The sequence below is a fragment of the Flavobacterium sp. CF108 genome (assembly GCF_900129795.1).
In the GTDB taxonomy this organism is placed as follows: Bacteria; Bacteroidota; Bacteroidia; order Flavobacteriales; family Flavobacteriaceae; genus Flavobacterium.
In genome coordinates this window covers 288,358-346,028 of sequence record NZ_FQWW01000005.1, presented here as the reverse complement: position 1 = coordinate 346,028, position 57,671 = coordinate 288,358, and the positions used below count along the sequence as shown (strand labels likewise).

The 57,671-nt window shown below is 33.0% G+C and carries 48 protein-coding genes and 2 tRNA genes (2 of these 50 only partly in view); 30 read left to right on the top strand and 20 right to left on the bottom strand.

Annotated features, from left to right (window positions below; genetic code table 11):
* Both BUE10_RS15725 and BUE10_RS15720 read left to right on the top strand, forming a co-directional pair.
* Window positions 1-185, top strand: the 3' portion of a protein-coding gene (locus BUE10_RS15725; RefSeq protein WP_073486599.1) for an O-antigen ligase family protein. 1,162 nt of this gene lie to the left of the window's left edge; only the last 185 of its 1,347 coding nucleotides appear in the window; its start codon lies off the left edge, out of view; it ends in the stop codon at window positions 183-185.
* A 56-nt stretch (window positions 186-241) separates the two neighbouring features.
* Entirely contained in the window at window positions 242-1,636 is a 1,395-nt protein-coding gene (locus BUE10_RS15720; protein WP_073486598.1) for an exopolysaccharide biosynthesis polyprenyl glycosylphosphotransferase, read from the top strand.
* A 2-nt stretch (window positions 1,637-1,638) separates the two neighbouring features.
* Here BUE10_RS15720 and BUE10_RS15715 read toward each other — a convergent pair whose 3' ends face one another.
* Both BUE10_RS15715 and BUE10_RS15710 read right to left on the bottom strand, forming a co-directional pair.
* A complete protein-coding gene (locus tag BUE10_RS15715) occupies window positions 1,639-2,778 on the bottom strand; it encodes a lipoprotein N-acyltransferase Lnb domain-containing protein (protein WP_073486597.1) in 1,140 nt (379 codons plus the stop codon).
* A 23-nt stretch (window positions 2,779-2,801) separates the two neighbouring features.
* Window positions 2,802-3,785, bottom strand: a complete 984-nt coding sequence (locus BUE10_RS15710; protein WP_073486898.1) for a putative type IX sorting system protein PorV2 — start codon at window positions 3,783-3,785, stop codon at window positions 2,802-2,804.
* A 277-nt stretch (window positions 3,786-4,062) separates the two neighbouring features.
* On the opposite strand from BUE10_RS15710, the gene BUE10_RS15705 reads away from it, so the two are divergent.
* Both BUE10_RS15705 and BUE10_RS15700 read left to right on the top strand, forming a co-directional pair.
* On the top strand, window positions 4,063-4,782 hold the full coding sequence (locus BUE10_RS15705) for a CDP-alcohol phosphatidyltransferase family protein (protein ID WP_073486596.1): 720 nt from the start codon (window positions 4,063-4,065) through the stop codon (window positions 4,780-4,782).
* Window positions 4,783-4,792: 10 nt separating this feature from the next.
* Window positions 4,793-5,647, top strand: coding sequence for a glycoside hydrolase family 25 protein (locus tag BUE10_RS15700; protein WP_073486595.1), 855 nt, complete (start codon window positions 4,793-4,795; stop codon window positions 5,645-5,647).
* A 50-nt stretch (window positions 5,648-5,697) separates the two neighbouring features.
* On the opposite strand, the gene BUE10_RS15695 is transcribed toward BUE10_RS15700, so the two are convergent.
* The 5 genes from BUE10_RS15695 to BUE10_RS15675 form a co-directional block, all read right to left on the bottom strand.
* Window positions 5,698-5,922, bottom strand: a complete 225-nt coding sequence (locus tag BUE10_RS15695) for a DUF5808 domain-containing protein (RefSeq protein WP_073408992.1) — start codon at window positions 5,920-5,922, stop codon at window positions 5,698-5,700.
* A 90-nt stretch (window positions 5,923-6,012) separates the two neighbouring features.
* On the bottom strand, window positions 6,013-6,753 hold the full coding sequence (lptB, locus tag BUE10_RS15690; RefSeq protein WP_053470913.1) for an LPS export ABC transporter ATP-binding protein: 741 nt from the start codon (window positions 6,751-6,753) through the stop codon (window positions 6,013-6,015).
* 90 nt (window positions 6,754-6,843) lie between these two features.
* A complete protein-coding gene (locus BUE10_RS15685; protein ID WP_073486594.1) occupies window positions 6,844-7,194 on the bottom strand; it encodes a carboxymuconolactone decarboxylase family protein in 351 nt (116 codons plus the stop codon).
* Window positions 7,187-8,005: a twin-arginine translocase subunit TatC gene (tatC, locus tag BUE10_RS15680; RefSeq protein WP_073486593.1), complete on the bottom strand. Its 819-nt coding sequence runs from the start codon at window positions 8,003-8,005 to the stop codon at window positions 7,187-7,189. The genes BUE10_RS15685 and tatC overlap by 8 nt, the downstream gene beginning before the upstream one ends.
* Window positions 8,005-8,970 carry a KpsF/GutQ family sugar-phosphate isomerase gene (locus tag BUE10_RS15675; protein ID WP_073486897.1) on the bottom strand — a complete coding sequence of 322 codons (966 nt, stop codon included), beginning with the start codon at window positions 8,968-8,970 and terminating at the stop codon, window positions 8,005-8,007. Before BUE10_RS15675 ends, tatC begins: the two co-directional genes overlap by 1 nt.
* Window positions 8,971-9,058: 88 nt before the next feature.
* Between BUE10_RS15675 and recQ the strand changes: the two genes are divergently transcribed.
* Window positions 9,059-11,254, top strand: a complete 2,196-nt coding sequence (gene recQ, locus BUE10_RS15670; RefSeq protein ID WP_073486592.1) for a DNA helicase RecQ — start codon at window positions 9,059-9,061, stop codon at window positions 11,252-11,254.
* 128 nt (window positions 11,255-11,382) lie between these two features.
* On the opposite strand, the gene BUE10_RS15665 is transcribed toward recQ, so the two are convergent.
* The gene (locus BUE10_RS15665) at window positions 11,383-11,622 is read right to left on the bottom strand and encodes a hypothetical protein (protein ID WP_073486591.1); all 240 of its coding nucleotides are present in this window, start codon (window positions 11,620-11,622) and stop codon (window positions 11,383-11,385) included.
* Between the two features lie 311 nt (window positions 11,623-11,933).
* On the opposite strand from BUE10_RS15665, the gene BUE10_RS15660 reads away from it, so the two are divergent.
* Entirely contained in the window at window positions 11,934-13,493 is a 1,560-nt protein-coding gene (locus tag BUE10_RS15660; protein ID WP_073486590.1) for an NAD(P)/FAD-dependent oxidoreductase, read from the top strand.
* A gap of 102 nt (window positions 13,494-13,595) precedes the next feature.
* The gene (locus BUE10_RS15655; protein WP_073486589.1) at window positions 13,596-14,684 is read left to right on the top strand and encodes a DUF6630 family protein; all 1,089 of its coding nucleotides are present in this window, start codon (window positions 13,596-13,598) and stop codon (window positions 14,682-14,684) included.
* 289 nt (window positions 14,685-14,973) lie between these two features.
* Here BUE10_RS15655 and BUE10_RS15650 read toward each other — a convergent pair whose 3' ends face one another.
* Window positions 14,974-15,933, bottom strand: coding sequence for a quinone oxidoreductase family protein (locus BUE10_RS15650; protein ID WP_073486588.1), 960 nt, complete (start codon window positions 15,931-15,933; stop codon window positions 14,974-14,976).
* Window positions 15,934-16,119: 186 nt separating this feature from the next.
* Window positions 16,120-17,523 carry an aminopeptidase P N-terminal domain-containing protein gene (locus BUE10_RS15645; protein ID WP_073486587.1) on the bottom strand — a complete coding sequence of 468 codons (1,404 nt, stop codon included), beginning with the start codon at window positions 17,521-17,523 and terminating at the stop codon, window positions 16,120-16,122.
* A 284-nt stretch (window positions 17,524-17,807) separates the two neighbouring features.
* Between BUE10_RS15645 and BUE10_RS15640 the strand changes: the two genes are divergently transcribed.
* The gene (locus BUE10_RS15640) at window positions 17,808-18,245 is read left to right on the top strand and encodes an META domain-containing protein (RefSeq protein ID WP_073486586.1); all 438 of its coding nucleotides are present in this window, start codon (window positions 17,808-17,810) and stop codon (window positions 18,243-18,245) included.
* A gap of 54 nt (window positions 18,246-18,299) precedes the next feature.
* Here the strand turns inward: BUE10_RS15640 and msrA are convergent, their stop codons facing one another.
* Window positions 18,300-18,914, bottom strand: coding sequence for a peptide-methionine (S)-S-oxide reductase MsrA (gene msrA / locus BUE10_RS15635; protein WP_073486585.1), 615 nt, complete (start codon window positions 18,912-18,914; stop codon window positions 18,300-18,302).
* 7 nt (window positions 18,915-18,921) lie between these two features.
* Window positions 18,922-19,476 (bottom strand): peptide-methionine (R)-S-oxide reductase MsrB, encoded by a 555-nt coding sequence (msrB, locus tag BUE10_RS15630; RefSeq protein ID WP_073486584.1) that lies wholly within the window; start codon window positions 19,474-19,476, stop codon window positions 18,922-18,924.
* 295 nt (window positions 19,477-19,771) lie between these two features.
* On the opposite strand from msrB, the gene idi reads away from it, so the two are divergent.
* The 8 genes from idi to BUE10_RS15590 all read left to right on the top strand — a co-directional run bounded on the left by idi (window position 19,772) and on the right by BUE10_RS15590 (window position 23,748).
* A complete protein-coding gene (idi, locus tag BUE10_RS15625) occupies window positions 19,772-20,299 on the top strand; it encodes an isopentenyl-diphosphate Delta-isomerase (RefSeq protein WP_073486583.1) in 528 nt (175 codons plus the stop codon).
* 21 nt (window positions 20,300-20,320) lie between these two features.
* A complete protein-coding gene (locus BUE10_RS15620; RefSeq protein ID WP_073486582.1) occupies window positions 20,321-20,731 on the top strand; it encodes a 6-carboxytetrahydropterin synthase in 411 nt (136 codons plus the stop codon).
* Window positions 20,732-20,734: 3 nt separating this feature from the next.
* The gene (locus BUE10_RS15615) at window positions 20,735-21,193 is read left to right on the top strand and encodes a peroxiredoxin (protein WP_073486581.1); all 459 of its coding nucleotides are present in this window, start codon (window positions 20,735-20,737) and stop codon (window positions 21,191-21,193) included.
* Between the two features lie 65 nt (window positions 21,194-21,258).
* Entirely contained in the window at window positions 21,259-22,230 is a 972-nt protein-coding gene (locus BUE10_RS15610) for a type I phosphomannose isomerase catalytic subunit (RefSeq protein WP_073486580.1), read from the top strand.
* A gap of 57 nt (window positions 22,231-22,287) precedes the next feature.
* Window positions 22,288-22,554: a hypothetical protein gene (locus BUE10_RS15605; protein ID WP_012022371.1), complete on the top strand. Its 267-nt coding sequence runs from the start codon at window positions 22,288-22,290 to the stop codon at window positions 22,552-22,554.
* Between the two features lie 76 nt (window positions 22,555-22,630).
* Window positions 22,631-22,704 (top strand) — tRNA-Thr (locus BUE10_RS15600).
* Window positions 22,705-22,813: 109 nt separating this feature from the next.
* A tRNA-Thr gene (locus tag BUE10_RS15595) sits at window positions 22,814-22,887 on the top strand.
* A 402-nt stretch (window positions 22,888-23,289) separates the two neighbouring features.
* Window positions 23,290-23,748 carry a hypothetical protein gene (locus BUE10_RS15590; RefSeq protein ID WP_073486579.1) on the top strand — a complete coding sequence of 153 codons (459 nt, stop codon included), beginning with the start codon at window positions 23,290-23,292 and terminating at the stop codon, window positions 23,746-23,748.
* A gap of 60 nt (window positions 23,749-23,808) precedes the next feature.
* Here the strand turns inward: BUE10_RS15590 and BUE10_RS15585 are convergent, their stop codons facing one another.
* The 5 genes from BUE10_RS15585 to htpG all read right to left on the bottom strand — a co-directional run bounded on the left by BUE10_RS15585 (window position 23,809) and on the right by htpG (window position 29,908).
* Entirely contained in the window at window positions 23,809-24,546 is a 738-nt protein-coding gene (locus BUE10_RS15585; RefSeq protein ID WP_073486578.1) for a DUF4369 domain-containing protein, read from the bottom strand.
* Between the two features lie 135 nt (window positions 24,547-24,681).
* Window positions 24,682-25,500, bottom strand: coding sequence for a hypothetical protein (locus BUE10_RS15580; protein ID WP_073486577.1), 819 nt, complete (start codon window positions 25,498-25,500; stop codon window positions 24,682-24,684).
* Between the two features lie 125 nt (window positions 25,501-25,625).
* Complete coding sequence (locus BUE10_RS15575) at window positions 25,626-26,897, bottom strand: patatin-like phospholipase family protein (RefSeq protein ID WP_073486576.1); 1,272 nt, start codon at window positions 26,895-26,897, stop codon at window positions 25,626-25,628.
* A gap of 206 nt (window positions 26,898-27,103) precedes the next feature.
* On the bottom strand, window positions 27,104-27,781 hold the full coding sequence (locus BUE10_RS15570; protein WP_073486575.1) for a hypothetical protein: 678 nt from the start codon (window positions 27,779-27,781) through the stop codon (window positions 27,104-27,106).
* 243 nt (window positions 27,782-28,024) lie between these two features.
* The gene (htpG, locus tag BUE10_RS15565; protein WP_073486895.1) at window positions 28,025-29,908 is read right to left on the bottom strand and encodes a molecular chaperone HtpG; all 1,884 of its coding nucleotides are present in this window, start codon (window positions 29,906-29,908) and stop codon (window positions 28,025-28,027) included.
* 203 nt (window positions 29,909-30,111) lie between these two features.
* Between htpG and BUE10_RS15560 the strand changes: the two genes are divergently transcribed.
* The 3 genes from BUE10_RS15560 to BUE10_RS15550 all read left to right on the top strand — a co-directional run bounded on the left by BUE10_RS15560 (window position 30,112) and on the right by BUE10_RS15550 (window position 32,387).
* Complete coding sequence (locus BUE10_RS15560; RefSeq protein WP_073486894.1) at window positions 30,112-30,618, top strand: lipocalin family protein; 507 nt, start codon at window positions 30,112-30,114, stop codon at window positions 30,616-30,618.
* Between the two features lie 17 nt (window positions 30,619-30,635).
* On the top strand, window positions 30,636-31,331 hold the full coding sequence (locus tag BUE10_RS15555) for a YiaD family glycine zipper/OmpA-like lipoprotein (RefSeq protein WP_073486574.1): 696 nt from the start codon (window positions 30,636-30,638) through the stop codon (window positions 31,329-31,331).
* 105 nt (window positions 31,332-31,436) lie between these two features.
* Window positions 31,437-32,387 carry an ABC transporter ATP-binding protein gene (locus tag BUE10_RS15550; protein ID WP_073486573.1) on the top strand — a complete coding sequence of 317 codons (951 nt, stop codon included), beginning with the start codon at window positions 31,437-31,439 and terminating at the stop codon, window positions 32,385-32,387.
* Window positions 32,388-32,504: 117 nt separating this feature from the next.
* Here BUE10_RS15550 and BUE10_RS15545 read toward each other — a convergent pair whose 3' ends face one another.
* A complete protein-coding gene (locus tag BUE10_RS15545; protein ID WP_073486572.1) occupies window positions 32,505-34,916 on the bottom strand; it encodes an alpha/beta hydrolase family protein in 2,412 nt (803 codons plus the stop codon).
* Window positions 34,917-35,181: 265 nt separating this feature from the next.
* Here BUE10_RS15545 and BUE10_RS15540 point away from each other — a divergent pair, with 265 nt between their 5' ends.
* Window positions 35,182-36,189: a 3-oxoacyl-ACP synthase III family protein gene (locus BUE10_RS15540; RefSeq protein ID WP_056200855.1), complete on the top strand. Its 1,008-nt coding sequence runs from the start codon at window positions 35,182-35,184 to the stop codon at window positions 36,187-36,189.
* 179 nt (window positions 36,190-36,368) lie between these two features.
* The gene (locus BUE10_RS15535; protein WP_073486571.1) at window positions 36,369-37,040 is read left to right on the top strand and encodes a copper homeostasis protein CutC; all 672 of its coding nucleotides are present in this window, start codon (window positions 36,369-36,371) and stop codon (window positions 37,038-37,040) included.
* A 102-nt stretch (window positions 37,041-37,142) separates the two neighbouring features.
* Here the strand turns inward: BUE10_RS15535 and BUE10_RS15530 are convergent, their stop codons facing one another.
* Window positions 37,143-39,545, bottom strand: a complete 2,403-nt coding sequence (locus tag BUE10_RS15530; RefSeq protein WP_073486892.1) for a TonB-dependent receptor — start codon at window positions 39,543-39,545, stop codon at window positions 37,143-37,145.
* 329 nt (window positions 39,546-39,874) lie between these two features.
* On the opposite strand from BUE10_RS15530, the gene argS reads away from it, so the two are divergent.
* From argS to BUE10_RS15515, 3 genes are all read left to right on the top strand, one after another.
* On the top strand, window positions 39,875-41,653 hold the full coding sequence (gene argS, locus BUE10_RS15525) for an arginine--tRNA ligase (protein ID WP_073486570.1): 1,779 nt from the start codon (window positions 39,875-39,877) through the stop codon (window positions 41,651-41,653).
* A 478-nt stretch (window positions 41,654-42,131) separates the two neighbouring features.
* The gene (locus BUE10_RS15520) at window positions 42,132-45,206 is read left to right on the top strand and encodes a SusC/RagA family TonB-linked outer membrane protein (RefSeq protein ID WP_073486569.1); all 3,075 of its coding nucleotides are present in this window, start codon (window positions 42,132-42,134) and stop codon (window positions 45,204-45,206) included.
* Between the two features lie 18 nt (window positions 45,207-45,224).
* Entirely contained in the window at window positions 45,225-46,601 is a 1,377-nt protein-coding gene (locus tag BUE10_RS15515) for a SusD/RagB family nutrient-binding outer membrane lipoprotein (RefSeq protein WP_073486568.1), read from the top strand.
* Window positions 46,602-46,674: 73 nt separating this feature from the next.
* Here the strand turns inward: BUE10_RS15515 and BUE10_RS15510 are convergent, their stop codons facing one another.
* A complete protein-coding gene (locus BUE10_RS15510; RefSeq protein ID WP_073486567.1) occupies window positions 46,675-47,580 on the bottom strand; it encodes a DUF6607 family protein in 906 nt (301 codons plus the stop codon).
* A gap of 102 nt (window positions 47,581-47,682) precedes the next feature.
* On the opposite strand from BUE10_RS15510, the gene BUE10_RS15505 reads away from it, so the two are divergent.
* From BUE10_RS15505 to ffh, 6 genes are all read left to right on the top strand, one after another.
* Window positions 47,683-49,842 (top strand): TonB-dependent receptor plug domain-containing protein, encoded by a 2,160-nt coding sequence (locus BUE10_RS15505; protein WP_073486566.1) that lies wholly within the window; start codon window positions 47,683-47,685, stop codon window positions 49,840-49,842.
* Window positions 49,843-49,854: 12 nt separating this feature from the next.
* Complete coding sequence (locus BUE10_RS15500; RefSeq protein WP_073486565.1) at window positions 49,855-51,273, top strand: HmuY family protein; 1,419 nt, start codon at window positions 49,855-49,857, stop codon at window positions 51,271-51,273.
* A gap of 260 nt (window positions 51,274-51,533) precedes the next feature.
* Complete coding sequence (locus BUE10_RS15495; RefSeq protein WP_073486564.1) at window positions 51,534-53,015, top strand: SGNH/GDSL hydrolase family protein; 1,482 nt, start codon at window positions 51,534-51,536, stop codon at window positions 53,013-53,015.
* Window positions 53,008-54,426 (top strand): GDSL-type esterase/lipase family protein, encoded by a 1,419-nt coding sequence (locus tag BUE10_RS15490; RefSeq protein WP_073486563.1) that lies wholly within the window; start codon window positions 53,008-53,010, stop codon window positions 54,424-54,426. Before BUE10_RS15495 ends, BUE10_RS15490 begins: the two co-directional genes overlap by 8 nt.
* A 1-nt stretch (window position 54,427) precedes the next feature.
* On the top strand, window positions 54,428-56,110 hold the full coding sequence (locus tag BUE10_RS15485; protein ID WP_073486562.1) for an MBOAT family O-acyltransferase: 1,683 nt from the start codon (window positions 54,428-54,430) through the stop codon (window positions 56,108-56,110).
* A gap of 234 nt (window positions 56,111-56,344) precedes the next feature.
* Window positions 56,345-57,671, top strand: partial view of a signal recognition particle protein gene (gene ffh / locus BUE10_RS15480; RefSeq protein WP_073486561.1) — the 5' portion only. It continues 26 nt past the right edge of the window; the window shows 1,327 of its 1,353 coding nt (coding positions 1-1,327); the start codon lies at window positions 56,345-56,347; its stop codon lies off the right edge, out of view.

Below are 57,671 nucleotides of genomic sequence, written 5' to 3'. Positions count from 1 at the left end.
TTGTTCCATTTGTAATTTATATAAACAATCAACAGCATTTGTATTTTTTTTCTTTCTTTCTTTTTTGGCTTCTTACTATAAATCACGCTGCTATGCGAATTGCTGCTCCTGCTTTTGTGTATGCTCTTACACTTCTTTCAGTACAAGTTAAGATTCCTGAAAAAACAAGTAATAACCTAAAGTAAGTTTCGTTTTTTATAATACATTTGCCCCAAGTTTAAGCCCCTAAACCTGCCATAATATGCGTTCAACTAATAAAATGCATTTTGAAATTTCAGAACGAAAAGTTTTGCTTTTTGCTTTTGATACTATTTTCGTTTTGTCTACATTGTATTTCTTAAGTTTCTTTTTTGACTATCATTATTTTGCTTTCGAAATACAGACTATTTATCGACCTATAATCCTTGTTGGATATCTATATATTTTTGGAACGATTTTCGAAATGTATAATCTACAGGTTGCAAGTAATCAGTTTCAAATACTCAAAAGTGTTGTCCTTTCAGTATCTTCAACAGTTTTAGTATATCTTCTTACACCGATTTTATCACCTGAACTCCCAAAGCAAAGACTAGTAATATTAATCTTTTATTTCACATTAGTTTTTACAGTTCTATTATGGCGTTTTTTCTATGCATTATTTCTGGCATCACATCGTTTTTCTCAAAATGTAGTTTTAATATGTGATCAAGGTGAGGTGGAGGAATTAGTATTAGGATTGGAAAATGTTGACCCGCATTATAAAATTATAGGATTTGTTAATTCCGATTCTCTTTCTACAACAAATTCTGATTTTCATTATGTAAAAGAAATTGATAAAAGTGAATTAGAAGATTTTGTAATCAAAAATAACGTTTCAGAAATTGTAATTGCCTCTCAAAAAACCGATGGAATCACCGCCGATTTATACCAGCAATTACTTCACTTACTAGAATCCGGAAATGTAATTCGAGAATATACACAAGTTTACGAAAGCAAAACACAACGTATTCCTGTACATTATATAGCTCGTGATTTTTATCGTTTTTTTCCTTTCAGCCGCAGCAATAACAATAAATTGTATTTGTTTTTAATACGTTTCATAGAACTCTTGTTCTCTTTTACAGGTTTAATAATCTGCACGGTTTTCATTCCCTTTATTTCTATCGCAAATCTTATCGGAAACAAAGGCAGTCTTTTTTATACACAAGACCGCGTTGGAAAGAACGGCAATGTTTTTAAGATTTATAAATTCAGAACCATGATTGAAGCTTCTGAAACAAATGGTGCTGTTTTTGCCGTTTTTAATGATAAAAGAATTACTCCATTTGGAAAATTCATGCGTAAATCCAGAATAGACGAATTACCGCAGTTTTATAATATTTTAAAAGGAGATATGGCTGTAATTGGCCCAAGACCCGAAAGACCATTTTTTGTGGAGGAAATAGCCCGAGTAATGCCTTTTTACGAAACTCGCCATGTAATTAAACCGGGACTTACCGGCTGGGCACAGGTAAATTATTCCTATGGAGAATCGATTGATGAAAGTTTGATAAAACTGCAATATGATTTATACTACATCAAACACAGAAGTGTTTTCCTTGATTTAAGTATTACTTTTAAAACAATTACAACTGTTTTATTTTACAGAGGCCAATAATGTTAGATTATTATTGGTATACGTTTTACATTTCGTATTACAACCCTTACCAAAACAAAACCACTTGTAATGATCATTGGCAGTACAATTAAAAAATGTGCCTTATTGATCATAAATAGGCTGTAGACAACTAGAAAAATTAAATGTAAAACAGCAAATCTATAAGTCCATCTTTTGTTCTTTACAATAGAAAAGAAAATCAAAAGCAGTAAAAGCGGACTAAATAGTAACACGTTATAATTCATCGCCAGTTCTTGGTGAAAAGAATAAAATCCAACCGAAACAAAAAAGATTCCCATTAAAGATAAAATCAAAAGATAGATTTTATCTACAATTTTGTTGTGTACAACAACTACAAACCCTAAAATAAGTAAATAAGTATAAATGTTATTCCACCAAGAAGTTGGAGTTTCTTTCTCAAAACTTAAAAGTGTTTTACTCTTTCCCGCTAAAAGATGACCTTGAAAGGTTGTTTCGTCTAAACTATTTTTTAAGTCAAAAGGAAGAAAAATTCTAGTGGCTAATTGATCTACTTTAGTTCCAAAAATAATACTGGTTCCCAATTGATCATAAAAATGCCCTTTAAAATAAGGGAACAAAACAGAGCGATAAGTTTTATCAGTATCATTCTTTTTTACAATTACATTTCCGCCTAAAGTTGAATTGATAACATCAACAACCATCGATGTACAATTTTTATCAATAAACTTATAAGTATAGTAACGTTCTTCGGATAATAAAACAGTATTTAATTTATCAAAAAGTTTCTGTTTTAATTCAGGAGAAAGAAGTAATTCCTGCTCAAAAACACTTCTTTTTTCATAAGTATAATCATTTAGAAAATCCGCAAATGAATGAGCGACTACAAAATACTGCAAGTCACCTTTTGTAAATTTGGCAACAAAATTGGGTGTTCTAAAATCAAAAGCACCGTAATTATAAACTACATCAAGATTGTTTATTGGGTCTGCAACACGAATGGCAGTATGTCCAAAATAAGAATACGTTTCATTCCCTAATCCGCAGGTAATGACGCTTATTTTAGCGTATTTTGATAATGGTATGTTTTGACCAAAACCAATAGTAAAACTTAGTAATAATAGTAAACTAAAAAGTGTTTTTTGTAAAAGGACTTTTTTCATAATTTAAAATTTTAAGAAGTTTATTATCTAAAAATACCAAGATCAACTTTTATAGAGAAAATATTAGAATACAAAGCCGCACTTTGATTTCCTAAATCAGTTAAAGCGTAATCAATCTGAATGCCTTTGTATTTAAATCCAAGACCAATATTAGGTTGAAAACTTAATTTTTCGCTATTATCTAACTGCATCACATTTTGAAAATTTCCAGCTCCGGCTCTTAAAAAGACAATATCGGTATAGCCAAATTCAAAACCAAGTGAAGGATCAATACTCACAGCTTTAGACGAAATAATATCGTTTGTCTGTTCAAAACGCATGTTTAAATTTCCTGCCGCCAAAAGGCTGTAATCATCATGGAATTCAAATTTTTTAGAAACTCCTAATTGCGCTTTTGGTAAAGTAATTTCGGTACTTTCTGGTAATTCGTTATTTTCTCCCGGAATCGCATTGGCAATTTTTGCATATTCTTCCTCATCAATATTCCAAACATTATAAGTTGTCGTAATATCGCGCAGCATCAATCCAAATTTCCAGTCGTTATGTTCAAACTGAAGTCCAACATCAAAACCAAAACCCCATGAATTGGCAAATTTTCCAATCACTCTTCGGATAATTTTTGCATTTACACCATATTGAAATCCTTCAACAGGAAGTTTTCTGGCATATGAAAAAGTAAAACCATAATCGGCTGTAGAAAATAAACGAATTCTGTTGTAATCAATATTTCCCTGACTGTCGATTAATTGAGTCGTATCCATAATATCATCAACTCCAAAACGAATCATCGAAATTCCCCAGGCACTTCGATCATCAATAGGACTTGCGTAGCCAATAAAATCATATTGCGCAATATTGGCAAAATAACTAGCGTGCATTAACGAAACTTGGTGGTCTTCCAGATGCGTTAAACCAGCCGGATTCCAATAAACAGCATTTACATCATTTGTAGAAGCAGTCACAGCACTAGACATTCCCAACGCTGCAGCATCGACACCAATATTCATAAACTCATTCGAATATTTTCGAACGGTTTGTGCATATTGCGAAGTTAAACTCCAAAATAATAAAAACACAGAAAGTTTTTTCAAAAGCTGTTTTTTTGCAGACTAATGCCTGTTTTTAATTTTCATCAAAAATATAATATTTTACCCATCTAATTTCTTCCTTTTTAGAAATATTGCGAAAGTTAGAATTTCAAATAAAAAACAATTGCGAAAACACGTTTTTCATGTGCATATTATGCTAAATTTGTTCTCCAAGATTATCAAAAATTTATAAAACATGAATATTAAAAAGTACATTCCGAATTTAATTACCTTAATTAATCTTTTTTGTGGATGCGTTGCAATAGTTTTTATTTCTCAGGCCAATTTCGAAATGGCTTTTTACATGGTTTGTTTAGGAATCTTTTTTGATTTTTTTGATGGTTTTTTTGCCAGATTATTCAAAGTTTCAAGCCCGCTTGGTTTGCAGTTAGATTCATTGGCAGATATGGTAACCAGCGGAGTTGCTCCGGGTTATGTTATGTACAGTTTGTTTTTGAAAAGCGCAAATCCACATGATATAATTTCATCAGTATATATTCCTTTTTTAGGATTTATAGTGACATTGGGTTCTTGTTACCGTTTAGCCAATTTTAATATCGATACACGTCAGACAGATTCGTTTATAGGGCTTCCAACACCTGCAAATTCTTTGTTTATTTTAAGTCTTCCTTTGGTTATTGAATTTTCAGGATCATTAATGATTTTCGAAATTTTAACCAATCACTGGGTTTTATTGGCCATTACTTTATGCAGTGCTTATATTTTGAATGCAGAAATCCCGTTGTTCTCTTTAAAAGTGAAGAAGTTTAATTTGAAAGACAATGCTTTGCAGATCGTATTTCTTTTGATTTCTTTCGTTTTACTTTTATTATTCCATTTTGGAGCCGTTCCGTTAATCATCATTTTTTACGTTTTACTATCGATCGTAAATAATTTGTTTTTGAAAAAAAAGTAGTTTTATCCGAATGGCAAGAAAAACGACTTATCGTAAAACATATTCGAGAAAACCAGCTGGGAGATCGCTTCTGAGTAGGTTTTTTCGATCTCTTTTATTGATTTTCTTTGCGCTTCTTTTTATCGGAATTGTTTATCACTATCGCAAAGGACTAGCTTATTATTTAGGATTTAAATCTGAAAAAGTTTTAGATGAAGATGAGGTAGACAAACATCTTTCTGATGTGAGGAATATTCGCGTTCTCGAAAATCATAAAGGAAAAGTGGTTGGAATTGACGTATCTGAATTTCAGGGAAAAGTCGATTGGGATGAAGTTGAAATTCTGGACGAAAAATATCCCGTACAATTTGTTTTCATTCGTGCGACTGCCGGCAACGATCGTGTTGATGGTCAGTTTAAACGTAATTGGGAAGGTGCTAAAGAAAATAAAATTATACGCGGCGCTTACCATTATTATCGTCCAAACGAAAACTCAATAGAGCAGGCCAATCTTTTTATTAAAACCGTAAAATTGCAAAAAGGCGACCTGCCTCCAGTTTTAGATATAGAGAAACTACCAAAAAATCAATCTCTGGACAGTTTAAAAAAAGGTTTAAAGCGTTGGTTAACTAAAGTAGAAAAACATTATCAGGTACGCCCAATAATTTATTCAGGAGAAAGATATTATTCTGATTTCTTAAAAGAAGAATTTGGAGAATATTTGTTTTGGATTGCCAACTATAATTTCTACCGAGAAAAAATCGAAGATGACTGGCTTTTTTGGCAGTTTACAGAAAAAGCTTCTCTGCCGGGAATCAAACATCGGGTTGATGTTAATATTTACAATGGCGATTTAGAACAGCTGCAGTTTATTACCGTTGAGTAGTTTTTAGTCGCAGTTTTGAGTTTGCCGGGAATGAAAATTGAGATTGAATATTATTTTGAAAATAAAAGCGCTAGCGGAATTAAGGCAATGAAAGCTAGAAAAATTAAAACTGAATAAGGATTCGCAAAATTTACTGTATATCCCATCCATTGAATTCTTTTTGGCGGAAGCAATCGTTTGTCTTTCGGGTTATAATAAAAGCATCCCAAATACCAATTGTTTGGATCTTTGTGCCAATTGTCGTAATCTTCCTGAGTTGGTTTTTCTGAATTCATCGTATTTTAGATTAGTGATCAGTGTTCAGTTTTCTAGTGTTCAGTCAAAAAACTGATTACTAAAAAAAAACTGAACACTGACCACTTTTTTTAAAACTCCAGTTTCTTTTTACGAAGTTCGAAGTTTTGTCCAAGATAAACACGGCGAACCATTTCATCTTCTACCAATTCTTCCGGAACTCCCGCTTTTAGGATTCCTCCTTCAAACATTAAGTATGTTTTATCTGTAATTGCTAAAGTTTCCTGAACGTTGTGATCTGTAATCAGGATTCCAATATTTTTGTTTTTTAACTGCGCTACAATTCTTTGGATATCCTCAACCGCAACCGGGTCAACTCCGGCGAAAGGCTCATCCAATAAAATAAATTTTGGATCTGTTGCTAAGGCACGAGCGATTTCGGTACGACGACGTTCCCCTCCAGAAAGTAAATCGCCGCGGTTAGTTCGAATATGTTCTAAGCTGAATTCTTCAATCAAACTTTCCATTTTAGCAATCTGCTCTTCTTTAGAAAGTTTAGTTAATTGTAAAACACTTAAAATGTTATCTTCAATACTTAATTTTCTAAAAACAGAAGCTTCTTGTGCCAAATAACCAATTCCTTGCTGTGCACGTTTGTACATAGGATAATCGGTAATATTTAGATCATCAAGATAAATGTTTCCTGAATTTGGTTTTACCAATCCTACGATCATATAAAATGAAGTTGTTTTTCCGGCACCATTTGGCCCTAAAAGCCCAACGATTTCTCCTTGGTTTACTTCAACAGAAATTCCTTTTACAACACTTCGGCCTTTGTAGGTTTTTATTAAATTATCGGCTCTTAATTTCATTTTTTAAGTTTAATCGTTTAATCGATAAATCGTTTATTCGGTGCAAATTAACGAATAAACGATTCAAGAGTTAAACGTATTAACAATTATTTATTTTCCAGCTTCTTCTAAAGCTTCCCAGAATTCGTAAGCTCTTCTTAAATGCGGAATTACGATTGTTCCTCCAACAAGAGTTGCAATTCCCATTGCTTCCATCATTTCTTCTTTAGAAACACCTTCTTTATAACTCGTTTCTAAATGGTATTTTACACAGTCGTCACAACGCAAAACTGCCGATGCAACTAAACCTAAAAGTTCTTTTGTTTTTACATCAAGTGCTCCCTCTGCATAAGCATTGGTGTCAAGATTAAAAATTCGCTTTACAATTTTGTTGTTGTCAGCTAATAATTTTTCGTTCATTTTAGAACGATAGTCGTTAAATTCTTGAATTAATTCAGACATTATTTTCTTTTAATTTATTTCTATAAACAATCCTTGAAATCAGGATACTCACTTCGTAAATAATCAGCATTGGGATAGCTACAATAGTCTGGCTCACAACATCTGGCGGAGTCACAATTGCAGCAATAATTAGAATTATTATAACAGCATATTTCCAATATTTTCTCAAAAAATCAGGACTTACTAATCCTAGTTTTGTTAAGAAATAAATAATAATAGGCAGTTCAAAAAACAGGCCGCTGGCCAGAACACTCGTTTTTACCATTCCCATATAAGACTCTATAGTAAATTGGTTTACAACAACATCACTTATAGAGAAAGTAGCGACGAAATTCACTGACATTGGTATTACTACATAATAACCAAAAATTACTCCTAAAAAGAAAAGTAGTGAAGAAGTGAAGATAAAAATTTTAGCATGTTTTCTTTCTTTCTCATAAAGGGCCGGACTGATAAATTTCCAAAGTTCCCATAAAATATAAGGGAAGCTTAGTATGAAACCTGCTAAAAGACACATCCAGACAAATATATTTACCTGTCCTTCCATTTCAGTGTTTTGGATAATGAAATTTAGTTCAGTAATACAAATACTGTCGGCAAATCCTAATTGATGTGATAAGTCGCAAAACCACACATAAGTAAAGAAACTTGGTCTTGTTGGACCTAAAATGATTACATCAAATAAGTAATCACTAACAAAATAAGTAACAAATGCCATAATACATATTGCAATTGTACTTCTAACTAATAACCATCTTAATTCTTCAAGATGATCTAAAAATGACATCTCGCCAAGGTTTTTCTTTGCCATTATACGATTCCTTCTTTTAAAATGTCATGTAAATGTAATACTCCTTTGTATTCGCCGTTGTCAGCCACGATAAGCTGTGTGATAGAAAAATCTTCTAATATATTTAAAGCATCAACCGCCATAGTTTCTGAAGAGACTAATTTAGGATTTTTTGACATAATATCTTTAGCCGTTAAATCTGCTATAGTATCGCGGTCGTTTAACATTCTTCTAATGTCACCATCTGTAATAATTCCAACAATTTTATTGTCTTCAATAACTGCAGTAACCCCAAGTCTTTTTTCAGAAATTTCGAAGATCGCTTTTTTGATTGAAGTATCTGGAGTTACGGCTGGTTTTAACGAATGCTCGATCATATCTTTTACACGAAGCAAAAGTTTTTTTCCTAAAGCACCTCCCGGATGATAAACCGCAAAATCCTCTGGTTTAAAATCGCGCATTTCCATTAAGCAAACTGCCAGAGCGTCGCCCATTACAAGTTGAGCTGTTGTACTGTTTGTTGGGGCTAAATTTATAGGACAGGCTTCTGTGTCAACTGTTGTGTTTAAAACATAATCTGAGCCTTTAGCCAGAAATGAAGTTACATTTCCTGTAATAGCAATTAAGGTATTTCCAAAACGTTTTAATAACGGAACCAAAACTTTGATCTCTGGACTATTACCGCTTTTTGAAATACAGATAATGATATCGTCATTTTGAATCATTCCTAAATCACCGTGAATTGCTTCTGCAGCATGCAAAAACATTGAAGGTGTTCCCGTAGAGTTAAAAGTAGCCACCATTTTTTGAGCAATTATGGCGCTTTTTCCTATACCGGTAACGATCAATCGGCCTTTAGTTTCGTAAATACGTTGTGTTGCTTCGAAGAAATTTTCGTCCAGAAAATCAATTAATTTTATAATTGCTTCACTTTCAGAGAGTATGGTTTTTTTGGCGATTGCCAGTATATTTTCTTTTGAGATCAAAACAGAATATTTAAAATTTGTATGTATAAAAGAAAGTTGTATCTTTATGTGTTGCAAATTTATACAAAAATATCCATTTAAATAAAGAATGAATTCAAACGAAATTGAAATACACAAGGAATTAAAGAAGTATTTCGGCTTTAGCCAATTTAAAGGCTTGCAGGAGCAAGTCATTACGAGTATTTTAGGTAAAACGAATACTTTCGTAATTATGCCTACGGGCGGCGGTAAGTCTCTTTGTTATCAATTACCCGCTTTAATTCAGGACGGAACAGCTATTGTTGTTTCTCCTTTAATTGCTTTGATGAAAAATCAGGTAGATGCGATTCGAAGCCTTTCATCTGAAACCGGAATTGCGCATGTGTTAAATTCCTCTCTTACCAAAACAGAAATTGCACAAGTAAAAAAAGACATTAGTTCTGGTTTAACTAAACTCTTATATGTTGCTCCCGAATCTTTAACGAAAGAAGAATATGTAGCCTTTTTACAAAGTGTGCCTATTTCTTTTGTTGCAATTGACGAAGCACATTGTATTTCAGAATGGGGACATGATTTTAGGCCGGAATACAGAAACCTGAGAAGTATTATTAAACAATTAGGTAAAGTGCCAATTATTGGACTTACCGCAACTGCAACCCCAAAAGTTCAGGAAGATATTCTTAAAAATCTGGACATGTCTGATGCCAATACTTTTAAAGCATCATTTAACAGACCCAATTTATATTACGAAGTACGTACGAAAACGAAAAATATCGAATCAGATATTATTCGGTTTATCAAACAACATAAAGGCAAATCTGGAATTATTTACTGCTTAAGCCGTAAAAAAGTAGAATCGATTGCCGAAGTTTTACAAGTAAACGGAATCAGTGCGGTTCCTTATCATGCAGGTTTAGATGCCAAAACGAGAGCAAAACATCAGGATATGTTTTTGATGGAAGATGTTGATGTTGTTGTGGCAACAATTGCTTTTGGGATGGGAATCGATAAACCAGACGTTCGTTTTGTAATTCACCACGATATTCCAAAATCATTAGAAAGTTATTATCAGGAAACGGGTCGTGCCGGTCGTGATGGAGGAGAAGGACATTGTCTCGCTTATTACTCCTATAAAGATGTAGAAAAACTGGAGAAATTCATGTCTGGAAAACCAGTTGCTGAACAAGAGATTGGTTTTGCGCTTTTGCAGGAAGTTGTGGCTTACGCCGAAACCTCAATGTCGCGTAGAAAGTTTCTATTGCACTATTTCGGAGAAGAATTCGACAGCGAAACCGGAGAAGGTGCAGATATGGACGATAACGTCCGTAACCCAAAAAGCAAAATTGAAGCTAAAGATCAAGTTGTTAAATTACTTGAAATTGTTCGCGACACCAAACATATCTATAAGTCAAAAGAAATCGTGTTCACTTTAATTGGCCGAATCAATGCGGTAATTAAAGCACACAAAACAGATATACAGCCTTATTTTGGTTCAGGTTCAGACCATGACGAAAAATATTGGATGGCTTTATTGAGACAAGTTCTTGTAACCGGATATTTATCAAAAGATATCGAAACATATGGTGTGATAAAAATTACACAAGAAGGTTTAGATTTTATCAAAAAACCGGTTTCATTTATGATGTCTGAAGATCATGAATACAGCGAAGCCGATGATGAAGCAATAGTAGCATCAGCAAAATCATCTGGAACTGCAGATGAAGTTTTAATGGGAATGCTGCGTGAACTTCGTAAAAAAGTAGCCAAAAAATTAGGCGTTCCTCCGTTCGTTGTTTTCCAAGATCCTTCTCTCGAAGACATGGCTTTAAAATACCCAATTTCATTAACTGAATTATACAACATTCACGGAGTTGGTGAAGGAAAAGCTAAAAAATACGGCGGCGAATTTGTTACCTTAATCAGTAGATATGTCGAAGATAACGATATCATTCGTCCAGACGATTTAGTTGTAAAATCTACCGGAGTAAATTCTGCCAATAAATTATACATCATTCAAAATATAGATAGAAAACTTCCATTAAGTGATATCGCTTCCGCGAAAGGTTTAACTATGGATGCTTTAATCAAAGAAATGGAGCAAATCGTATATTCTGGAACAAAATTAAATATCAAATACTGGATTGACGATATGCTAGACGACGATCAGCAGGAAGAAATTCACGATTATTTCATGGAATCAGAATCAGATAAAATCGAAGACGCTTTAAAAGAATTCGACGGTGATTACGATATTGACGAATTACGATTAATGCGTATTAAATTTATTAGTGAGGTCGCTAATTAAATTCCAATTTTTGAAATTCCAAATTCCAAAAATAATAGAATATTAAAAAATATAAATTCCAAATTCCAAGCAATCTAAAGCATTGGAATTTGGAATTTTTTTATTGGAATTTCTTCAAGTTTGGAATTTTACTCCGTATAAACTTCCCCACGATGCGGTTTCAAAGCATCTCTTACCTGAATCATATTTTCATCGGTTACAACCATAAATGCGATTGCATGCATTTCATTTATGATTGTAAAACCCGTAATATTCAAAGGTAATTTTTCGATTGCGATATATTCTTTCAGATGAATTTCATGATGTTCTGCAGTTTTTGCAGCAACCGGACCACGGAAATCCCAAATCAGTTTTATTTTTCTAGACATTTTTTTTATAGGTGCAAAGGTTCAAAGAAGCAAAGGTACAAAGGTTAGTTTGAAAAAAAGGTTCTGAGGTTCTGAGTTTTTTCTGTAGAGACGCACTGCAGTGCGTCTAATCGCTGTTGATAAAAATCTTTTTAATCCAAATAATCTGTGGCTAAAAAGAACAAAGATCACAAAAAATGCTAAGCATAAAATCTGTTTATATCTGCGTAAATCTGTGGGCAAATTTTACAATTGATAAAATCTCATTTCAAAATAGTATTTTTGCATCTTCTTTTCATAGAAAGAAAAGCTAATAGAATAAATAAGATACAATGCCAAGAGAACTTTTACTTCAGGTAACACCGGAAATTGCAGCAAACGAATCGTTGCTTAAAGACTATTTGTCTAAACAAATAAAAGTTTCTCCGCAGGAAATTCAGCATACTACCATTTTAAAACGATCAATTGATGCGCGCCAAAAAGCGATTAAAATCAATTTGAAAGTTATTATATATTTAAAAGGAGAACCGTTTCAGGAAACTAAAATTGAGCTTCCTCTATATAAAGATGTTTCTTCTGCCCAAGAAGTAATTGTAGTTGGCGCAGGTCCAGCCGGACTTTTTGCGGCTTTGCAATTAATTGAATTAGGCTTAAAGCCAATTGTGCTTGAACGCGGAAAAGATGTTCGCGGACGCCGACGTGATTTAAAAGCAATAAACGTAGAACATATCGTTAACGAAGATTCTAATTATTGTTTTGGAGAAGGCGGAGCCGGAACGTATTCAGATGGAAAATTATATACCCGTTCTAAAAAACGCGGCGATGTAACTAGAATTTTAGAGCTTTTGGTGGCCTTTGGAGCTTCAGAAGATATTCTGGTTGAAGCACATCCACATATCGGAACAAATAAACTTCCGAAAATCATTGAAGATATTCGAAATAAAATCATCGAGTTTGGTGGTCAGGTTTTGTTTGATACCAGAGTTACTGATATTTTGGTGAAAAATAATGAAGTTGAAGGAATCGTAACCCAAAACGGAGATAAAATTCTGGCTAACAAATTGATTTTAGCAACTGGACATTCAGCTCGTGATATTTTTGAATTACTGGATAAAAAGAAAATTTTAATTGAAGCTAAACCTTTTGCTTTGGGAGTTCGTGCAGAACATTCGCAGGAATTAATCGACAGTATTCAATATAGCTGTGATTATCGTGGCGAATATTTGCCGCCAGCACCATATTCAATTGTGAAACAAGTTAACGGACGCGGAATGTACTCATTCTGTATGTGTCCGGGTGGAGTAATTGCGCCTTGTGCGACAAGTCCGGGTGAAGTGGTTACAAACGGCTGGTCGCCATCTAAACGTGATCAGGCAACGGCAAATTCCGGAATTGTGATCGAATTGAAATTAGAAGATTTTAAACCTTTTGCAAAATTTGGTGCTTTGGCCGGAGTTGAATTCCAAAAAAGTATCGAACAAAAAGCTTGGCATTTGGCTGGAAGAACACAAAAAGTTCCGGCACAAAGAATGATCGATTTTACCCAAAATAAGGTTTCGGCAGATATTCCAAAGACTTCTTATGTTCCGGGAACAACTTCGGTTGAAATGGGGCAGGTTTTTCCTGGGTTTTTATCGCAGATTTTACGTGAAGGTTTCAAGGAATTTGGAAAATCAATGCGCGGTTATTTAACCAACGAAGCCATTTTGCATGCGCCGGAAAGCAGAACTTCGTCGCCAGTTAGGATTCCGAGAGATGCTTATACCTTAGAGCATTTGCAAATAAAAGGATTATATCCGTGTGGAGAAGGTGCAGGTTATGCCGGCGGAATTATCTCTGCAGCAATCGATGGTGAAAAATGTGCTTTGATGATTGCTGAATCTTTGAAGTAATTTTTTGATCAGGTTTTTTATTTATTAGAATAGTGTTATATTTAATTCTTTGAGATTTGATTCTAAGATCAATTCTGAAAATTAAAAGCCTGTAATAATTCTATGAAAAACTTCTTTTCCAATTTATTTAATAGAAATAATGATCCAAAATCGATTATTTCTTTTGATGTTATAGATCCAATTTATTTGCATTTATATAATGAACAGCCCAATCTTGAATTTAAAGTAAAAGGAATTCAGGATAATGTCTCTGTTAATCTGTATTGTTTTCCCGGTTCACTCGATCATGAAGAAGGAAGAGCAGAGATTAAAAAAGCGGGTTTTAATAATGCTTATGAGGTTTTAAATGAACTTTATAAAAAAATCGATATTGGGGTTCTTTCCCAAGAAACAATAGAACAGGGTTTAGAATACGATTTTATACATATTGAGTTTTATTCGGAACCGAGTGCTGAAGTAAAAAAATATTTAAAAAGGGTTGTCAATAACTTTATAATCTTCTTTTGCTGCACAAATAGTCTGGAAACAAACGATTTCAAAATTTTATATTCAAGCAGTCATTTTTTGGATTATACAAAAGGTTTATTGGATGCTGAATTACTGGATATAAATAATCCTAAAAATGAAACACAACAAATTGCAGTTAAAGATTTTAAAATAGTATTGCAGGGAATCTGTCAGTATTTAAATATCGAAATTCTACAAAGTGTTGAACTTCCTTCATCAGAAAATTTAATAGAAAATGAAGAAGTTACAATAGAAACGTTTGAAGAGTTTATCAAATTAGTTTCAAGAGAAAATATCGAAGAAAAAGAACTGAAAACGCAATCTAAAAAGCTTTTTAAAAATTATCAAAAAGAGATAAAAGAATATCACACAATTATTGAAGGACATTATGATTTGTTTGAAATCATAAATACATGGAACAGTGACTGGAAATTTGATCCCGAAGATGCTGAATATTTCATTTCTGAAATGATTGGTGAAGATTTAAATTTCGAATATCCAGAAGAAACCTATAGCCATGATTTATTTCCGTACATTCAATCAACATTAGAAAAACGTGGTTTTGAATTGATGAGTTATAATACGAATGGTGATAATTATTTATTTTTTATTGCCAATAAACATGATGTTGGCAGGATTTTAGAATTATCTGAATTGACGAAAATTGAAATTGATCAATTGTAATAGTATTTATAAAATATACACCCTGTAATTTGTGTAGCCCCTACGGGACAAAATTTTATTTATTAATTGTTTTTTCTACCGATATTTAATCTCTCCGAGATATTTTTCTGTCAATATTTATTCGTGTAATCAAAACTACGTTAGGAGTTAAATGCCGGTAGAAATGCATGAATGTCAAAACGCAAAAATGTCCCGTAGGGATATCTCTATAATACAAGAATTAATTAAATAATCGCCACGAATTCACGAATTTCATTTTGAATAATTCGTGAATTCGTGGCGAAAAAAATTACGGAATCAAAATAATTTTCCCTGTACTTTTTCTGCTTTCGAGAAAATCATGTGCCAGTTTTCCTTCTGATAATTTGAAAGAAGTTGGTTCTGAAAGTTTAATTTTTCCTTCAATAATCCAATTGAATAATTGAGTGGCACGTTTAATTCTTTCTTCTTTAGAATTTAAATAACTCCATAAATCGCCTCCAGTTAAAGTTTTCGAGCCATCCATTAACATTCTTGGATCTACAGGTTCAGGATCTCCGCCCGCCATTCCGAAGAAAACGACTTGTCCGCATTCTTTTGTAACTTCGAAGCTTTCTTTTAAAGTGCTTCCAATACTGTCGTAAACAGCATCAACGCCATTTGAAACAACTTTAAAGACCTGTGATTTCCAATCGTCGTTATAAAGAAAAACATGATCTGCACCTTGATCAAAACCAACTTTTGCTTTTTCGGCAGATGAGGTTAATCCAATAACAGTTGCACCTAGAAGTTTGCTGATTTGTGTTAGAATTTGCCCAACGCCGCCGGCAACTGCGTGAATTAAAACTGTTTCACCTTTTGCCGTTTTATGACTGTCTGTTGCTAAATAATGTGCAGTTAAACCTTGTAATAAAACAGAAGCTGCGGTTTCAAACGAAATATTTTCGGGTAAAGGAAGGACGTGATTTATATTTACGGCAACCAATTCTGCGTTTGCAAAAGGAGCATCGGCAAAAGCCACACGATCGCCAATTTTATATTCAGGATGATTATTGGCATCGACAACAATTCCTGCGCCTTCGTAACCAGCGATAAAAGGCGGGTTCCCTTTTAAATGATAATTTCCCTTTCGTCTGTAAACGTCAGCAAAATTTAATCCGATGGCTTTCATCTTGACTAAAATTTCATCGTTTTTTAATTGAGGATTTGGGATTTCGATATATTCTAAAACATTTGAATCTCCGAAAGTAGAGAAGGTAAGTGCTTTCATTTTTAATTAATTTAGAATACAAAGTACGTGAAAAATCAAAAAAGAAGCCTCACTTAAAAAGTTAAATGAGGCTTTTAATGTTTTTTTCTTGCCACAGATTAAAAGGATTTTCACAGATTATATTTTTAAGTTTTAAGCTTTCAAAAAAACCTTATAATCCTTTTAATCTGTGGCAAAAAAAACAAACTATATCTTAGGAAATTTCATTTCATTAAAAGTGCTTTTTTGTTTTGCCAAAGCTTCAACATCTTGCCATTTTCTTGGAGATTCTGCTGAAAGATTTTCGTAGGAATCTTTTTTGATTAAAATATCATCTTCGATACGAACACCAATATTCCACCATTTTTTATCACATTTACTGTTTGCCGGAATATAAATTCCAGGTTCAACAGTCAAAATCATATTTTCTTTCAGGGTTCCACTATAGTTTCCTTTATCGTGAACGTCTAAACCAAGAAAGTGTGAACAACCGTGTGGGTAATAAATTCTGGTATCTTTAGGATCTGTAATAATTCCTAACTTAATTAATCCTGCCGCCACAACTTCTCGGGATCTTTTGGTTAAATCCTGAATTGGGGTCCCTTCTTTGCAAAGTTTAAAAACTTCTTCCTGAGCGTCATAAACGATTTGATAAATTGCTTTTTGCTCTTCGGTAAATTTTCCATTTGCCGGAACTGTTCTGGTAACATCGGCAGAGTAACCGTGATATTCTGAACCAACATCCATTAACAATAATTGATTGTCGATTTTTACGGCATTGTTTTCTCCGTAATGCAAAATACATCCGTTTGCTCCGGCACCAACAATTGGCGGATAACCTTCGCCTTCGGCACCATATTTTCTGTGAATATAAGCGTGGATTCCGTCAGCTTCATTTTCGCTCATATCCGGGCCAACTGCTTTCATAACTTCGTTATGCGCAATGCATGAAAGTTTAACGGTTTTGCGCATTAAAACCATTTCTTCGGGAGTTTTTATTTCGCGAAGTGAATTGGTAATGTTTGTAAATAAATCTATAGAAGCTTCATTTTCTTGAATAATTTCTGCTTTTGCTCTAAAAGTTTGAATTAATGCATGAAGATTGTCAATATTGTTGTCGCCAGAAAGATCTGTTGGGATTTTGTCGTAAATTATTTTGTCGAACTTTTTAAAATCAATAGGAAAGCTGCTAAAATCTTTCCCATTATAAACTGTTGTAAAACCTAATTTAGATTTTGCGCCTTCAATTCCTAAACGTCTTCCTGTCCACATTTCTCTTGTGGCATTTCGTTCTCTCACAAAAAGGACTTCATTATATTTTTCAGTTCCCTGCTTTTCTTTAAAAATCAATAAAATTGCGTCAGGCTCTTTATAACCTGCGAGGTAATACATATCTGGATTTGCGTGGTAATTGTAATTAATGTCTTTTGAAAAAACTCTTTCAGGATAAGAAAAAACTACAGCTGCAGAATTTGCCGGCATTAGGTTTCTAAAAGCTTCGCGACGGCCTTTGTGAAATTCTTTTGAAAGATAATCTGTTGGGAGGTTTTCCTGTGCCTGAATTTGGAATGCACTAATTAAGAAGGCAAAGAATAAAAGAAATTGCTTCATTTTTTTGGTTTTTTATTGATGATTTTTGATTTTTTGATTGATGCAAATTACAAAAAAATGCAATCACATATTGGAATTTAAATACTTGATTAATATTTTTTTAAATAAAATAATGTAAATTAGATGTCAGAAAATTACTATTGGTGTTAAAATTCAGTTGATACTAAAGCGTACTATTTTTGACTGGATTTTTTAATAAGGCATGGATATTGAGAAGAAATATTGTACAATAATTTTAATCTTTAAGAAAACTAATTATATCAATCTTTTAAAAAGTAAATTTTATGAAAAAGTGTACCATTGCAATTGTTTCGGTTTTAACCTTATTAATAACTTCGTGTATGGCATCAAAAGAGACAAAAGGCGCTGCCAGTATTTATGATACAACTTGGGAATTAGAATATATTTCGGGGCCAAGAATCGCTTTTGAAGGATTGTATCCAAACAAAAAACCACAGCTTACTTTTGATCAAAAAGAAACAAAAGTTTACGGCAGCAATGGTTGTAACGGCTATAGCGCGTTATATACTTTAAACGGAAAATCTCTAACCTTTGGAGAGCCGGGGCCAACTACAATGATGTTTTGTGAAGGCGGTGGAGAACAGCAATTTTTGCAGCAAATGAAAAAAATCACTAGTTATTCTATTGATAAAGATGGAAAACTAAATTTAATTGAGGGCAATGTGCCAATGATGAGATTTAAAAAAGTGGCAAAACAATAGTTTTAAAATCTATATATAAGAAAAGGGGAAATGAAAATCATTTCCCCTTTTCTATTAGCTGTTTTGTTTCTTTTTCAGCTTGTCTTTAAAAACCTTTTCAAATTTTTCTATTTTCGGCTGAATTACCATTCTGCAATATGGCTGATTTTTATTGTTTGCATAATAGTTTTGATGGTAATCTTCGGCTTTATAAAAAACTTTATAAGGTTCGATTTTTGTTACAATTGGATTATTGTACACTTTTGCTTTATTCAATTGGGCAATAATGCTTTCGGCAGCTTTTTTCTGTTCGGCATTTTTGTAAAAGATTACAGAACGGTACTGCGTTCCAACATCAGCACCCTGACGGTTTAAAGTTGTTGGGTCGTGAACGGTAAAAAAGACTTTAAAGATCTCATTAAGATCCGTTACGTTTTTGTCGTACGTAATTTGTACAACTTCTGCATGACCAGTTTCTCCTGTACAGACTTCCTCGTAACTAGGATTAGCTACATTTCCTCCTGAAAATCCCGAAACAACAGATTTTACTCCGTCCAAATTTTCGTAAACAGCTTCAACGCACCAATAGCATCCTCCGCCAAGTGTAATAGTTTCGTAATCTGGTTTTTTATTTTGTGAAAAGCCACTTTGTGATAAAGCAAAAAGGCAGATTAAAAGTATATTTTTCATTTGTATATTATTTATTATCAGGAATAAAATCAAGAGCGATAGAATTCATGCAGTAACGTTTTCCGGTTGGTTCCGGGCCATCGTCAAACAAGTGGCCTAAATGTCCGCCGCAGCGTCCGCAAAGTGCTTCGATTCTTTCCATTCCAAGTGAATTATCATTTTTATAAACAACACTTTTTTTGTTGTCTTGTTCAAAAAAACTAGGCCATCCGCAGCTGCTCGAAAATTTGGCAGTCGATCTAAAAAGTAAGTTTCCGCAAGAGGCGCAGTAATATGTTCCTTTTTCATCTGTGTTCCAGTATTTTCCGGTAAAAGGTCTTTCTGTATCGGCTTCACGCATTACGGCATAAACATCTTCGGGCAAAACCTTTTTCCATTCGGCATTGCTTACATTTAGTTTAGTCGTATCGGTGTTTGAATAATAAGGATTTCCGGGTTTGCTTATTTTGTTTTCCATAGTAATCATTTTTGCAGGTTCTTTTTTTGTGTTTTGTCCGCATGCCTGCAAAATAAAAAGCGGAATTAAAAAGCAAAGACTAAAAATTAGGTTTTTCGATTTCATAAATTTTTGGATCATTTATCTGAATTTCAAAGATACGATGAGATTTTGCTTAGAAATGTCGCCTATATTACAATTCAGATATATTTAAGTATGTTTTAACTTTTTATTATTTACGTAAAACAAACACCTGTAGTTTTTATATCTTATTTTTAGAGGATTTTTGATCTGAAACAAAACATAGTTTGCTGTGAATCAAAATATTATGAAAAGTAATCAGTAGTTAAACTTTTCACAATGTTTTCTAGGATTTTATAGCCATTTCTTTTTTCGTATTTTTGTTTCATCAATACACCCTATGACAGAAGAAAACGTAATATTAGTTAATCAAAACGATGAACAAATTGGCTTAATGCCAAAATTAGAAGCACATGAAAAAGCACTTTTACATCGTGCATTTTCGGTTTTTATTTTAAATAATAAAAATGAGATTATGCTGCAGCAGCGCGCTCATCATAAATACCATTCTCCTTTACTGTGGACAAATACTTGCTGTAGTCATCAGCGCGAAGGTGAAACGAATATTGAAGCCGGAAGCCGAAGATTGTTTGAAGAAATGGGTTTTAAAGCAGAGCTAAAAGAGTTGTTTCATTTTATTTATAAAGCTCCTTTTGATAATGGTTTAACGGAGCATGAATTAGATCACGTCATGATTGGCTATTATAATGAAGAACCCAATATAAATCCGGATGAAGTAGAAGACTGGAAATGGATGAGTATTGAAGATGTTAAAGCAGATATTGAAAAACAGCCCGATATTTATACCGTATGGTTCAAGATAATTTTTGATGAATTTGATCATTATCTCGAAGACCATAAATTATAACCAAACCAACCAAAGACCTAAATGAGAGTAACCATATCAAGAAAAGCGCATTTTAATGCTGCACATCGATTGCACAGGAAAGATTGGTCATTAGAAAAAAACAATGCCGTTTTTGGAAAATGCAATAATCCCAATTTTCATGGTCATAATTATGGTTTAACAGTAAGTGTTACAGGAAAAATTGACCCGGAAACTGGTTTTGTTTTAGATGTGAAAGTATTAGCGGATATTATACGCGAAGAAGTAGAAAATCCGTTTGATCACAAAAACCTGAATCTGGACGTTCCGGAATTTCAGGATTTGAATCCAACTGCAGAAAATATTGCGGTTGTGATATGGAATAAAATTAGAAAAAGAATTCAGCCCGATTTTGATTTAGAAATCGTGCTTTATGAAACGGACCGCAATTTTGTAACTTATAAAGGAGAATAATAAATGTCATTAAAAATAGGAGATATAGTTCCGAATTTTACTGCAAAAGATAGTCACGGAGAAGTTTTTGAAAGCAAAAATGTTTTAGGACGAAAACCTTTAGTGATTTATTTTTACCCAAAAGATAATACACCAGGCTGTACGACAGAAGCTTGCAGCTTTAGAGATCAATACGAAGATTTTGCAGCTTTAGGTGCAGAAGTAATTGGTATAAGTGCCGATAGTGTAAAATCGCATCATAAATTTGCCAATAAACACAAACTGCCATTCATTTTACTTTCTGATCAGGATAAAAAATTGAGACAGCTTTTTGGTGTGAAAAATAATCTGTTCGGACTTTTACCGGGAAGAGTAACTTTTATTATTGACAGAAACGGAGTGGTTATTTATATTTTTGATAGTATGAATGCCGCAAAACATATCCCGAAAGCGTTGGAAATAATAAAAGAATTAGTATTGTAGATTTAGAAAATAGTATTACATCATTGTTTAATTAATATAGATATTAGCCGAAAACTTAAAAAATTATGAAACCAGAAAAATTATATCCGCTTCAATTTGAACCAATCCTGAAAGAAAGAATTTGGGGTGGAGAGAAATTAAAAACATTATTAAACAAACCAATCACTTCTAAAATCACTGGTGAAAGCTGGGAATTGTCTACAGTAGAAGGAGATGTAAGTACTGTTGCTAACGGAGACTTAAAAGGGAAATCGTTAATGGAGCTTATTGATGAAACTCCAAATGAAATTTTAGGAACAAGAGTTTACGAGCGTTTTGGAAAACAGTTTCCATTACTTTTTAAATATTTAGATGCACGCGAAGATCTTTCGATTCAGGTTCATCCAAACGATAAATTGGCAAAAGAACGTCACAACTCATTTGGTAAAACCGAAATGTGGTACGTAATGCAGGCTGATACTGATTCTAGAATTATTGTTGGTTTTAAAGAAAACTCCAGTAAAGAGGAATATTTAAAACATTTACAGGATAATACTTTGGTTTCTATTTTAGATGGTGTAAAGGCAAAAGCTGGAGACGTTTTCTTTTTAGAAACAGGAACTGTTCATGCTATTGGTGCCGGTTTGGTGGTTGCCGAAATTCAGCAGACATCGGATATTACCTACCGTTTATATGATTTTGATCGTGTAGATGCTCAGGGAAATAAAAGAGAACTGCATGTAGATTTAGCACTTGATGCAATTAACTATAATAAAGTTGATACGCAGAAGAAATACGATTCAAAAGCAAATACTTCAAACGTAGTTGTAGATTGTCCTTATTTCACAACAAACCTTATTCCGTTAGATGGTAAAGTACAAGTTTCTAAATCTGGCAAAACATTTACGGTTTATATGTGTATTGAAGGAAGTTTTGAAATTGAATACGACGGATTTAAACATACTTATATAAAAGGAGATACCGTTTTAGTTCCAGCTGCGATAAATGCATTTAATTTAAGCGGAAAAGCTTCAATTTTAGAAATTTACATTTCATAGCACGTAATCTAAAGATTATGTGTATTTTTGCAGACGCAAATTAAAATTATAATAAAAATGGCAAACGTTAAGAATTTAAAGAAAGACATCAATTTTGTATTAGGAGATATTATTGAGGCAGTTTACTTGTTTGAGATGTCTACAACAGGAAATCCTACTCCAGAAACGAATGCTTTAATCGATGAGGCTATCGCTGCATTTGATACTTTGATTACAAAAGTTAACGCTAAAAACGTTGAAAATAAAAAAGCACACTTCAAACAAATCAATGTTGAATTAGAACAAACTGCTAATCAATTGATTGAAAAAATCAACGCATTGTAAGCAAAAAAAAGTGTAAAAAAGTGCAAATTTATTTTGGGAAAACGAAAAACCGCTTTATATTTGCACCCGTAATGAGGCCGATGTAGCTCAGCTGGCTAGAGCAGCTGATTTGTAATCAGCAGGTCGTGGGTTCGAGTCCCTCTATCGGCTCAACAAAAAACCATCACAGAAATGTGATGGTTTTTTTAATTATAGAGAGAGGTGTGAAATTATTTTTGGAAATATAAAAAACAATTTTATCTTTGCACCCGTAAAATAGGCCGATGTAGCTCAGCTGGCTAGAGCAGCTGATTTGTAATCAGCAGGTCGTGGGTTCGAGTCCCTCTATCGGCTCAAAAAACCATCACAGATTGTGATGGTTTTTTTATGCCTGAAAAATTCCAATTTTTTTAAATTTCAAACTCTAAATTCCAATTTTCATTTTTAGATTTACGGAGTATTATATTTTTATCGATTCAGAAACAACGCAAAGTATTTGTCATTTCGACTGAAAGGAGAAATCGCACAAGAAACTCCGTAACGAAAGTCGCCAATCTTTGTCGAGCCACTAGTGCGATTTCTCCTTTCAGTCGAAATGACAAGATTGCGGAAAACCTTTTAGTTTATAGTATTTGAAACTGTTGGCAATAATAAGTTTTAGTATTCAAGTTTGGGGCTACAAACCACAATGGTGTTAAAAGTATAATTGTAATATAATTTCCTTATGTTTGTTTCTTAACCAAAAACATATAAAAAATGGAAGAAACCTCAGTATTTGAAAAATTTGAGATGCAGCTCGACTCAACTGCAAAAGACTTTTTAAGAGAAGCTACTAAGTGGGCTTATTTCTTGGCTATTATGGGTTTTATAGGAATTGCTTTTTTAGTGATTATTGCAATTTTTGCAGGAGCAATTTTCTCTACGATGGCAAGTACAGTACCAGGAATGGGGATTTACGGCGGTTCTTTTGGCGCAATTATAAGTTTTGTTTATTTATTACTTGCTGCTATTTATTTCTTCCCAGTTTATTATTTATTTAAGTTTGGTTCAAATGGAAAAAGAGCTTTTAAAGAGAATGATTCAGAAGCCTTAACAGCATCATTTGGGTACTTAAAATCTCATTACAAATTCGTCGGAATTTTTACGATTATATTGTTGTCTTTATATGGACTAATAATTGTATTTGCTGCTTTAGGAGGGCTTTTAGCAAGATAATTTTTTCTCAGAATTTAAGCATAAAAAAACGCCCTGAATTTCAGGGCGTTTTTTTATGTATTACTCTGCTGCTGCAGGAGTTTTTTGTTCTTCTTTTTTAATGTCAGCGACATATTTAGTAAGCTTTTTTCCGTAAAGCGACTGTGCTACTTTTGGAGTCATTGATTTTTGAATCGTATCAAGGAATTTGATGTTGATGTCATAAATCTCTGCTAAAGCAATATAAGGCGATACCTCGTGATCTTTATTGTTAATGGCAAAGTTTGTAGCGTACAAATATTTTCTTTTAATATTTGACTGTTGTTTTGCGTCAATACTGTCAATTGCTTTTTGATCTTGTCTTTTAATAGCTTTAAATCTTGCTTCAACCATTGTTAGGTTCTCATCAATAAAACGAGAATTTACTTTTTTGTATTCTTCAAATAATTCCTGATTTTTAGATCCGGTAATTTTTGCACTATTGATGAAACTATCTAAATTGGTGTCAATATTAATAGTTCCTGGTTCTGCAAAGAATAAAATATTATTGTCTAAAGAATTTGTTACGCCGCGATCCAAAAACAGATAAAGCATTTCTGGAGATTCTAATTTGATATCTCTTTCAAAAGATGCATTTCCGTCAATTTTGACACTGTCGATAGCAACAAGCGATGTATCAACGATTCTTTGAATATATAAAGTTCCGGTTTTTAAACCTTTTATATTTCCTGTAAGGTGTAAGTTATCTGCAGCAGATTCTTTTTTGCCACATGATGCAAGTAGTGCAAGGACAGCAAAGGCAATAATTGATTTTTTCATTAGTTTATTGGATTTTGGTGCAAAATAAAGAAAATAGTTTGAATGTAAATAAGTAGCTGTTTAATTTTTCTAAAAAATAAAAATCCCAATCTATTTCTAAATTGGGATCTCTATATTTTTTTAAAAATGAATTAGTTACATTGCTAAAGTGTAAGTTGCTCCATTTTCATGTGTATACGTATATTTTGCGTCGCAGTCGTTATTTCCATAATCAATAACACCGTTTAAAAATCCGCCCTGAATTTTTAATTTTCCTTTAGAAACATACTCGCAAGAATATTTTTTAACTAAGGTTTCCTGCACGGTTAAAGTCAAAGTTCCTCCTTTTTCTGAAGTAACAGTATGGGTTCCTTCCGGCATTTCATAAATATTATCTTCTAATACGTACGGAGTGTCAACACCAGCAGTTTGCTTTATGGTGTGTGTGCCTGAGTTTGTAAAAACTCTTCCAAGTAAATCTGTAAATTTTCCGTTTGTTACTTTTCTGCTCCATTGCGGTACAGTTGCAACAGTAGTTGAGTTAGTGTATTCTATAGTTCCTTCCAGTTTATATCCGTTTATAGAATAATCGATTCTTTCTACCGTCATTTTACTTCCGGTTGTAATTACCGGACCAGAAAGTGTAATTTTTAGTTTTCCTTTTCTTGTAATTTGATTTATGGTACAGCCTGTGCCATAATCAACAGTAAATACTTTTGGGTAAGCAGTTCCGTTTGGAGTTGTAACCGTAATATTGGCACAAGTTTCGGGAGAAGTTTCAGATGGTTTTGCAGCAGGATTTGTATTCGTTACAGTCAATCCTGTTTTAATGTCCATTTCATTTATAGCGTCAATTACAACAGATGCGCTGACAGCTGTTGTGTCTGCCTGATTGACCACTTCATCGCTCGAGCATGAAACATAAATAAATGCCGAAGCACACATTACAGAAAGTAAAATAGCCGTTTTTTTCATATTGGTTTTTGTTTAAAATTAGATTAAAGGCCTTCAAATGTAATAAAAAAAATAATCCGCAAAAAAAATCCTGAAAATTCTACTTTCAGGATTTTGATTTTTAATGATTTGCAAATCAACTATTTTTAAACGGTTTTGTAATATTCGCTTTTGGCTTTTCTGATTTTTTTATATTCTTCCCAATCAAATTTATTTAAGAACTCTGCTGCTTTTTGCGCGCCGCGAATGAACAAATCAATTTTGGCATCATCGGTAAGATTAAAATTCAGCCAGTTGTGGTTTCCGGTATCAATATATCCGATAAGATTTTTGAAATCGGGATTTTTTCTTAGAAACTCTGAATCATAACCAAATCTTGCCGTGTCAAACATAGAGCTAATAACATTGGTGATTTTTTCGTTTTTATTGGTTTCATTTTTATCATATCCGAGTTTTATGCCAAAAGTAGGCGACGCCGGAACATTCATATTTTCATGAAAAATATCAATTGGAAAATTTGAAATTATTCCGCCATCCATAAACATAACTTCTGAAGGAACCGAAGCGCGCAAGCATGTTGCTTCGTTCCATTTATTCCATGCTTCAATACCGCCGGGAATATTTTTAATTCTAAATGGAGTAAAGAAAAGCGGAATCGACATGGAAGCCCTAACAAAATCGGCTGGATTTTGAACATCCGGATTAGAATAAAACAAGTCAATCATTTTAGGGAAAATAATTTTGCTTTCTGTAGTAATATCAGCGGTTATTATAGCTATTTCGCTCCAATGATCTTGTCTGGTATAATCTTTTTTATCTTCTGGCTTTGGTCCCATTATTCTAAATAATTTATTGTCGCCTGAAACGCCTTTTTCGCGCAGCGCTTTTAAATCTCCATAATTTTTAATTCCTTTCTGCGAAAGCAAATTCGTCATCCATTGATGAAAATTAGTACCGGGATTTAATCCCAGATCATCTTTAAAATTATCTACAACCTGACAGCCTTTAATAACTAATTTAAGATTTCCTGCATCGCTCAATAAGGCGTCAATAAATTCGCGCGCATCCTGATCGCCATCTACAAAATCATATAAATTTTTATTGCACAAACATTCTAAAATCCATTCTGACTTTGTAATATCAATTGGTCCGGCAGCCGCCATCAGCATGGTATTAATACTTCCGGCAGAAGTTCCGGCTAAACTCAAAAACCGAATTCCCATTTGTTCCAAAACATAGACATATCCAACCAATGCCACACCCAGAACGCCGCCGCCTTCCTGAACTAAATCGACATATTGATTACCATTTACATCTACAATATCTGAGAATGTTTTTTTCTTCTCTTTAATCTGTTCTTTTAAATCTTTTATAATCGATAAGACTTCACCGTTGTGTATAAACTTTTCTTTCTCCATGATTTCCAGAATTTAGGTTTTTGGTTTGTTTTTTGCAAAATATATTTATTTAATTATTTGATTTTCAGATATGTAAAATTATAAATTCGATTATCGGCATAAAAGGGGAGAATTCCCCTTTTTTAAAATATTTGAAATTAGTATAAGGCAAAAAAAATCCTGCAGAAATTAATCTGCAGGATTTTAAGATATTTTGAGAAGATTGTTTACAATGGTTTTAGATTTTCAACAGCTTCGACTGCATAATCCTGATATCCAAAAATGGAATAGTCTACAAACATATTTCCCGTTAAATCAGGAATATCTTGTCGGTCTCTAATACCGTTTGGATAATCTAATTTTTCAATAAAAGAAGTCAGGTAATAACCAATTTGGTCGTCTTTCTTATTTTTTGCGATATCTAAAATAACCCCAACAACTAATTTAGAAAGTTCAACAACGGCTCCGCTAACAGGATTACTTGCTTTTGCGAGTGCTTGTATTCCTTTTGTGATTGTGTCAACATTAGAATCAGTTAAAACCGATTTAATTAATGCGGCATTATCACGGGTTTTTTTGTCTAATTCGACAGCGACAATCTGCCAGCTAAAATCTTGTGGAATTTTTTCGTCTTTGTAAACAATATATCCGGTATCTCCAAAAGTGATAATGCTTTTATCTTTTACTTTGTCGATTGTCATCAAAATTCGGGATTGGATAACTCTTGATACAGAATCTTTAATGATTTCTTTTTTTCGATCTTCATCATTGGTTTCGAAAAATTCGTTTAGATTCGGCAAACTATCATTTGATTGGTTTATAAAACTCATGAATTGGATTTCACCTTTTCCTATTATATCACCATTCTTGATGATCCTTAATTTGTTTAGTCTTACATAAAACATAATCTTAGAATTTATTTGCCTACTCTATTTAGGATTTTTGGCTCGCTCCAGTTATAAGTTTCTATTGTTTATAATAGAAAAAGATAGTAAAGAAAATGAAGTTAAAAATATGTGATTTTTCTTAAATCACTACATGTAAAGCAGTCTATTTTTTAAATTTTTATGATTTTGTTTCTTGTAAAAATAAAATAGCCCGCAAGTTTTACCTGCGGGCTATTTGGAATACATTATTTTAGAATAATCTTATTTGATCATTTCAAAGCTTCTTTTTACAAAAGCAGTCAACGCTTCACCTTTTAAAAGGTTTTGAGATAACTTAGCTAAATCTAAAGCTTGTTTTACCAAATGTTCCTGATGTGTTTTATCTTCGGTATTTAAAATACTTGAAGCTAAATCAGAATTAGTGTTTACAACCAGATTGTACATTTCCGGCATATTTCCCATTCCGAACATTCCACCGCCGCCTGTTTGGCTCATTTCTTTCATTCTACGCATAAATTCTGGCTGCGTAATGATGAATGGAGCTGCCTGGCTGTCCATAGCTTCCAGCTGAACGCTGTATGCTTTAGGAATATAAGCTTCTAATGAAGTTTTTAATGCTGCTTTTTCGTCATCAGATAATTTAGAAATCGTGTTTTCGTCTTTTTTGATTAAATTATCAATATGGTCAGAATCTACACGAACAAAAGTTAAGCCGCTGTTATCGCCTTCAATTTTTTGAATTAAATGCGAGATAATTGGAGAATCTAAAAGCAGTACTTCGTATCCTTTTTCTTTTGCAGCTTCAATGTATGAGTGCTGTGCATCTTTATTACCGGCATAAAGAATAACTAATTTACCATCTTTATCTGTTTGGTTTTCTTTTAGTTTTTCTTTTAATTCTTCTAAAGTAAAGTAAGTATCGTCTACCGTTGGGTATAAAACAAATGCACCTGCTTTTTCGTAGAATTTATCTTCAGAAAGCATTCCGTACTCTAAAACGATTTTAATATCGTTCCATTTTGCTTCAAAATCAGCACGGTTTTCGTTAAATAAAGCTTTCAATTTATCAGCTACTTTACGAGTAATGTAGTTAGAGATTTTCTTAACTGCACCATCTGCCTGTAAACCAGAACGAGAAACGTTTAACGGAATATCCGGTGAATCGATAACTCCTTTTAACATTGTCAAAAATTCAGGTACAATTCCTTCTACGTTATCTGTAACGTAAACCTGGTTTTGGTACAATTGAATTTTATCTTTCTGGATTTGCATATCTGTACCCAATTTTGGGAAATACAAAATACCAGTTAAGTTAAACGGATAATCTACATTTAAGTGAATGTTGAACAAAGGATCTTCAAACTGCATTGGATACAATTCTCTGTAAAAGTTTTTGTAATCTTCATCAGATAATTCAGAAGGCTGTTTTGTCCAAGCCGGATTTGGGTTGTTAATGATGTTATCAAGTTCGATAGTTTCATTAACGTAATCTTCCGGAGCATCTTCTGGTTTTGGAAGAGTTTCAGTTCTTGTTCCAAATTTAATTGGAATAGGCATAAACTTGTTGTACTTATTCAATAAACCGCTGATTTTAGAATCTTCTAAAAATTCTAAAGAATCTTCGGCAATGTGCAGAATGATTTCTGTACCACGTGAAGTTTTGTCAGCTGGCTCTAAAGTAAATTCAGGGCTTCCGTCACAAGTCCAGTGTGCAGCAGGTTCATCTTTGTATGATTTTGTAATGATTTCTACTTTTTCTGCAACCATAAATGCAGAATAGAAACCAAGACCAAAGTGGCCAATAATTCCAGAGTCTTTTGCAGAATCTTTGTATTTATCTAAAAATTCTTCAGCTCCGGAAAAAGCAACCTGGTTAATGTATTTTTCAACTTCATCAGCTGTCATACCTAAACCTTGGTCGATAATATGGATTTTTTTTCCTTCCTTATCTACTTTAATTTCGATAACCGGATTTCCATATTCTACTTTTGCTTCGCCAATACTAATTAAATGTTTTAATTTTAAGGTAGCATCAGTTCCGTTTGAAACCAGCTCACGTAAAAAGATTTCGTGATCGCTGTATAAGAACTTTTTGATTAAGGGAAAGATGTTTTCTACTGAAACATTAATTTTACCTGTTGTCATATTTTTTTTGATTTTTTGATTTAACTTGATGATTTTCATTTAGTCAAATAAAATACCAATTTTTTTTAGGTGACAAATTGGCGTAAATGTTAATTTTGAAAGAAAATAATTAAATTTTAAAAAACAAATTCGCCCAATGAATTGTATATTTGTGGTATAATAATTGTTAAACGTGTAAGTATTAACTTAAATAAATGTACAAAATGAAGAAAATAATTTTCATTTGCATGATTGCCACGATGTTATTCGCGTGTAAATCATCTTCGTCTACAGCTTCAACTTCAACAGAAGCAACTACGCTTTCAACTAAACTTGACAGACCTACTCAAGTAGCTATTAAAGGGAACTGGGTTCTTACAAACGTATCTTATGCTGGTTCAGATTATATCAAAGTAACCTCATTTGATCTTGCAGATTCTAAATGTTTTATTGGCAGTACCTGGAATTTTATTTCAAATAATAATAAAGGTACAATGAATCTAAATTCTCCAAATTGTACAGCTTTTACTTCTCCAATCGTTTGGAGTATTAACAATCAGGGACTTTTTGTTCTTAAAATTGTAGATCCGGGATTAAAATCTAAAAATGTAAAATCAGGGTATTTACTAAAAGTTGCAGGTTTAACAGATAACTCTTTTCAGTTAATCGACAATATTAATGTTGGCGGACAAACAAAGGATGTTACTTACCAATTTCAAAGAGCTAATTAATATTAAAAAGGATAAAGATGAAAAAGATAACAGTTTTAGGTTTAAGTAGTTTACTTGTATTAGTTAGTTTATTTACAAGCTGCGATTCAGTTAAAAATGCAAATAATACTCAAAAAGGTGCCGGAATTGGTGTAGTTGCCGGTGGTATTATTGGAGGTATTTTAGGAAATAATTTAGGTAAAGGCGGAAACGCTGCTTTAGGAGCTGCAATTGGAGCTGCTGTAGGTGGTGGAACAGGAGCCTTAATTGGTAACAAAATGGATAAACAAGCCCGTGAAATTGATCAGGCTTTACCAGGTGCTTCTGTAGAAAGAGTAGGTGAAGGAATTCACTTAACTTTAAATGAGAACGCTGTTCGTTTTGATACTAACAAATCAACTTTAACTCCTCAGGCAAAAGCAAACTTAGATAAATTAGTTCCTGTTTTTAATGAGTACGGAGATACTGATATTCAAATCTTTGGTTATACTGATAACACTGGTAAACCAGAATATAATTTGACACTTTCAGGACAAAGAGCAGCTTCTGTGCAGTCTTATTTAGTTTCAAAAGGATTAAAATCAAGCCGTTTTAAAACTTCAGGTTTAGGTATTGTTGATCCTATTGCAACAAATGATACTCCGGAAGGAAGAGCTCAAAACCGTCGTGTTGAATTTTCTATTACAGCAAATGACAAAATGGTTAACGATGCAAAAACTGAAGCTGGAAAGTAATTTCAGATAAAATAAAATATAAAAAAAGCTGTTTCATAATTGAAGCAGCTTTTTTTTGACTTTAGAAATTAAACATCGTAAATTTGACCTCTCTAAATACAACACATGCTTGATATTCAAAATATATCTTTTTCGTATACTGATAAACCAGTTATAAATAATGTTTCTTTTACGATCAATAAAGGCGAAAATATTGCCATTATTGGCGAAAGCGGTTGTGGAAAAAGTACGCTGTTAAAGCTTATGTACGGTTTGTTCGATTTAGACGAAGGCAAAATATTTTATAACGAAAAACCTATTCTGGGACCAAAATACAATTTGATTCCTGGAATGCCGTATATGAAATATCTGGCGCAGGATTTCGATTTGTCTCCTTATGAAACCGTGGCAGAAAATGTTGGAAAGTTTCTTTCGAATGGTTTTGCAAACATGAAAAAACTTCGTGTTCAGGAATTGTTGGAGATGGTTGAAATGGAACAATTTTCTAATGTTAAAGCTAAATTTTTGAGCGGCGGGCAGCAGCAGAGAGTCGCGTTGGTAAGAGTTTTGGCTTTAGAGCCAGAAGTAATTTTGCTTGACGAACCTTTCAGCCAGATTGATGCTTTCCGTAAAAATGCTTTACGCCGAAACTTATTTAAATATTTAAAACAAAAAGGAATTACCTGCATTATTGCAACACATGACAGTACAGATGCTTTGTCTTTTGCAGATGAAGCGATTGTAATGCGACATGGCGAAGTTATCATAAAAGGCGATCCATCAAAAATATACGAAGATCCGCAGACTAAATATGTGGCTTCGTTATTTGGAGAAGTAAATGAAGTGGCAACACATTTATTACTTCCGTACGAAGATGAAACCCATAAAACGCTGGTTTATCCGCATCAGTTTAAAATGGTTTCAGAATCTAAGCTTCCGGTAAAAATTAGAAGAACTTATTTTAGAGGAGGCCATTATTTAATTGAAACGGTTCACAAAAGGCAATTAATATTTTTTGAAAGTGAAATTGATCTTCCGCTTGAACAGGAAATATTTCTTGGACTGAATTATCTTTAATGAGGTAATTTGACAATTAGATAATTAGATAATTAGATAATTTTTGATCTTAAAAAAAATAAACCCGACAAGTTTTTGAAACTGTCGGGTTTATTTTTTATAATCGTTTAAGAAAAATTAGTTTTTCAAATACTTTTCTAAAAACTGATCTTGTTCCCAAAGTAAGTGCAGGATATTTTCTTTAGCAACATAACCATGCGATTCTTTTGGTAAGATCACCATTCTCGCAGGCGCTCCTAAACCTTTTAAAGCCTGAAAATAACGTTCTGTCTGCAAAGTAAAAGTTCCCGGATTATTATCGGCTTCGCCATGAACTAATAAAATTGGAGTTTTCATTTTTTCTGCATTCATAAATGGCGACATAGCATTGTAAACTTCTGGGGCTTCCCAGTAATTACGCTGCTCAGATTGAAATCCAAAAGGTGTAAGCGTTCTGTTATAAGCGCCGCTTCGTGCAATTCCGCAAGCAAAAAGATTAGAATGTGTCAATAAATTTGCAGTCATAAACGCACCGTATGAATGTCCGCCAATAGCTACTTTTTTACGGTTAATATATCCCAGAGCATCTACTGCATTAATTGCAGCTTCGGCATTGTCTACTAATTGAGAAATAAAATTGTCGTTTGGTTCTGTAGTTCCTTCGCCAATAATTGGGAAAGCGGCATCATCTAAAACAACATATCCCTTTGTAACCCAATAAACAAACGATCCGTAATAGGGAAACGTAAATTCATTTGAATTTTGAGTGGATTGGCCAGCGCTGTTTCTGTCTTTATATTCTGCCGGATAAGCCCAGATTAATAAAGGCAGTTTTTCTTTTTTAGCTTTATCATAACCCGCAGGAAGGTATAAAGTTCCCGAAAGTTCCAGTCCATCTTTACGTTTGTATTTAATTACCTCTTTGCTGACATTTTTAATGCTTTCAAACGGGTTTTTAAAATCCGTTATTGGAGTTAAACTATTTGGTTTTTTAATGTTTCTGAAAAAATAATTCGGATATTCTGTTTTTGATTGAATCTGAACCAGAACTTTACCTGATTTAAAATCCTCAATTTCTAAAATTTCTTCTTTTTTATCCTTGTATGGTGAAGTATAAACACGTTTTGATTTTAATGTTTTAAAATTAAATTCATCAATAAAAGGAAACTGGCCATCTTTTGTATAACCGTCTCCAATTCGGTATAAATTATCTTTTTCAAGAGCTAAAACATATTTATTGTATTCATTCTTTCTGGTTTCAAAAACACCGGGATCAGAATAAACGTCTTGCGAATTTCTATCAGTTATTAATTTTGGCTGTTGATTGGCATCCGAAGGATTTATCAAATACGTTTTCTCATTTCGGGTATCGTACCATTCATCAGAAATAACGGCAACATTGTCATTTCCCCAAGTAATAGTATTAAAACGCTGAGGTGTTTTTACTAATGATGCAGCTTCTTTATCAAAAGGGGCATCCCAAAGAAAAACTTCGTCTCTAAAATCTACTTTGTTTGCAGGATCTCCTTCGTCTAAAGCTGTTACATACGATAAAGTTGCCGGTTTATCATTTCTCCATGTCATTTCTCTTTTTCCTTTTCGAACAGCCATAAAACCTTTTGGCATAATTTCATTTAATGGCACCTCGTTAACCGTTTTAATTTCTTTTCCTCTAATGTCGTAAACAATTGTTTTAGAAGGGAACCTGTTTAAAGGCACCACATACGAAAATGGTTTTTGAATTGTAGTCAGCATAATATAATTACCGTCTGGCGAAATTTTCTCGCTGGCAAACATGGCTGCTTCTTTAAATAAAACTGCATCGCCATCTAATTTGACTTTGTATAATTCAGACGTAACACTGGTTTCAAAATTAGCTTCGTCATTTTTGTTTTTCAACATATCAGGATACGTTCTGTTTTGAGATTTTTCTCCAGATGTATTAGAAATAATTGGTCCGGTTGGTAAATCTTTTTTAGAATCTAAAAGCGGCTGTCTGTTTTTGGGAAGCATTTTTACCAAAATCGTTTCGTTGTCTAAAAACCAGTTAAACGGATTTCCAAGATTGGCATTTACAGTTGCTTCCGTAAGTTTTGTGGCTTGCGCAGATGCAACATCTAAAACCCAAAGTTCAACACCAGTAGTTGTAGTGTGAGAAAATAGGATTTTTTTATCGTTTGGCGACCAAAGAATATTGGCAATTTTTGGATTTTGCGGCAAACCAGAAACCTGAATTTCTTCTTTACCATTTATTTTTCTAAGTTTCAAATTGGTAACATACGTTACAGTACTTGATATATTAGTAACAGGGTTAATTCGTATTCCGGCTAAACGAATTTCGTCCTGATTTAAATCGTCGAGAGTTTTGTATGTGTTTCGGTACAATAAAAGCATATTTTCTTTTTTTGTATCCATTGAAACGGTTGGGGCTCTTTGGTAATCGGCCAAATCTAAAATAGATTTAGAAGGCTTTTGGTAAGTTAAATTCTCTTGAGCAAAAGAGAAAAAACCGATATTTAAAAATAGGAACAACGTAACCTTTAATTTCATGGGTTGAATTTTTTGGGTTTAAAAAGAATGGTATTCAAAATGTTTGTCTAAGATACTTTAGTCTTGTTACATTTTAAATCTTATTTTTCATTCTTTTCAATGAATTCCTCAAAAAACTGTTTTTTCAAAAAGTAATTGTTTTTAAGCAGTCTGATAATTAAAGTATATTAAATTGCTAATACCGAAAAAAATAGTAATTTGTACTCTTATGTTTTAAAGTATACGTAAATTTGCATTCTAAATTTTTAACAAATAACAATATTATATGTATCATTCAAAAATAGCAGGCTTAGGATATTATGTTCCTTCAAATGTTGTGACAAACGATGATTTGTCGAAGATAATAGATACCAATGACGAATGGATTCAGGAACGAACAGGAATTCAGGAAAGAAGACATATCATTCGTGGAGAAGATACTACGACTTCAATGGGTGTAAAAGCTGCTAAAATTGCTATAGAACGTTCTGGCGTAGCCAAAGAAGATATTGATTTTGTAGTTTTTGCTACATTAAGCCCGGATTACTATTTTCCAGGACCTGGAGTTTTGGTACAACGTGATTTAGGTTTAAGAACTGTTGGAGCTTTAGATGTTAGAAACCAATGTTCTGGCTTTGTTTACGCAATTTCTGTTGCAGATCAATATATTAAAACCGGAATGTATAAAAATATTTTGGTTATTGGTTCTGAGGTTCATTCAACTGGATTAGATATGACCACTCGCGGACGCGGGGTTTCGGTAATTTTTGGAGATGGAGCAGGAGCGGCAGTTTTAAGCCGTGAAGAAGATTTGACAAAAGGAATTTTATCTACGCATTTACATTCAGAAGGACAGCATGCCGAAGAATTGGCTTTGCAGGCACCGGGAATGGGAGCGCGCTGGGTAACGGATATTATTGCAGACAACGACCCAAATGACGAAAGTTATTATCCGTATATGAACGGTCAGTTTGTATTTAAAAATGCAGTGGTTCGTTTTGCCGAAGTAATCAATGAAGGTTTAGAAGCTAATGGTCTTCAGGTTTCAGATATCGATATGTTGATTCCGCATCAGGCCAACTTGAGAATTTCTCAGTTTATTCAGAACAAATTCAAATTAAGCGATGATCAGGTTCATAATAATATCCAGAAATACGGAAACACAACTGCAGCATCTATTCCAATCGCTTTAACAGAAGCTTGGGAACAAGGTAAAATCAAATCTGGTGATACCGTTGTTTTAGCCGCTTTTGGTAGTGGATTTACCTGGGCAAGTGCAATCATCAAATGGTAAATTAATTCATCTTACATTATATTTAAACCTGCTTCGTTTTGGAGCAGGTTTTTTTATACTTTAGTACTGTCATTGCGAGGAACGAAGCAATCTCACGGCTAATATTACGTTACTAATTAAAAATGAGATTGCTTCGTTCCTCGCAATGACAAACTAGGAGAAAATAGATTATAATTACAATGAAAAAAAATCAACTTGAAATAGCATGCTTTAATTACGAATCGGCCATAATAGCTCAGGAAAATGGCGCAGATCGAATTGAGTTATGCGAAAACATGAAACTTGGCGGAACAACTCCAAACTCTATTTTAGTCGTGAAAGTCCGCGAAAGCTTAAATATTAAAATGCATGTTATCATTAGACCTCGCGGGGGCGATTTTGTTTATTCTGATGAAGAACTGACAGAAATGAAACAAGACATCAAACAGTATAAAAAACTAGGTGTTGATGGTTTTGTTTTTGGAATTTTAAAAGACAGCGGTAATATTAATAAAAGACAAAATAGGGAATTAGTGCATTTGGCACATCCGCTTCCTTGTACTTTTCATCGTGCTTTTGATGTGGTCAAAGATGTAGAAAAATCTCTTGAAGATATTATCGATTGCGGATTTAAAACGATTTTAACTTCTGGGCAAGCGATAAATGTGGAAGAAGGGATTCTAGCTTTGGAACGAATTCAGGATCTTGCTAAAAACAGAATCGAAATAATGCCGGGCGGCGGTTTACGATCTTCAAATATTAAATTATTACAGGAAAGATTAGATTTGACTTTTTATCATTCATCTGCAATTACAAATAATTCAGAAACTGCAAATCCCGAAGAAATAAAAGAATTAAAAAATTTCCTATAGTACTTCTCAAAAATAAAAAAGCCTGAAGCTGGCAAACTTCAGGCTTTTTTCTACAAGAAAATTATTTAAAAATATTAAAATTGATTCTAATAAAAGCAGCGATTAGAACATTCCGCCACCACCTTGATTAGTGTTTTCTTCTCTTTGTTTACGTTCTAATTTTTTGATTTTTGCTCCACCAAAGTTATAAGTTAAACCTAAATAAACTGTTTGGCTTTCCCAAGTAAACTGACCAGTTTGAGGATAAGGGGAAACACCGTCAAATGAATATTTCATTGTGTTGAAAACGTCATTAAAACGTACACTGATATTCATCTTATTGTCTAACAATGTATAGCGTGAACCAATATCCATTTTGTACATTTCATTTCTATGCTGTTGAACTTCTTCAACGCCGCCTCTGTAAAAACCGAATAATAAAAAGCTTAAACGTTTTGCAGGTTTAAAGTTTGAGTTCATACGAGCATTGAATGCTGAAGTTGTAACGGTCTTTTCCTTAGCTTTACTTTCGCCCGAGTCAGGATCAATTTCAAATATAACACCTTGCTGGTTTATGCTGGAAAAATCAACAGATGGCTGGATATCCCACCATTTAGTAATTTTATAGTTAGCAGAAATGTCAAAACCATAAGCACTATTGTGATCGTAATTAGCAAAGCCTAAGAGTTGTTTCTCAGAAGGGTCGTCAGGATCTGGGCTTAAAGTTCTGCTTATTTGATCGTTGATAGCTCTTACAAATACTCCAGCGGTAATACTTCCTTTTTCAAGAGTTTTAGTATAATTTATTTCAACAGAATTAGTAAACTGAGGTCTTAATTCTTGATTTCCGTATGAAGTTACTAATGGAGTAGAAAACTCACGAATAGGTTTTGTCTGCTCTAAACTTGGACGGTCAACACGACGGCTGTAGCTTAATTGTAAAACATTTTTCTCATTTAAGTTATAAGTTAAATAAGCTGATGGATATAATGTAATATAGTCATCATCAAATTTTTTGAAACCATGATTTAAATCAGAAGTAACTTTATAGCTTTCAAAACGAGCTCCTAACTGATAACTGAATTTTTTATATTTCTGACCAAAAGTTACATATGCAGAATAAATATCTGTATCATAAGTATAAATAGAATTACTAAATGCAGCATTGGTTGTGTTGTAAATATTGTCAGTTCTTGTTATTCTCGCTTCTGCACCTGCTTCAAGAGTTGTTTTATCATTTAACGGGTTTACATAATCAACGTTTACTGTTCCTAATTTTCTTTTGTCATTAATATAATCGTTATATAAAAGAGAGGTAGCAGTATTATCTGGTTTTGTTGTTTTAGTATCAAAACTTGCATCTTGAGTTTCTCTGGTGTTACTAAAGTTTCCTTCAAAATCTAAAGTATGACCTTCTTTTTTAAAGATATGTTTGTACGCTAAATTATAAGTTCCGGTTTCGTTTGGACCTTCGTATCTCGATTTTTGGTAGATATTTTTAATATCGGGATTTCCGTTATTGTAATCAATATCTGTATTTACTAATCCAGTTCCTTTTGATTTATTTTGATTGGTATAGAATGATAAAGTATTGTGGTCGTTGATTAGATAATCCATACCAACTTTATACAAATAGTTATCATTGTCATTGGAAATATCTAATTTTTGAACCATATCCTGATCTAATCTTTGAATGTGACCATCGTTAAAATAAGTTCCAAAATTATTACCAGCATTTCCAAAGAAATTTACTTTTCCGGTTTTATAGTTTAAATCTAAAGACTGATTGTATTTTGCCGTTTCTCCAAAAGTAATACCACCGCTGTAACTTCCGTTAAAACCAGTATTAGCATTTTTGTGTAAAATAATATTGATAATCCCAGACATTCCTTCCGGATTGTATTTTGCACTTGGATTTGTAATCAACTCAATTTTTTTGATAGAAGTTGAAGGAATTTGTTTCAATAACTGTGCAGGATCAATATTAGAAGGTCTTCCATCAATCAATACACGAACATTGTCATTTCCGCGAAGCGAAAGTTTTCCGTCCTGATCCACATTTACAGAAGGAATATTGCTCATAATATCTGATGCAGAAGCTCCGGCAGTCGTTAAATCTTTCCCTACAGTAATTACTTTTCGGTCAATTTTTTGTTCCATTGTCGAACGTTCTGCAACAATATTAACACCTTTAAGCTGCGTTGCTTCTTCTTCAAGAGAAACATTTACAGCTGCAGATTTTTTATTTTCGGCTAAAATTACAGAACCAATATATTTTCTAAATCCAATATATTGAATTTCGATAGTATAACTTTTTAGGGCTACGTTTTTAAAAGTAAAATCTCCGTTGTCATCTGTATTAACTCCTGATACTACTTTTCCGTTTTCTTTAAGAGAAACTGTTGCGTAAGAAATAGGTGCATTGTTTGATTTTTCGGTAATTTTCCCCGTGACCGTTCCGGTATTCTGGGCTTGTGCTGTTGCAATTACCCCCAGTAATGCAAGCAGAAAGAATTTTAATTTCATAATGAGATAATGATTGTTTTGATTTGATTGATGATGAGGTTGTTTTTTTGTTTTTGTTTTGATTTTTTTTTTTTGCTTCAAATAAAATTTAAAGTCTCTATTAAGACTATTTTGTTGTCGATATGTTACATAAAAAGTAAAAAAAACTTTTTGTTTTTTTGGGAAGTTCTGTTTTGTAGCAGGTTAGCGTTTTGATTTTTTGATAATTTTAACATTCAAAACAAAACGTTTTTTAAGAAATTCTAACAGGATTATGTGATTTAATATGTTTTTCATTTTCTGTAATTGATGAATAAGCAGTATCTTTGCTCACTTTAAAATAAGTTTACATGTCATTATCACAAATTCTTACACCTTCTATACAAAAAGCAATACAGGCATTATTTGACGTTTCTGTTGATAAAATCGAGTTTCAAACTACCAGAAAAGAGTTTGAAGGCGATATTACAATGGTAATTTTTCCTTTGTTAAAAATGATTAAAAGCAATCCTGCCGAATTAGGAAATAAAATTGGAAACTACTTGGTTGAAAATGTTTCTGAAGTTGCTCGTTTCAATGTAGTTTCGGGGTTTTTGAATATTGTAATTTCAGATAGTTATTATCTGAATTTCTTCAATGAAATAAAAAACAATCAAAAGTTTGGATATGTAACGCCAGATCCTGCCGACAAAGCTATTATGGTTGAATATTCTTCGCCAAACACAAACAAACCTTTGCACTTAGGACACGTTCGTAACAATTTGTTAGGATATTCTGTTGCAGAAATTATTAAAGCTTCAGGTAAAAAAGTATATAAAACACAGATCATCAACGATCGTGGAATTCATATTTGTAAATCGATGCTGGCTTGGGAGAAATTCGGAAACGGAGAAACTCCAGAAAGTTCAAATTTAAAAGGCGACAAATTAGTTGGTAAATATTATGTTGAGTTTGATAAAGCTTATAAAGCAGAAATCAACCAATTAATAGAAACTGGTAAAACCGAAGAAGAAGCTAAAAAGCAAGCGCCAATTATTATTGAAGCGCAAGAAATGCTTAAAAAGTGGGAAGCTGGAGATGAAGCGGTTATTGCGCTTTGGAAAAAAATGAACCAATGGGTTTATGACGGTTTTGCAACTACTTATACCAATCTTGGAGTTAATTTTGATAAATATTACTACGAAAGCAACACGTATTTATTAGGAAAAGATGTTGTTCAGGTTGGTCTTGACAAAGGTGTTTTCGAAAAAGATCCAGATGGTTCTGTTTGGATTGATTTGACAGATGAAGGACTTGATCGTAAAATTGTATTACGTTCTGACGGAACTGCGGTTTATATGACGCAGGATATTGGAACAGCAATTCAGCGTGTAAAAGATATGCCAGATGTTGGAGGAATGGTTTACACAGTTGGTAACGAACAGGATTATCACTTTAAAGTTTTGTTTTTGATTCTGAAAAAACTTGGCTTTGACTGGGCTTCAAGTTTATATCATTTATCATACGGAATGGTTGATTTACCTTCTGGAAAAATGAAAAGCCGTGAAGGAACTGTTGTTGATGCAGATGATTTAATGCAGGACATGACAGATACAGCTAAACAAATTTCTGAAGATTTAGGAAAATTAGACAGCTATTCTGCGGATGAAAAAGCAAAATTGTATAAAACAATTGGTCTTGGAGCTTTGAAATATTACATTTTAAAAGTAGATCCTAAAAAACGTATTCTGTTTAATCCGGAAGAATCTGTAGATTTTGCAGGAAATACAGGTCCGTTTATTCAATATACTTACGCTAGAATTCAATCAATCATCCGTAAAGCCGATTTTGATTTTTCTGAAAAAACCAATATTGCAGAGCTTCATGAAAAAGAAAAGGAATTGGTAAAACAAATCGAACTTTTCCCGGAAGTAATCCAAAATGCAGCACAAAATCACAGTCCGGCATTAATTGCAAATTATACTTACGATTTAGTAAAAGAATATAATTCGTTTTACCAATCTGTTCACATTTTAGGTGAAGTTGATTTGACCAAAAAGATTTTTAGAGTACAGCTTTCGCAGAAAGTTGCCGAAGTAATAAAATCAGCTTTTACATTATTAGGAATTGAAGTTCCGGAGAGAATGTAAAAACTTTTTACAAGAATTAAAAAAGCCGATAGTTTTAAACTATCGGCTTTTTGTTTTAGAATTGTTCACTAAAAGGATGAAAAATAATAAGATAAGACATATTTTAAGTTAAATATTGCTTTCGCATATGAATTAAAGATAATTCATGTTAATTTTGCGCTCGCAAATTCAAAAGTATTCAATTAAAACCTTTATAATTTGTTGTTTTTTAGTTAGTTATTAAAGTATTAAATACTTGTAAGTTTTCTAAATTTTCAGCTGTGTAAGATTAAAGATATTTTCCTTATATCATTTTTATCTATTTTGAATTAGTACACTTTTTAGTAAGAATAGTAAGGATCACAAACCGTCTAATTGATTTTAGACGGTTTTTTTATTTGTAAAAATATCACTACAATTTTAATGTTAAAACGAAATAAAATCTTGTTAAAATTAATTTAATTTTATAAGTTGCGCCCCTTAATTCAAATAAACTATAATGAAAAGAAAAATTAAAGGGCTGTTAGTTCTAGTGTTTGTTCTTACTACGCATTTATTTTTTGCGCAAGAAAGAACAATATCTGGAATTGTATCAGATAATGCAGGAATTCCATTGCCTGGTGTGAATGTTTTGGTGAAAGGAACAAAAAATGGAACGCAAACAGATTTAGACGGTAAGTACTCTATCAAGGCATCTTCCGATCAAGTTTTGGTATTTAATTATATCGGAATGAAAACTCAGGAATTACCTGCTGGTTCAACTTCTATAAATGTAAAATTAAAAGATGATTCGGTAGAATTAGAAGGTGTAGTTGTTACTGCTCTAGGAATAAAAAGATCAGAAAAAACACTTGGATATGCAGTATCGAAAATAAATTCTGATGAAATCAGCAGATCAGGAGAGCAAAACGTTATGCAGGCATTAGCAGGAAAAGCTGCCGGTGTACAAGTGGTTGGATCTGGAGGAACACCAGGTGCTTCTAGTAAGATTATTATTAGAGGAGTTAATACAATTACAGGAAGTTCAGATCCTTTAATTGTAGTTGATGGAGTTCCAATTGACAATAGTACTAGTCAAACTAGCGCAGGAGATAATCCTTTTAATGCGAATTTGTCTGGAATCAATAATTCAAACAGAGCCTTAGATATAAATCCGGATGATATCGAAAGTGTATCTGTACTTAAAGGTCCTGCGGCTGCAGCGTTATACGGAGAGCGAGCAGGTAATGGGGTTATTATTTATACTACTAAAAAAGGGAAAGCCGGAAAAGGTTTAGGTATTGATTATTCTACTTCATTAGCTATTGATAAAGTAAGTCAATTGCCAGCAAGACAAAATAAATATGTTCAAGGTGGTTTAAATCCTAAAACAGGTATTCCTGAATATAATGGAGGAACTCCACAAAGCTGGGGGCCATCTGCGGAATCTCTTGGGATGCCAATGTATAATAATACAAGGAATTTCTTTAAAGAAGGCCTGACATTTACAAATAACATATCTTTTTATGGTGGTGACGAAAAAGCTGTCTATAGGGCTTCTTACGGAAATGTAACTCAAACAGGTATGATTCCTGAAACTGGTTTAAAAAGAAACACTTTAAGAGTTGTTGGAGATTTAAAAATTAATAATAAGTGGAAAACAGGAGGAAGTCTGCAATATACTCATACAACAAATACATTAGCTCAAAACGGAAGTAATTCTTCTGGAGTGATGTTAAGTTTACTTCGTTCTCCCGGAAACTATGATCTAAGAAATTATAAAGATGCCGAAGGAAATAATATGAACTATTATTCTTCTTACGATAATCCTTATTTTACTGTTAACGAAAACCCAGCAACAAGTGATGTAAATCGTGTTTTTGGAAATATGTATTTAACCTATTCACCTGATACATGGTTGTCTTTAACTGCAAAAGGTGGAATAGATGCTTATTCAGATTATCGAAAACAAGTTTATGCAATTTCATCTAATGGAGATAATCTAAGAGGAATTGGAGAAGTTGCGTTTAATAATATTAATAATAAACAATTTTACGGAGATTTTATAGCAACCGGATTATTGCCATTGAAATCAGAATGGTTTAAAATAAATTATACGGCAGGTCTTAATTTGCGGTCTTCTCAAAATACAGATGTGTTTTCAAGAGGTAAAGAACTTGCGGTAAGAGGAGTATATAATTTATCAAATGCAACACAATTATATGCATCAAATGTAGAGTCAGATATTATGTCTAGAGCTTTATTTGGTCAATTAGAATTTGATATTAAAAATCAGGTTTTTGTTACAGGATCTCTTAGAAAAGAATGGTCTTCAACTTACGGGACTGATGCTAATAGTGCATTATTCCCATCAGCATCTGCTTCATGGGTTTTGTCAAGTTCATTTGATTTACCAGAATGGACAACTTTTGCAAAATTAACTTATGGATATGGAGAAGTAGGTATTGCACCAAGAGCATATAGAACAATTAGTACTTATTCTCAACCATTTATGACAGATGGGTTTACAGATGGTTTAAGTTTTCCATATAATGGGGTTAATGGTATGGGACTTTCAGGAAGTTTAGGAAATCAACAATTAAAACCTGAAAGAGTTTTAGGTCATGAAGTTGGTCTAAATACTAAATTTTTTGAAAATCGTTTAACCTTTGATTTGAATTTATATTATAAAACATCTAAAGACTTATTAATAGACGTTCCATTGCCACAATCAAGTGGATTTGCGGTTGTTTACCAAAATGCTGCAGAATTAGTAAACAAAGGTGTTGAGGTTGAATTAGGTTATGATGTTTTCAAAAAAGGGAAGCCATTACAATGGAATGTTAATTTGAATTGGGCTAAAAACGAAAATAAAGTTACAGATATTTATGGGGGCTTAGATGAAATTTCTATTGAAACAGCTTTTGGATCAATTGGATACTATGCCGTAAAAGGACAGCCATTAGGAAGTTTCTATGGTACAAAATGGGAACGTGATGAAAATGGACAAAAAATAATAGGATCTAATGGTTTACCAATAATTGCCGACGAAACAGGAAATTTAGGTAATTCAGCTCCTAAATGGACAGGGGGAATTAGAAATACATTCACTTATAAAAGAGTTACTTTATCGGGATTGTTAGATTTCAGACACGGAGGAGTTGTGTATAATGGCACATTAGCAAGACTGCACAATTTTGGTGTTTCTGAAGCCTCAGCAGATAGAGAACATAACTATATTATTGAAGGTGTGAAAGAAGATGGTACTCCGAACAATATTGCAATTTCTGCTAAAGATTATTACCAAAAATATTTAGGTGATGGAGGAGGAGCTTCTGAAGAAGCTGTAACAGATGTAAACTGGATAAGATTGCGTGACGTGACATTAAGTTATGACTTTAATGTGAAAAAATTTACCGCAATTAATTCAGCTCAATTATCATTTACGGGTAGAAATTTGTGGTTAAATACTAATTATAAAGGTGTTGATCCTGAAACTAGTTTAACAGGTGCAGGTTCAAGAATTAATGGATTGGATTATTTTAATAACCCGGGAAGCAAATCATTTATAATGACTCTTAAAGTTGGATTCTAAATTTTAAATTTAAAAAAAATGAAAAAATATATAAAAAGTTTAATCTTGACAGCTTTAAGCGTCGGGATACTTTCAAGTTGTCAATCTGAATTGGATCATTTTAATGAAAACCCAAATGATCCTATGTCAAGCAATCCAAGTTTATTATTAGCTGCGATGGAAGTTTCTACTTTTTCAACACATACAGCAGGTTTAATTAGAACTTCTAATATTTTTGATCAGCATCTTGCAGGAACTACTATAGGTCAATTGGGAGATATTCAGCGTTATTTTGTTAGTGAGCAAGATGTTAATAACGAATGGAATACTTTATATGGCACAACTTTAATGAATGGTCATATCTTGACACGTGATTTTGCAGCTGAATATCCATATTATACAGGTATGGGGCAGATATTAACGGCGATAAATTTAGGATATGCAACTGATCTTTGGGGAGACGTTCCATATGATGAAGCTTTTAAGGCTGATCAAGGAAATAGAACTCCTAAATACAATACTCAGGAAGAAATTTATCAAAGACTGCAAGCAATTCTTGATGAAGCAATTTTAAACCTGCAAAAACCTGTTTCAAATAATCTTTCTGTACCAGCTAAAGATGATTATATTTTTAATGGAGATACAAAAAAATGGATTCAAATTGCTTATGTATTAAAAGCAAGATATTCATTAAGATTAACAGAAGTTGATACTCAGGCAGCTCAAAAAGCATTAGATAATCTTACTGCATCAGAGATTAGTTCAAATAATGATGATGCAAATACTTTTTTTCCAGGTACTTCAAATGGGCTTAATCAATGGTATGCTTTTAATGAAAGCCGAGTTAACTATCTTAAGACAGGAGCTTATTTTGTTAACTCTTTAAAAGATAATAGTGATCCTAGATTGTCATTTGCAATTGCAAAAGATAAAAATGGTAATTATACAGGTAACGCTGCAGATGATTTAGATACTACTTCATCTTCTTATATTGGTTCAGCATTTGCAAGTGAAACTTCCTCGATTGGCATAGTAACATACGCAGAAGCAAAGTTCATAGAAGCTGAGGCGAAGTTTAGATTAGGATTAGATGCAAAACCAGCATTACAAGAAGCTGTTGCTGCTTCAGTACTAAAAGTTACAGGCAGTACTGCAAAAACAGAATTTTTATCTGCTGTAACTACAACGGTAAATTTAGAAACGATTATTCAGCAAAAATATCTGGCTCTTTTCTTAACTATGGAACCTTATAATGACTATAGAAGAACTGGATTTCCTGTGTTAGTCCCAAACCAGTCTTCACAGACAAAACTTATTCCTGTAAGGCTTCCAACTCCATCAGATGAAAGACAATACAATCCAAATGCTACAGTAGTTAGTAATGTAACTACTAATGTTTGGTGGGATAAAAATTAACCAATTTTAGTATAGAAAAAAAAGCCGGTAATCTTAAAATTACCGGCTTTTTTACAACTAACACAAACATTTTTTATTTTACGAATTTGTCGATAATTGCATCAGATTCTGCTTTTGTTGCTGTTGGTTTTAAATCAAACAAAAGAGAATAAAGCGCTTTTCTATCAACTTTAGCTTCTAAGTTTAAGTCTTTATTTCTGTCAAAAAGAGTCTGCCATTTATCACGAACATTTTTCCAAAGAACATTATTTTCTTTCCACCATTTTTGAGCAGCGACACATTTTATATCTGGAACTTTAGTATAAACGTCAAATCCTTTTTCTTGTGCTAACAAAACATCTTTTCCAGCGTCATCACGAATAAGTTTATCATTATCTTGCTCATGATTCCATCCTGTAGCAGTAATTTCGTGAATATTTCTTCTTTTTAAAACATTATAGTCATTACGTTTTGTCTGCTCTCTTCTAGGAAGTGGAGCATCAGCAACGTTAGTCCAGTAATCTTGTCCGTCAACATGTACCCAAGTTGAAGATCCTTCATATCTTGGACTATCATCTACCTGATATACTTTTTGAGTCCATTGACCTTTAACAGCTTTTTTGTCAAGCTTTTTATATTTCCAAGATGTTCCTTTATCAAAAGAATATAAGTCTGTGTTTTCAAATAACCAATCTTGTCTCCAGTGTTTGATAATCATATCATCACTTACGATTAATAAGTGCTGCATAACGATTTTGTTTGGAGTATCTTCTAACAATTCAACCCACTCTAAAGCAGATTCATGTTTAGTTTGTGAAGGTTTGTATGTAGCCGAATCTTTAGCATATTGAAAAGTTTCTGCAAAGTTGAACTTCACTTCATAACAACCACACATAGATTTAATTGATTTTATGTCTTGTTGTTTTTTTGCGTCCTGACTGAAACCTAGGCTGCATGTTAAAGCCATAATGGCTGAAAAATAAAGGCTTTTTGAAATCATAACTTATTATTTGTTTTTAATTTTTGCAAATATATAAATTTTATTTAGAACAATTAAAAATAGTTATATATTTGCATCGATTATTAAGACTGAATAAAAATAATGAAAATAAAACTACCACTTTTTGCTGTATTAACTTTCTGTCAAATTTCTTTTGCACAGCAAAAAGACACTATTGCGTCTCGAGAAAAACTTTCTGAAGTGGTTGTTACAGGCCAGTTTGAACCACAATCTATTAAGAAATCTGTATTTAATGTTCGAGTGATCTCAAAAGAGACTATAAAACAATTGGCCGCAAATAATCTTTCGGATGTTTTAAATCAGTATTTAAATATTACTATTAAAACTAGTGGAGAAGATGGACGTTCTACAGTATCTATGTTTGGACTGGATTCACAATATTTTAAAATTTTAGTTGACAATATTCCTTTAGTAAGTGATACTGGAATGGGAACAAATGTCGATTTAACTCAAGTAAACCTTGATGACGTTGAGCGTATCGAAATTATAGAAGGCTCAATGGGGGTTACACATGGTGCAAATGCTGTAAGCGGTGTTTTAAATATTATAACAAAAAAAGGAGGCGGATATAAATGGCAGATAGCAGCAACTGTTCAGGAAGAAACAGTTGGGAATGAATATGCTCTGTTCGATAAAGGTCGTCATATCCAGTCTGCTAAAATAGCACACAATTTTAACGAAAATTGGTTTATAAATGTTGGAGGAAACCGCAATGATTTTGCAGGATATTTTGATAATAGAGAAGGTAAAGATTACGATTTAAACGATGGTTTAAGAGGATATACGCAACTTCCAAAAGAGCAGCTGGTAGGAAATGCAATTTTAGGATATCAGAAAAATGATTTTAGGATTTTCTACAAATTTGATTACTACGGAGAAAATGTTCATTATTACAATCCAATCTTAGTTCCTCAGGATAATTACCCTTTTCCAGAGACTTATTTTGCAAATGACAGACGCTACATTACCAACCGTTATTTTCATCATTTAAATTCTAACGGAAAACTTTTCTCTAAACTAAACTATAATATTTCGGTTTCTGAACAAAAACAAGAACGTGATGTAGAGAAATTCAATTATCAAATTGAAACAGGAAATGAATTTGATAATCAGAGACAAACTTATCAATCTAAAGAAGTCTTTTATTCTACGGGAACTTTAAGCAATTTCTTTAACAGTAAAAAAGTTGATTTTCAATTGGGATATGAGATCACAAATGAAAATGGATTTTATGATGCAACGGCCGGAACCTTTAAAGATGATAACCAGCAATTAACAGATATCAGAAGGAAATTCGAAAATTACGACATTTTTACAGTAGCCGAAATTAATTTGACAGACAAATTCTCTATTCGTCCAGGAATCCGATATTCTTTTCAATCATATTTTGATAATCAATATGCAAGTTCTTTAGGTTTAAGATATCTATTCAAAAAAGGTTTAGAAGCTAGAGCCTCAGTTGGAAAAGCGTATCGCACACCAAATTTTGATGAATTATACACCTATTTTGTCGATTCAAATCATAATCTTCAGGGTAATCCGGATTTAGTTCCAGAGCAAAGTACTTCTTATGAATTAAGTTTTAAAAGATCTTGTCTTTTTAATTCAGGAGCTCAAATTGCAAATAATCTGGCAGTAACTTATATGGATGTAGATGACAGAATTGATTTGGTAATGACTCAAGCAACTCCTACTCAAAATTACAGATATGTAAATATCAATAAATATAAAATGTGGAATATTTCAACTACAGAACAATATTCTTATAAAAATTGGAATGTGCAAGTTGGTGCTGCTTTAGTTGGAATTTCTCGAAAATTAGATTTAGCAGCTGTGAATGTAACTTCGGATGATAAATTCCTGTATTCGTTACGTTTAAATTCTAATATTTCATACAACATTCCTAAATGGAATACTTTGATTGCTTTGTTTTATAAATACAATGGAGAACAACAACAATTTGTAGCAGGAACAGATACAGATGGAAGTACTAAATTCTTTTTAAGTGAAATAAAACCTTATAGCTGGATGGATGCTTCTATTCGTAAATTATTCTTTAAGAACCAATTTGAAGTCACTATTGGAGCTAGAAACTTATTTGATATTACAAGTGTGCAAACGATTCAAAATGGAGGAGGTTCCACTGGAGGAGGAGCTCATGCTTCTGGAAGTTCAGATTTGCTGTTAGGATATGGGCGCTCCTATTTTCTTAAACTTACGTATAACCTAAATTTTAATTAATATATAAATACCATGAAAAAAAACTTTATTTTAATCCTTTCTTTCGTTTTACTTGCTTTTACAGCTTGTAATAGTGACGATGATGCACCTGTTGTAAATTCAATTGCTTTTGCAGCAACTTCAGTTAACTTAACTGCTGCAGCAACTCCAATCGAAATAAAATTTGCTACTCCTACTGCTGCTGCAGGAACAGTAACATTATCATTTGTTGAAACTGATGTTGTTAGTGGTACAGACTTTACAACTTTACCAGCTGCTATAGCAAAAACGGTAGTAGTTCCTTTTGGACAAAATGTTTCTTCTGTAAGTTTTACTTTTAACAAGTTAATAGATGCTGTAGAAGGTGAAAATAAAACTAAAAAAGTTGTTTTTACAATTGTAAGTGCTACTATCAATACTACAATTGCTGAAAACAAATCTATCCAGGTAAACTTTACTGAAACTGCTTCATTAGGAAGCGCTTTGTCTCCAGAAGTTGGAGGTTCTTTAGAGCCAAATCAAGTTTATGTTGATTTGAGCAGTGGAACTATGACAAAAGTTGTTAGAACATCTTGGGATTTAGGATTCTATTCAGGAGATAAATTTAGAGTAGTATTAAACAGCTCTTTAAAAATGGCTGCTAAATTATTACCAACTTCAAATATTGATGAAGTTCAGGTAGCTGATGAAACTATGATTATTTCTCAAGGACAAGGAAATGCAACTCAAATTGATGATCCAACTGGAGATTTTACTAAAACAACTGCTATTGCTGAAGTTTCTGCTACAGATTCTGAAAACAAAGTTTACTTAATCAATATGGGAAGTAATCCTTCAACAACTACACCTGCTTCAGGATCTGAAGGATCTGCTGGTGGAAGTTCAAGAGGATGGAAAAAAATCAGAGTTTTGAAAAGTGGTAATGATTATAAAGTTCAATACGCTGATATTGCTGCAACAACTCATAGCGAAGTTATAGTATCTAAAAACGCAACATTTAACTTTACATTCTTTAGTTTATTAGACAAGAAAACAGTTGATGTTGAGCCTCAAAAAGCACAATGGGATCTTAACTTTACAACGTTTACAAACATAATTCCAGGTGCTACGCCTACACCTTACTATTACCCAGATTTTGTATTGAGTAACTTAAAAGGAGGTGCAAAAGCATATCAAGTACTTACAACTGCTTTTACATATGATGCATTTACGTTAGCTAATGTTGATAACGCTAAATTTACAGAAGACCAAAGAAATATTGGTTCAAACTGGAGAAGTACAAGCGCAGTAGGAGCTGATGGAATTCCTGTTTCTCAATTTGTATTAAAAACGGATCGTTTCTTCGTAGTTAAAGATCCTGCAGGAAATATCTACAAATTGAAATTTACTGGTGGAGCAAGCGCTACAGGTGAAAGAGGTTTCCCTAAATTTCAATACGCTATCTTAAAATAATTTATAATGAAGAAATATAAAGATTATTTCATTCTAATTTATGATGCTTCAACATAAAAAATTTAGTTAATCATTAGCTTTGTTTTTTTATTTTTTTTTGATTTAGAGGTTAGATTTATCTAACCTCTTTTTTTTATTTCTTTATTATTAAAAATGAATGTTTAATTCTATCTTTGTCTACATTTATACATTACGAATTAATAGGAATTTTACAACAATTTTAAATATTCGTAGTTATTTCTTTAAATTTAATTTATTAAGTGAATACTAAGTCATATTTCTTTCAATCTTTCGCAATCGTAGCATTAGCATTTGTTGCTTTTATTGGTTTTAAACAAATCTTACCAGATAAAATATTTTCTGATAGTAAAGTAGATTCCAAAAATGTACTTATAGACAGCCTGCTTCTGGAGTCAGTAGCAAAAGATTCATTGTCGCTAAAGAGTGACAGTATCGAAGAAAGCGAGCGTAGATTAGGCCAGCAAAAAATTGTTTACGATGCTTCTGAAGGGATCGAATTTCCGTCTGAAACCTTCGATAATTACAAAGGATATCAATACCTGATTTCTTTTTACGAAAAATTATACCAACTGGAGCAGAATCCGCAAAGGCATGTTAGAATTGCTTATTACGGAGATTCTATGACCGATGGAGATTTAATTGTTCAGGATGTGCGTAACAATTATCAGGACCGTTTTGGCGGAAACGGAGTTGGTTTCGTATCCATAACTTCAGAATCTGCAGCGTCAAGAGGTTCAGTAAAAGCTACCTATTCTAAAAACTGGAAAACACAATCGTACCTAAATGTAAAAAGACCGGCAAGTCCTTTTGGTGTAAACGGACATGTGTTTTTTGCAAATGATCAGACAAACCCAACTTGGGTTCAGTATGAAGCCGGACTTCCAAAACATACAACGACTTTAGATAATCCAACCTTATTTTACGGAAGATCATCTAAAAGAGGAAACGTAAATTTCATTATCGGAAAAGATACCTTGAAAAAAAGTCTTTCTCCAAACAACTTAGTAAACACTTTAAAAGTTACTTCGGGAAGTATAAAAGCTTTCAAAGCAAACTTTATTCACGCCGATTCAATTCCAATTTATGGATTTAATTTTGATAACGGCATTGGTGTTCATGTTGATAATTTCTCTCAAAGAGGAAATTCAGGATTACCAATTTCTATGTTTGATGCCAGCGTAATGCAGGCTTTTGATAACAACCTGAAATACGATTTAATTGTACTTCATTACGGAACTAACGTTTTGAATTACGGAACCAAAAACTATTTCTGGTATGAAAAAGGAATGACAAAAACCGTAAATAAAATAAAAGAATCATTTCCTGGAGTTTCTATTTTAATTGTTTCAACAGCAGATAAATCGACTAAATATGATTTAGAAATGAAAACAGATTCTGCAGTTGTTCCTTTAATGAAAGCGCAGAAAAAATACGCTTTAGAAACCGAATCAGGATTTGTAAATTTATATACCTTGATGGGCGGTGACGGATCGATGGTAAAATGGGTGGATGAATCTCCGGCAAAAGCGAATAAAGATTACACACACTTTAACCAAAGAGGCGCAAAAGCAATTGGTAATTTGTTATACAGTCAGTTAAATAAAGGATACGAGCAATATAAAGTTTTACGCGAAAAACGTGAAACTGGTGTTCGACCTAAAGCGATTAGAAAACCCAAAGCAGATTCCGTCTCTGTAGAAAAAGATAGCGTAAATGAATAAACTTATTATTTTCTTTTGTTGTCTGTTTTTCTCAACAAATGATAAACCGCAAAATCCAGTTTCACCTCCAATAACTAAAAATATGGTTAGTAAAGTCGATTCAACAACAGTTGAATCTTTCAACGGAAATAATATTTACAACGCGACAGTTTTAGAAAGTTTTTTTAAGAAATTAAAAGACAATGAAGGCGACAACAATCAAAAAATAAATATTGTTCATATTGGAGATTCTCACATTCAGGGAGATTTAATGACCAATGAAATTAGGAAAAATCTGCAAAGAAAATTTGGAAATGCAGGCCGTGGATTAGTTTTTCCGTATCAATTGGCTAAAACAAACGGATCTTATAACGAGCGTTTTCGCTGCAACAGAGTTTGGGAAACATATCGAAACATTTATCCGGTTAGAAATTATCCTGTTGGTTTAAGCGGTATCGGACTTTGGAGAGATTCTGGCGGATTTGTTTTAGAACTGAATATTAAAGATCCGGTATATAAGTTCAATTCAATAAAAATAATAACGCCTCAAAACGAAGACATGTTTGATTTGTCAACAGCATCTCAAACAAAATTTATTGAAACAGCTGAACCAAAAATAATTAAACATAAAATTAAAAAAGGAGAAGCGATCTCTGTAATTGCAGATAAATACAACGTTTCGATTGCTGAAATAAAAAGAGCAAACTCGCTAAAATCCAATAACATTCGTGCAGGGAGAATATTGAAAATTCCAACAAACGAAACGCAGTCAAGAAATATAAAAACATCTGAATATGTTTCTTTAAATATGGAAGCTGATTCGTATTCACATTATTATAATTCAGAAAAAGCTTTAGATAAGATTTATTTAATTCCGAATAAAAAAGCTTCAAAATTCGAACTAAACGGAATTGTTTTAGAAAAAGATGCGCCGGGATTAATTTACAGCGGCATTGGAGTAAACGGAGCAAAATATTCAGATTATAATAAATATCCATTATTTTTTGAACAGTTAAAAGCTTTACATCCGGATATGCTGGTATTTTCACTCGGAACAAATGAAAGTTACGAAAAACTGGAATCGGGAAATTACATTAAACAATTAAGAGAGTTTATAAGCAATATAAAAGCGCAGAATATAAATGTTCCAATAATTGTTATGACGCCGCCGCCGTCTCTGCTTAGAAAAAGACCAAACACATTTATTCACGAATACACCAAACAAATTATCGAAATCGCGCAGACAGATGGTTTTGCCGTTTGGGATTTATATGATGAATTTGGCGGAATGGAAGGAATCCGAAAACTGAAATCAGCAAAATTAATTGGACCGGATTGGGTTCATTATTCTAAAAAAGGATACGAAAAGCAAGGAAATTTGTTTTCAGAGGCATTTTTAAAAGCATACGATAATTTTAAATTAAAGAAGTAAGTTGATAACAATAGATAACATCAATAATTGGTTCATCCAAAATTTTGGTGCAATTACAATAGAACAAGTTAAAAGCTGGTTTATTTATAATCCAGACGAAAAACTATTATTTAATACAGGTTTATTCTTAGGACTATTTCTTGTTTTTTATTTTGTGTATGGCTTTTTACGCAAAACATTTTATTTAAGACTAACGTATGTTATTCTCTTCTCGCTTTTCTTTTATTACAAGTCAAGCGGAATTTACTTTTTACTATTATTACTTTCTTCTGTTGTAGATTATGGCTTGAGCCAAATTATTTATAAAGAGACTAAAGTCACCACCAAGAAAATATATTTGGTAATAAGTGTAATCCTGAATTTAGGATTACTGGGTTATTTCAAGTACATGAATTTTATGATTGGAACATACAATGATATGTTCAACGGAGATTTTAAATTTCATGATATTTTCCTTCCTGTCGGAATTTCGTTTTATACCTTCCAGTCGATGAGTTACATTATTGAGATTTATCGCGAAGAAATTAAACCAACGAAAAGCTACATCGAATACTTGTTTTTCGTTTCGTTTTTCCCGCAGTTAGTTGCCGGGCCAATCGTGCGCGCAAAAGATTTTCTGCCACAGATTTATCAGAAATTAAACCTGACAAAACAAGATGTAAACAGCGCTTTGTTTTTAATTATTGGCGGATTAATTAAGAAAACGGTTATTTCAAATTACATTTCTATAAATTTTGTAGATCGTGTTTTTGATACCCCACTGACTTATACTTCGTTCGAAAATTTAATGGCATCTTACGGATATGCTATCCAGATTTATTGCGATTTCTCAGGATATTCAGATATGGCAATTGGTATTGCTTTGTTACTCGGATTCAAATTACCAGCCAACTTTAGAACGCCTTATAAATCAACTTCGATTACAGATTTTTGGAGAAGATGGCACATTTCACTTTCAACCTGGTTAAAAGATTTCTTATACATTTCGATAGGAGGAAACAGAGAAGGTTCATTCGCCGGATTCTTATTCCCAAGTTTATTTTTCTTCGGATTATTGCTTTGGGGAATTACAAGTTACAATACCAGCATAATTCCGTTGATTATTGCATCCATTTCGATTGCGTTATTTTGTTTATCATTTCTGCTTTCGAATAAAAGAAAACAAACTTTAGTAACCAATCTAAACCTTTTCACCACAATGCTTTTAGGCGGATTGTGGCATGGAGCCGGAGCGCAATTCATTGTTTGGGGTGCTTTACATGGATTGGCTTTGGCGGTTCACAAAATCTTCCTTGAATTCTTTCCTTCTAAAAAAGACGAAAAAAGTAATTTCTTATGGAGGTTTTTCTCAATTCTAATTACATTCCATTTTGTGGTTTTCTGCTGGATTTTCTTCCGCGCCAGAGATTTTGAAACAGCATTACAAGTAATCAATAATATTGGTCAATTAACTTTCGAGCCGCAAAACTGGAAAGCCATAGTTTTAGGATATAAAAATGTATTCTTATTAATGTTATTCGGATACGTTTGGCATTTCTTACCAGAAGTTATCACAGACAAAATGAAATCAGTTTTCGATAAAACGTCATTGCTAATAAAAGCAATAATTCTGGGCTTCGTTTACTGGATCGTTTACGCAACAGCAGTTGCCGGCTCACAACCGTTTATATATTTTCAGTTTTAAAGGTTCAAAGGAACAAAGTTACAAAGGCGCAAAGGTTTATTCTTTGCGCTTTTTTATTTATAGCCACAGATTAAAAGGATTAAAAAGATTTTTAAAATCTGCATGAAATAAAAACTTTGTGCCTTAGTGTCTTTGTGGCAAAACAACACACCTTCGTGGCAAAATTGCGCATAAATAAAAATTGCCTGAAATATCTAATTAGATTATCTTTGCACTTCAAATAAAGAAAATAGTATGTTTGATAATTTAAGTGAAAAGTTAGATAAAGCGTTCCATATATTAAAAGGACACGGTAAAATTACAGAAGTAAACGTTGCCGATACCTTAAAAGAAGTTCGTCGTGCCTTACTTGATGCCGACGTTAACTTTAAAATTGCTAAAGATTTTACAACCAAAGTAAAAGAAAAAGCAATTGGTCAGGACGTTTTAACAACGCTTCAGCCAGGACAATTATTGGTGAAGCTGGTAAAAGATGAGCTGACAGAATTAATGGGAGGTGATGTTGCCGGAATTAATTTATCTGGAAATCCAAGCGTTATATTAATGTCTGGACTTCAAGGTTCTGGTAAAACTACTTTCTCAGGAAAATTAGCCAACTTCTTAAAAACTAAGAAAAATAAAAAGCCACTTCTTGTAGCGTGTGATATCTACCGTCCGGCGGCGATCAACCAGTTACATGTTGTAGGAGATCAAATAGGTGTTGAGGTTTACTCAGAACCAGAAAATAAAAATCCTGTTGAGATTGCTCAAAACGCAATTAAACACGCAAAAGCAAACGGTTTCAATGTAGTTATCGTCGATACTGCAGGACGTTTAGCAGTAGATCAGGAAATGATGGACGAAATTGCACGTGTACACAAAGCAATTCAACCGCAGGAAACATTGTTCGTTGTTGACTCTATGACAGGACAAGATGCTGTAAATACAGCAAAAGCTTTCAACGATATCTTAAATTTTGATGGAGTTATCTTAACGAAATTAGACGGTGATACTCGTGGTGGAGCAGCAATCTCGATTAAATCGGTTGTAAACAAACCAATCAAATTTGTAGGTACAGGCGAGAAGATGGAAGCAATTGATGTTTTCTATCCAGATCGTATGGCTGAGCGTATTTTGGGTATGGGGGACGTTGTGTCACTTGTAGAAAGAGCTCAGGAACAATTTGATGAAGAAGAAGCAAGAAAACTTCAAAAGAAAATTGCTAAAAACGAATTTGGTTTTGATGATTTCTTAACGCAGATTCAACAAGTAAAGAAAATGGGTAATATGAAAGACTTGGTAGGAATGATACCAGGAGCTTCAAAAGCCATGAAAGACGTAGAAATAGAAGATGATGCTTTTAAACATATAGAAGCAATCATTCACTCAATGACGCCGGGAGAGAGAAGCAAACCAGCCATCATCGACGTAAAAAGAAAAGCCAGAATCGCAAAAGGTTCCGGAACGAAAGTCGAGCAGGTAAATCAGTTAATGAAGCAGTTTGACCAAATGAGCAAGATGATGAAAATGATGCAAGGTCCGGGCGGAAAAAACCTGATGAAAATGATGGGAGGCATGAAAG

Coding starts and splice junctions, on each gene's coding strand:
- BUE10_RS15550 (WP_073486573.1), top strand. CDS start 31,437: ATGCTTGATATTCAAAATATATCTTTTTCGTATACTGATAAACCAGTT.
- BUE10_RS15665 (WP_073486591.1), bottom strand. CDS start 11,622: ATGTCTAGAAAAATAAAACTGATTTGGGATTTCCGTGGTCCGGTTGCT.
- idi (WP_073486583.1), top strand. CDS start 19,772: ATGACAGAAGAAAACGTAATATTAGTTAATCAAAACGATGAACAAATT.
- msrA (WP_073486585.1), bottom strand. CDS start 18,914: ATGAAAAATATACTTTTAATCTGCCTTTTTGCTTTATCACAAAGTGGC.
- msrB (WP_073486584.1), bottom strand. CDS start 19,476: ATGAAATCGAAAAACCTAATTTTTAGTCTTTGCTTTTTAATTCCGCTT.
- BUE10_RS15590 (WP_073486579.1), top strand. CDS start 23,290: ATGGAAGAAACCTCAGTATTTGAAAAATTTGAGATGCAGCTCGACTCA.
- BUE10_RS15640 (WP_073486586.1), top strand. CDS start 17,808: ATGAAAAAGTGTACCATTGCAATTGTTTCGGTTTTAACCTTATTAATA.
- argS (WP_073486570.1), top strand. CDS start 39,875: ATGTCATTATCACAAATTCTTACACCTTCTATACAAAAAGCAATACAG.
- BUE10_RS15545 (WP_073486572.1), bottom strand. CDS start 34,916: ATGAAATTAAAGGTTACGTTGTTCCTATTTTTAAATATCGGTTTTTTC.
- BUE10_RS15650 (WP_073486588.1), bottom strand. CDS start 15,933: ATGAAAGCACTTACCTTCTCTACTTTCGGAGATTCAAATGTTTTAGAA.
- tatC (WP_073486593.1), bottom strand. CDS start 8,005: ATGGCAAAGAAAAACCTTGGCGAGATGTCATTTTTAGATCATCTTGAA.
- BUE10_RS15685 (WP_073486594.1), bottom strand. CDS start 7,194: ATGTCTGAATTAATTCAAGAATTTAACGACTATCGTTCTAAAATGAAC.
- BUE10_RS15655 (WP_073486589.1), top strand. CDS start 13,596: ATGAAAAACTTCTTTTCCAATTTATTTAATAGAAATAATGATCCAAAA.
- BUE10_RS15510 (WP_073486567.1), bottom strand. CDS start 47,580: ATGATTTCAAAAAGCCTTTATTTTTCAGCCATTATGGCTTTAACATGC.
- BUE10_RS15620 (WP_073486582.1), top strand. CDS start 20,321: ATGAGAGTAACCATATCAAGAAAAGCGCATTTTAATGCTGCACATCGA.
- BUE10_RS15555 (WP_073486574.1), top strand. CDS start 30,636: ATGAAAAAGATAACAGTTTTAGGTTTAAGTAGTTTACTTGTATTAGTT.
- BUE10_RS15700 (WP_073486595.1), top strand. CDS start 4,793: ATGGCAAGAAAAACGACTTATCGTAAAACATATTCGAGAAAACCAGCT.
- BUE10_RS15575 (WP_073486576.1), bottom strand. CDS start 26,897: ATGGAGAAAGAAAAGTTTATACACAACGGTGAAGTCTTATCGATTATA.
- BUE10_RS15695 (WP_073408992.1), bottom strand. CDS start 5,922: ATGAATTCAGAAAAACCAACTCAGGAAGATTACGACAATTGGCACAAA.
- BUE10_RS15660 (WP_073486590.1), top strand. CDS start 11,934: ATGCCAAGAGAACTTTTACTTCAGGTAACACCGGAAATTGCAGCAAAC.
- BUE10_RS15615 (WP_073486581.1), top strand. CDS start 20,735: ATGTCATTAAAAATAGGAGATATAGTTCCGAATTTTACTGCAAAAGAT.
- BUE10_RS15505 (WP_073486566.1), top strand. CDS start 47,683: ATGAAAATAAAACTACCACTTTTTGCTGTATTAACTTTCTGTCAAATT.
- recQ (WP_073486592.1), top strand. CDS start 9,059: ATGAATTCAAACGAAATTGAAATACACAAGGAATTAAAGAAGTATTTC.
- BUE10_RS15715 (WP_073486597.1), bottom strand. CDS start 2,778: ATGAAAAAAGTCCTTTTACAAAAAACACTTTTTAGTTTACTATTATTA.
- BUE10_RS15490 (WP_073486563.1), top strand. CDS start 53,008: ATGAATAAACTTATTATTTTCTTTTGTTGTCTGTTTTTCTCAACAAAT.
- BUE10_RS15705 (WP_073486596.1), top strand. CDS start 4,063: ATGAATATTAAAAAGTACATTCCGAATTTAATTACCTTAATTAATCTT.
- htpG (WP_073486895.1), bottom strand. CDS start 29,908: ATGACAACAGGTAAAATTAATGTTTCAGTAGAAAACATCTTTCCCTTA.
- BUE10_RS15605 (WP_012022371.1), top strand. CDS start 22,288: ATGGCAAACGTTAAGAATTTAAAGAAAGACATCAATTTTGTATTAGGA.
- BUE10_RS15610 (WP_073486580.1), top strand. CDS start 21,259: ATGAAACCAGAAAAATTATATCCGCTTCAATTTGAACCAATCCTGAAA.
- BUE10_RS15560 (WP_073486894.1), top strand. CDS start 30,112: ATGAAGAAAATAATTTTCATTTGCATGATTGCCACGATGTTATTCGCG.
- lptB (WP_053470913.1), bottom strand. CDS start 6,753: ATGAAATTAAGAGCCGATAATTTAATAAAAACCTACAAAGGCCGAAGT.
- BUE10_RS15530 (WP_073486892.1), bottom strand. CDS start 39,545: ATGAAATTAAAATTCTTTCTGCTTGCATTACTGGGGGTAATTGCAACA.
- BUE10_RS15585 (WP_073486578.1), bottom strand. CDS start 24,546: ATGAAAAAATCAATTATTGCCTTTGCTGTCCTTGCACTACTTGCATCA.
- BUE10_RS15710 (WP_073486898.1), bottom strand. CDS start 3,785: ATGAATATTGGTGTCGATGCTGCAGCGTTGGGAATGTCTAGTGCTGTG.
- BUE10_RS15570 (WP_073486575.1), bottom strand. CDS start 27,781: ATGTTTTATGTAAGACTAAACAAATTAAGGATCATCAAGAATGGTGAT.
- BUE10_RS15515 (WP_073486568.1), top strand. CDS start 45,225: ATGAAAAAATATATAAAAAGTTTAATCTTGACAGCTTTAAGCGTCGGG.
- BUE10_RS15720 (WP_073486598.1), top strand. CDS start 242: ATGCGTTCAACTAATAAAATGCATTTTGAAATTTCAGAACGAAAAGTT.
- BUE10_RS15535 (WP_073486571.1), top strand. CDS start 36,369: ATGAAAAAAAATCAACTTGAAATAGCATGCTTTAATTACGAATCGGCC.
- BUE10_RS15520 (WP_073486569.1), top strand. CDS start 42,132: ATGAAAAGAAAAATTAAAGGGCTGTTAGTTCTAGTGTTTGTTCTTACT.
- BUE10_RS15645 (WP_073486587.1), bottom strand. CDS start 17,523: ATGAAGCAATTTCTTTTATTCTTTGCCTTCTTAATTAGTGCATTCCAA.
- BUE10_RS15580 (WP_073486577.1), bottom strand. CDS start 25,500: ATGAAAAAAACGGCTATTTTACTTTCTGTAATGTGTGCTTCGGCATTT.
- BUE10_RS15540 (WP_056200855.1), top strand. CDS start 35,182: ATGTATCATTCAAAAATAGCAGGCTTAGGATATTATGTTCCTTCAAAT.
- BUE10_RS15500 (WP_073486565.1), top strand. CDS start 49,855: ATGAAAAAAAACTTTATTTTAATCCTTTCTTTCGTTTTACTTGCTTTT.